The following is a 57,671-nucleotide window of genomic DNA, read 5'->3' as shown; positions in this document are numbered from 1 at the left end:
GATATGAGCGGGTGAAGTTGAAGAAGGCGTAGTTCCGAAGCATATTATCCTGGAACGTATTCGCCTGTGGTTGAGCGATCTTCTCGTCAGGCGTGATGCCGCCGCCGCCGTAGACAGTACGGCCAGAGTCAGTCAGCTTGACCTCGCGGTCTGCATTGTTCGTCGGCACATCGTCGCGGACGTAATAGTAGTCATAGAGCGAGACGTGATCGTAATTGCGTTGAATGAGGCGTCCAGACGGGGTGTAGTAGTGGTATGTGGTCAAAGCCAGGCCGGTGTTGTCTGATGTCTGGAAGACGGTCTGAACCAGACCCTTGCCGAAAGTAGTCTCGCCGACGATGAGCGCGCGGTCATGATCCTGAAGCGCCCCCGAGACAATCTCAGCGGCCGAAGCAGTGTTACGGTTCACCAGCACAACGATGGGGAAGTGTGGACCCTGCTCGCCATGGCCGACGCGATAGACCTGATCGGGGAAGGCCCGTCCATGTTGCGAAACCACGATCTGGCCTTTCTGAAGGAACTTGTCGGCAGTGTTGACGGCTTCGTTGAGCAGGCCGCCAGGATTGCCGCGCAGGTCGATAACCAGGCCATGGATATCGCCAAACTTATCCAGCGCATCGCCAACTTCGCGACTGGTCGTCTCCATGAAGTTCGTGATGTGGATGTAGCCAATGCCGGGCCGAATCATAAAAGCAAGATCGACCGAGTAGCGTGGAATCTCGTCGCGTGTGAGGTCGAATACCAGCGGCTTGGGAGAGCCTTCACGCTGCATCGTGACCGACACGTGCGTGCCCTTGGGCCCTTTCAAAAGCGAAGCCACCATGACCGAGTCCATGCCAGTGGTCGATTTGCCGTCAATTGCGACGATGACGTCACCCGGGCGGATACCTGCACGGTAGGATGGTGTTCCTTCAAACGGCGCAAGAACCACGATCTTCATGCCGTTCTTGGCTGTCGGATCAGGCTGCGGCTGAATGGACATACCGACGCCGTAATACTTGCCATGCTGGTCTTCGCGCATCTGGGCGAAGGCCTTGGGATCGTAAAAGTTGGAGTGAGGATCGAGGACGTGGAGCATTGCCGGAATGGCTCCGTCGTAGATCGCTTTATCGACCTTGTCGCCATCCAGCTTTTCAGCGTAATTCTGTTCGACCAGAGCATAAACATTGGTGAAGTCATGCAAGTCGTCGCGCAGTGTGGACTCGTCCGTAGCTGACTGTGCAGCCACGTTGCGGTTGATCAGTGAACCAAGCAAGGCGCACGTTGCGAGAAAGACGGTGACGGAAAAGAGTGCGCGGCGTGTATGGGAATGCATAGGCTCGGACAACCTCGGAAACCGTGAAAACTGCGCAGGACAGCGCGCGAGCGGAAGTGTCCTACTTTGGACGGAGTATAGCATCCGGGGGTAAGCACGTGCCTTGAACTCCGGCGGCGAAATGGCAGACCAATGTGGGATTCGCTTGTTCGCCTCCGGACAGTTAGAATGATGGGACGGATACCGTCCACTGCCTGCCGGAAGTCTAAGTTGGTGAGGGCGCTTGTCTGCGCGATGAAAGCCAGGTCGCGGATGCTGGTCACGATACGAGTGAAGATGAATTTGAAGATCTCCGAGATTGTTGTGCTGTGCGGGCTTGGCCTGCTGATTACGCCGGGCGCCCTGGCGCAGGTGCCCCAATACCAAGGTCCCTTGTCCACGGCCGCTCAGCCTGCGGCTGCCTTGCCTGCTCCCACACCGATTACACCGAATGGTTCGGTTGTTGAGGACATTGTTGCCCGTGTGAATGACCGCATCATCACCCGCAGCGACTACGAGCGCGCGGCGCGAGAATTGACCCAGGAGGAGCGTCAGGACAACGATTCTCCACAGCAGACCGCTGAACGCCAGAAGAATCTGCTCCGCGACCTGATTGACCAGCAGCTGCTGCTTTCGCGCGGCAAGGACCTGGGGATCAATGCAGATGCTGAGGTCATCCGCCGACTCGATGAAATTCGCAAGCAGAACCACATGAGCTCAATGGAGGAGCTGCAGAAGGCTGCTGAGTCGCAGGGCGTCTCATTTGAAGACTTCAAGGCAAATATCCGTAACAGCATCATTACGCAGGAAGTAGTGCGCGACGAGGTGGGCAGCAAGCTGCAACTCTCGCCCAGCCAGGAGCAGGAGTACTACGAGCAGCACAAGCAGGAGTTTGCCCAGCCTGAGCAGGTGCGGCTGAGCGAAATTTTGATCTCAACGCCTTCTGACCCCAGCGATGCGCAAGTTGCTGCTGCGAAGGCCAAGGCCGACGAGGTCTCGGCAAAGATCAAAGCAGGGCAAAACTTCGCAGACTTGGCCAAACAGTATTCGTCCGACCCGACCGGAACGCAGGGGGGCGATCTGGGAACGTATAAGCGTGGCGCGCTGGCGAAGGTGCTTGAAGATCAGACCTTTGATTTACAGACGGGTGGTGTGACTGCACCGATCCGCACGCGGCAAGGCTTCGTAATTTTGAAGGTGACGGACCACCAGAAGGCCGGGGTTCCTCCGCTCAAGGACATCGAACCGCAGATTCAGGAAGCGATATATATGGCGCAGATGCAGCCCGCACTTCGCGCATACCTGACCAAGCTGCGCGAAGACGCCTATATCGAGATCAAAGACGGATTCGTTGATTCCGGTGCAAGCCCACGGGAGACGCGGCCTGTCTACACGTCTTATGCTCTGCCTACAGTCAAGAAAAAGAAGGTGGTGGAAAAGACCCGGTTCGACCGCACAGGGCGCCTCTCGCAGAGGAAGGCTGTGGCGGCTAAGCCAGTATCAGCCGCCCCGTCTGGCGCCAACCTTGTGGCCTCGAATAAGAAGCATAAGAAGGTGAAGATCAAGAAGGAGAAGATCCGTTTTGGTCAGGCGCCGCGCAATGCTTTACCTGCAGGCCCGTTGGAAACCTCGACTGGGACCGATCAGGGAGCAGGAGCCAATTCAGCTTCGCTTGGTGCGGGGCAGGCGGCAGCGCCAGGCACGGCAATTGCTCCGATCGAAGCCGAGGCTAATGCCAACCCGGACTACAATCCACTCGACCAGCAGACGACTGTTCACAAGAAGACGCGCTTCAGCGACCGCCAGAAAGAGTTCGAAGCAAAGAAGAAGAAACAGAAGGTTTTGAAGGCAAAGGAGAAGACTGCTGCCACGCCTACTCCGGAGACTGCAGAGGAGAAGACCACACAGCAGGTGCAGTCCGCTCCGCTTGGCCTGAACGGTGACACCGCAAAGAAGAAGAAAAAGAAGAAGGTGAAGGGCGGTAAGAAGGAGCGCATGCAGCAGCAGGCTCCCGCTTCTCCCAAACCGGCCCCGGTTGAGACCCCGGCAACAGCTCCAGGCCGCGCTACTCCGCAGGAAGGTACACCGGACGCAGGCAAGCCTGCTCCCGCTGCCCCGCCATCAACGCAGAACTGAGTCCGGAGATTTGGTATCGCGCGAGGGCTTCGGCCCTCGCGTTTTACTTTTGTGGACAAGGTATTCTGATTGGGATGAAAGACTTTTTTATCGCGGATGCTGCGAAGTTCGACAACGAGTTAGTAACGTCGTTCTTTGTGCTGACTTCGATTCAGGTGCGGGAGAAGAAACAGGGTGGGCAGTTCCTCTCGCTGACGCTGGCCGATAAGACCGGCCTGCTCGCGGGGACGATGTGGGAGAACTTTGAGGCGGCGTCCAGCTCCTGTTCCGAAGGCTGCTATGTCAAGGTGCAGGGCCGCATCGGCAGATATCAAGGCAAATTCCAGATCACCGTTCAGCAGTTGCGTCGTGCAGCGGAGTCTGAGATCGAGCCCGGAGACTACCAGCCCGCGACGCGCTTCAGCGTAGACGAGATGTGGGCGGAACTACGTGGCTATGTTTCCCGGTTCTCCAACGAAGATTTGAAGCGGCTGGTCTTCGCATTTCTCGACGACGATGAGATTGCATCAGCTTACAAGGCTGCACCTGCGGCCATGAGACTGCATCATGCATGGTTGGGCGGGCTGCTCGAGCACGTGCTGACGCTGGTGCGAGTTTGCCTGGCTGCCGCGCCGTTTTATCCCGAGGTTGATCCTGACCTGCTGGTGACGGGCGCAGTCCTGCACGACATCGGCAAGATTCGCGAGCTCGGCTGGAAGTCGAGCTTCAACTACACGCTGGAAGGTCAGATGATCGGCCACATCAGCATCGCGCAGGGAATGTTGCGCGAAAAGGTGCAGTCCATCGCGCCGTTTCCTGAGAAGCTGCGCATTCTGGTCGAGCACATGATCCTGAGTCATCACGGCAAGTATGAATTCGGCTCGCCGAAGCTGCCGATGACGCCTGAAGCGCTCTTGCTCAGCGCGCTCGACGATCTCGAAGCGAAGATGCAGGCCATGCGCAATGAATTCGCCGCGTCGGTTGCCGGCGGCAAGGACGCAGGCGAGGTGACGGACTGGGTCCGCAGTCTTGACCGGCCCGTGCTGAACAGCCGCGCCTATCTCAGGGGTGAATAACCCGGAAATACCCTGCGATTTGCCTTGATTGCTACAATTTAAGTTCAGGTCCGAGTGAGACAAATGTTGCGATTTTCAACAGCAGGAGAAAGCCACGGCGAGAGCCTCGTGGCGTTAGTCAGCGGTATGCCGGCAGGCGTCACCGTAGACCAGGAGTTCATCAATCGCGAGCTGTGGCGCAGGCAGAAGGGCTACGGCCGCGGCGGGCGCATGCGTATCGAGCGCGACACGGCTCACATCCTCAGCGGTGTGCGGCACGGCAAAACCATCGGTTCGCCCATTGCCATGACGCTGGCCAACAACGACTGGAAGAACTGGACTGAGATTCTTCCGGTCGAGGCAGGTGACGCTGAAAAGCATAAGGCCGTCGCGTCTCCACGCCCTGGCCATGCGGACCTTGCGGGCAGCCTGAAGTACGACTTCCCCGACGCGCGCTATGTTCTTGAGCGTGCCAGCGCGCGTGAGAGCGCGGCCCGCGTCGCCGCAGGTGCCATCGCAAAGCTGTTGCTGCGCGCACTGGGTGTTGAGGTAGCGAGCCATGTGATTCGCGTGGGCAAGGCCGAGCTTTCTCGCCCCGCAACCTGGGATGAGATTGCCGCATTGCAGGCGAAGGACGAGGTTCTGCTGAACTGTGTTGATCCCGAGAGCGAAGCCGCGATGAAGGCTGAGGTGGACGCAGTACTCCGCACCGGCGACACGGTCGGCGGGGTCTTTGAAGTCATCGTGCACGGACTTCCTCCTGGCGTCGGCACGCACGTGAACTGGGACGAGCGCATGGACGGCTTGCTGGCGCAGGCCGTGATGAGCCTGCAAGCGGTGAAGGCAGTCGAGATTGGACGTGGCGTGACGGCTGCCGAGTCAGTAGGCTCTTCCGTGCACGACGCAATCGGCTACGAAGGCCACAGCTTTACAAAGTTTTCCCGCGAGCACAACAACGCCGGTGGCCTCGAGGGCGGCATCTCAAATGGTGAGGACATCGTGGTGCGCGGCTATTTGAAGCCGATCTCGACACTGCGCCGCCCGCTGGCGAGCGTGAGCTTCGAGACGCGCGAGCCAGTGAAGGCAGCCTACGAGCGCAGCGATGTCTGTGTGGTTCCTGCTGCGGGAGTCGCGGCGGAGGCAATGGTTGCCCTGACCGTAGCGCGGCTTGTGATCGACAAGTTCGGCGGCGACTCGCTGCGCGAACTTCAACGCAACTTCAACGGCTATTGCGAGCAGATTCGAGCGTATTGAGTGGGCGAGACAACGGCAAAGGTACACGAGATCGTCAAGTATCCAGACCCGGTGCTGATGAAGCGCGGCGCACCCATCACCGTCTTCGATGCGAAACTGAAACAGCTCGTCGAGGAGATGTTCGAATCCATGTACGCGGCGCAGGGAATTGGCCTGGCTGCGCCGCAGATTGGCCTGTCTCAACGGCTGACGGTCATCGATTGCAGCTTCAGGAAAGATCCCGAGCAGAAGGTTGTGCTCATCAATCCAGAGATTGTGGAGCGCAAGGGCAAGCAGTTGGAGGAGGAGGGCTGCCTCAGCTTGCCGGAGATTCGGGAGAAGGTGTCTCGTGCCGCGTGGGTGAAGGTGAAAGCACAGGACGTGAAGGGCGAGTGGTTCGAGATAGAAGGAACCGAACTGCTGGCGCGTGCGATGCAACACGAGATCGACCATCTGGACGGAGTGCTCTTCATCGACCGGATGAGCCGTTTGAAGCGCGACCTTTTGGTCCGGAAGATAAAAAAGATGCAGAAGAACGGGGAGTGGTAGGGTGAAGCTCGTCTTTTGTGGGACGCCTCAGTTTGCAGTGCCCACGCTGGAGGCTGTGATCGAGGCCGGACATGAGGTGCGGCTGGTGGTCACGCAGCCCGACCGTGCAGTAGGCCGCGAGCAGACGCTGCACGCTCCTCCGGTAAAGCAAGTGGCGCTGGAGCGAGGAATCCCCCTTGTTCAGCCGGAGAAGATCAAAAACAACAGAGCGTTTCAGACGCAGTTGGAGAGCATTGCTCCAGACGCAATTCTGGTTGTAGCGTACGGACGGATTATTCCTGATTGGATGCTCGCGTTGCCGAGGCTAGGCTGCATCAATCTGCATGGCTCGCTTCTGCCGAAGTACCGTGGTGCCGCGCCGATCCAGTGGGCAGTGGCGAACGGTGAGGTCGTGACCGGTGTAACGACGATGCGGCTGGATGCTGGTCTCGACACAGGCGACCTGCTGCTCGCGCAGGTGATGCCGGTAGGCTTGGAAGAGACCGCTGTTGATGTCTACGAGTGTCTGGCCGACGCCGGTGCAAAGCTGATGGTCGAGACGCTTTCAGGTTTGGCGGAAGGTTCGATCTGGCCGCAACCGCAGGACCACTCGTTGGCGACTCTCGCTCCTATTCTGAAGCGTGAGGATGGGTCGATTGATTTTTCGCGCACCGCAAAGCAGATACAAGACCGATGGCGCGGCTTTCAGCCATGGCCCGGCGCTCACACTGTAGTCCGCGGAAAGAAGCTGATTGTGCATCGCATGCATCCGGCGGAGAAATCACTTGGACTGGATGAAGGGATGATCGCAGTCGAGGATAACGTGTTGTCGGTGGGCTGCGGCGGCGGGACGATGCTTGTTCTGGACGAGGTGCAGATGGAGGGAAAGCGCAGGATGAGCGCTGCCGACTTTCTGCGTGGGCACCAGATTAAGAGCGGTGAGCGGTTGGGAAATGGGCGGTAGGGGAACGCCGAAGGTTTCGCCTTCGCGTCTGGCTGCGTTCGAGATCCTGGCTGCCGTTGGTAGTGGGACAGGGCACAGCGATGAGCTGTTGCACTCGAAGCATGTCGATACGCTCTCACCTGAGGACCGCAATCTTTGCACAACATTAGTGATGGGCGTGCTGCGGTGGCAGATCGCACTCGATGCGCGGCTGCGCGGACTGCTGCAGCGGCCGGAGCAACGACTGGCGGACCCGGTGGCGATTGCGCTCCGAATGGGAGCGTTTCAATTGCTGTACCTCGACCGCGTTCCGGCCCATGCGGCGTTGAATGAGAGCGTCGAACTGTGCCGGGAGGCTGGGCATCCGTATGCAGCCGGGATGGTCAATGCAGTGCTGCGAAAGTTGACCTCTTCAAAGAAGCCAGGCGCGCCTATCTACGAGTCCGTAGCGGCGCTTGCAGAACGGCTGGGGCATCCGGCGTGGCTGGTGGAGAGATGGGCTGCAGTGTACGGGCGCGAGGCGGCTCAGATGATCTGCGAGGCAGACCAGCGGGAGCCATCTGAAGGCAAGATGTTCACCGAGTACGATGACATGCCGGTGATGGACGACGGCTCGCGCCTGGTGGCAGAACTCGCTGCAGCTGCAGCTCCGGAGGCGAAGCGGGTGTGGGACTGCTGCGCAGCGCCCGGTGGAAAGACTCTGGTATTAGCGAAGCGGCTGGCTGCTGCCTCAATCATTGCCAGCGACGTGAGTGCGAAGAGACTGGCCGCGATGAAGGCTCGATTCCGGCGGTTGGATTTTGCCGAGCGAATTGAGTGCGTGGTGGCAGATGCGGCGGATGCCGACAGCGTCCAGGGCGAGTTTAACCTGATCGTATGCGATGCGCCATGCAGCGGGACGGGGACACTGGCAGCGAATCCTGAGATACGGCATCGGCTACAACCGGCAGATCTCGCGCGACAGGCAGCGCGCCAGCGGATGGTCCTCAAAGGCGCGCTCAGGCGGCTGGCTTCTGGTGGGCGCCTCGTCTATTCCACCTGCTCGTTGGAGCCAGAAGAGTGCGAGCAAGTCGTGAGTGGAGTTACAGGAGTGCGCCGGGTTCCGGTTGAAGGCTTGCTCGGCGAGCTGAACCGAAACCGGATTCTTCAGGATGAAGCGAGCCTGGAATCAGCAGTGAGAGATGGAGCATTGAGGACACTGCCGGGCGTCCACGAGTGCGATGGCTTTTTCGCGGTAGTGTTCGAGCGCACTTGAACTCTACTCAACAAATTTCGGAAGCCTGAAGCTTAAAAAGAACAGCCCCGACAGAGCCGGGGCCATTCTTATTTAGAGGCTTACGTTATCTACGGGATGTAGTAACGCATGCTTGTGAAGAACATATTGTTGAGCGCCTTTGGTGCGCCACCAACTCCCGCCCAGGTGTGCTTGTCCAGATAGCTGTACTGGAACTGGTACTGGAGCCGGCCGAACTGCGGGCTGTTGTAGACGCGATAGGTGAACCCGGCAGTTGCTTCCGTCATAGTCTTCGTCAGCGCGCCACAGGATGCAGCCGGAGCGGTTCCGCTCGTGGGCAATGCTTCCACATAGCAGCCAGTGTTGTTCTGTGTCAGCGGAGCATAGCCCACCTGCTGTCCCTTGGCGTTCAAATACAGCGTCCGCTGCACATACTCTGTGCCGTAGTAGCCGAACAGGTCCACCTTGGGTGCCGGGTGCAGTTCCAGTGAACCGAGCCCCTGATAAGCCCGCAGAGGCTCCAGCGTGCCATCCGGGTGCACCGTCACGTCCGACAGGCCCGACGTACCATACCGGCCCACGCCATCGCCGCCCAGGAAGTGAACACCCACATCGGCAAACTTCGTCGCCTTCACCCGCACATTGAAGAACCCACCACCCCCAACCTTCGTGTCGTTGGTCGCGCCAGCCGACGAAGTAGGAGTCGACGTCGCATTCGGATAGTAGCGATCGCGGAAGAACCGTGCCAGGCCGCCAACTTCAATGTGCGCCATCTTCGGATCAAACGCTGCCTTCGCGATAATGTCGGGAGCAACATTGTTGGTGTACGTTGTGGAGTTGTTGTAAAGGCCGCCGTTATTTCCCGTGCCGCCGTAGAAGTAGTTTGTAGGTCCGTTCGCGACATTCAGGCCGATGATCTGACCGTTCTCAAGCGACATCGCCACCGTCGTCATCGATCCCAGCCGCTGCTGGAACCGCATCGCGGGCACGCGCATCCAGCTGAAGCCAACCTGGTATTGCGCATCGATCGTCATCGGCAGATTCTCCGTGCGATTGTCCGTCCCCTTCTTGGTCTCCGTAACCAGCGACCACATCTGTCCGCCGGTCACAGCAAATCCGCTCTTCGTCGCGGCCTGGCCCCAGATCTGGCGTTGGCGCAGCGTATAGCTGTTGCTCTGGTTGTCATTGCTCGTCGTGCCGCTCGAAAGAAAGTCGGCCTCGACGTATCCCGACAGCTTGAACGGGCCAGCATCTCCTTCAAACAATCCGCCCACGCGGCTCTGCCGTCCAGAGAAGTTGAACTCGCTCACATAGGCATTGCCCGAGTTCGCAAACGGTGTGCTTGTGAACGGTGTATTGATATCGGAGTTGACCGACTTCTGCCGCCACACAGATTCACCCGCGAAGAAGGCAATCGGAGTAATCTTCACGCCGCGGTAGTGCAACGTCATCGGCGACTCAATCGCCTGCTTGACCGTCTTCTTCGTCTCATCAACCGTCTTCACCAGTCCGGCATTGGACTCTTTCAAGCTCGTCACTGCATTGTTCAGATCGGCAACCGCCGCCGTATTCTGCGACGAGCTCGAGCTTGCAGTGTCTGCCTTCGCCGCGGCCTCATTCGCCGCCGCCTCAGCGCCCTGCGCCGACTGCTGGGCCTCGTGCAGCTTCTCGTCCTTCTCCGCGTTCTCCTGCTTCAACGCGTCGATCTGGGCCTGCTGCTGATGCAGCGCATCGCGCAGTTCCTGTATCTCCTGCTCCGTTGCATTCGTGGTCTTCTTCTTGACCACCTTCTTGCTATGCGCCGTCGTCGTGCTCTGCGCCTGCAACGACACGGTACTCAACACCAGTACCGCTGCCAAGGCTGCTCTTAGTTGCTTCGTCATGGAACCTCACAGGTTTTTCTTGAAAGCCGAAGGACATACAGAAAAGCAGCAGGGCTGCAATAGCCCATGCAAACTCTCCCCTTTTGCTCTTTGTCTCCATCGTGCCCATCGAATGTGAATAGAAGAAGAATTTGCAGTCTATTCACATAAAAATCACAATTCGATTGGAGTTACAGCAGCCGTTGTGATCTCCATATCACTGCGCAAAGACTGCGACCGCAGCTTTCCACTCATCTCCAAACTCATTTAGGGTTATCTGCATGTTGAAAATTCGCCTCGGCCTCCTCACCCTGGCCTTTGCCACCTTTGCCTCGGCCCAGAACCCTCTCCATCTCATCCCGGTTCCCCGCGAAGTCCGTCCAGCCGCCGACCAGCCTCTCACGAACGGCATCTCCGTCACCTGCGCCACACCCTGCGACGCCGACGACACCTTCGCCACCAACGACCTCAAGGACTTCCTCACCCAGCGCGGCATCACCGTCTCCGACTCCGCTCCCGTCCACATCCTCATCGAGCGCTACGGTTCGCCACTGTCGAAGTCCATCTACAAAGACTCACTCCTGCCCGGCGAATCCACCGAACCCACACCCCAGATCCAGCCCGAAGGCTACGCCATCATCCCCGACAGACAAGGTGTCGCCCTCACCGGCTTCACCGCCTCCGGTGTCTTCTACGCCATCCAGACCGTCAAGCAGCTCATCGTCGGCAACGGAACGAATGCCATCCTCCACACCGCCACCATCCGCGACTGGCCCGCGCTCAAGTACCGCGGCCTCGACGACGATCTCTCTCGCGGCCCCGTTCCCACACTCGACTTCCAGAAGAAGCAGATCCGCACCATCGCCGCCTACAAGATCAACATCTACTCGCCCTACTTCGAGCACACCATGCAGTACCTCTCGCATCCGCTCATGGGACCTCCCGGCGGCACCCTCACGCAGCAGCAGGCGCGCGAGCTCGTCGCCTACGCCGCCCAATATCACGTCACCATCATCCCCGAGCAGGAAGCCTTCGGCCATCTCCACTACATGCTCAACTGGGAGCAGTACGCACCACTCGCCGAAACCCCGCACGGATACGTCCTCGCGCCCGGCCAGCCCGGCTCGCTCCAGGTCACCAAAGACATGTTCTCCGAACTGGCGCAGATCTACCCCGGCCCATTCCTCCATCTAGGAGCAGACGAAACGGTCGATCTCGGCAAAGGCCAGACCAAGCCACAGGTCGACGCGCAGGGCCTCGGTGCCGTCTATCTCGACTATCTCCAGAAGATCGTCACCGCACTCCAGCCGCTCCATCGCAAGCTCCTCTTCTGGGGAGACATCGCCATGCACGACCCCGACCTCGTCAAGCAGATGCCCGACAGCTTCAAGCAAACCGTCATCGCCGTCCCATGGGTCTATAACCCGCAGCCGCGCGGCTACGACCGCTTCATCAAGCCCTTCACCGACGCGCACATGGAAACCTGGGTCGCTCCCGGCATCAACAACTGGTCGCGCGTCTATCCCAACTACAACAACGGCCTCAACAACATCCAGCAGTTCACCCTCGACGGCCAGCGCCTCGGCGCCACCGGCCAGCTCAACACCATCTGGGACGACGACGGCGAAGCCCTCGCCAACAACAACTGGTACGGCATCCTCTTCGGCGCCGAAGCCGCCTGGCACCAGGGCGAAGCCTCCATACCCGACTTCCAGTCAGCCTTCGGTGCAAACTTCCACGGCGACCTCACCGGCGACATCGATCAGGCCCAGAAAGAAATGATGGCCGCCCACCAGCTCCTCCACGACTCGCCCCTCGAAGCCGACGGCTCCGACCTCGTCTTCTGGATCGATCCCTTCTCACCCGACGGCCAGCGCGAGGCCGGACAAATCCGTCCCATCCTCTCGCAGGTGCGCCTCGACGCCGAGCAAGCCATCATCCTCATCGCCAAAGCCCGCAACGCCAACCCCAACCTCCGCGAAGACGATGCCCTCGATGCCCTCGACCTCGGCGCGCGCCGCATGGACCTCATCGGCCTCAAATTCCAGATCGCCGACGAGATCGCTCAGGACTACGCCACTGCCTATGCCCTGCAAAACTCCCGCCAGCGCGAAGACCGCGTCGAAGTCGCTCGCCGCCTCGGAGAGATCAACGGCGTCAACGGCAAGCTCGAAGACCTCCGCAACGGCTACTCGCTCATCCGCGACCTCTACAAAGAAGCGTGGCTCAAATCCAACCGCCCCTACTTCCTCACCAACAACCTCGAGCGCTACGACCAGACCATCCAGCTCTGGCTCAACCGCATCGACCAGATCCGCTCCGTCCAACGTGGCTGGGCCCTTAACCACACCATCCCACCGGCAAGCACCCTAGGCATCCCTCTGCCGCCAACCCCAACGCCGTAATCGTCTGCTCTTTTGTATTTCCATTCCGTACCCTGAGCAAAGTCGAAGGGGAAGGAATCTGCTGTTGACTCGTTCAGCCACAAACGCTCGGGTGCCCCATCCATCGCGGCTTCATGCGATGGGTGGGAAGTACGCGCTTGCTCAGCCAACGCTCTAAAAACCTGTCAACCCCCAAAAACCTCTAACCGAAGCCAAATCAATCACATCCACTTGGCGGTTTAGTTTTCCTGAATTGCTATACTTAAATCAGGCGATAGAAAAGGCGGTGGCCAAGTACCCCGGTACTTGGCCGTTTTAAATCAATACTTTAGTACTTAAGTAGGGGTAGGGGGTACCCTTAAATCCATGTCGAAAGCTCTCTTCTGCCCGACGTGTCACAAGGTCGTCCTTGCCACCGACGAGAACTTCCCCTTCTGCTCCGACCGCTGCCGTCTCCTCGACCTCGGTAAGTGGGCCTCCGGAGGCTACAAGGTCTCCACCCCCATCCAGGACCCCGACCTCCTCGAAGAACTCTCCCGCTCCAAACGCGACAACCCGAAACACGAAGACGAAGACTAGCGTGCCCAACTCCACCACCCAAATCCACCCTCCCGCCGCGCACAAGACCCTCTGGGCCTGGACCACCGCAACCTTCTTCGGATTCGGCCTGCTCAAACCCGGCCCCGGCACCTACGGCTCCGCCGCCGCGCTCGTCATCTGGATTACCCTCGCCCAGACGCTCCATCCCGCACATCTCACCATCGCCACCATCATCGCGGCCGTCGCCGTCACACTCATCGGCATCCCCGCCGCCACCATCGTCGCGCGCGAATCCGGCCTCGAAGACCCCGGACACGTCGTCATCGACGAAGTCGCCGGCCAGCTCATCGCCCTCGCCATCTGCCCGCCCAACTGGGCGCACGCCATCCTCGCCTTCCTGCTCTTCCGCGCTTTCGACATCCTCAAGCCCCCACCCATCCGCCAACTCGAGCGCCTCCCCGAAGGCACCGGCATCATGCTCGACGACATTGCCGCCGGCCTCTACGCTCTCGCCATCTTCTCCCTTATCCACCTCATCTATTAGCTAGCCAGCACGTCACATTTGCACTCCCCCACACCGCCCGTCTACGCTAAATCCAGCATGACCACGCTTCGCTCACTGCTCCACCACGACACGCATCCGCTTCCGCACCTCGACAGTGCATCTCCATCCGCAGCCATGCCTGGCGGTCAGATCGACGTCCTTGGAGCCAACCTCGAGCCCATCGCAGCGCACATCCCGCAGGCCACCATCGGCGACACCCCATCTCCCGTCACCCTCAGCCGCCCCACCCGCGCCACTGTCACCGTACCTGAAGGAGCCATCTCCGGCGACCTCGTCCTCCATCGCAACGGCCACGAAAGCAATCACCTCCCCGTCAGCATCGCAGTGCCCATGGCCGAAAACCTCCACCCCGTCGCCAACCCCGCCGTCGACGCCGACGGCAACGTCTACGCCACGCTCTCCGGCCAGCGAGGCCAGTCCACCCCGGTCTCCATCTTCAAAATCCAGCGCGACTTCCAGATCACGCCTTTCGTCCGCGAAATCCTCAACGCCACAGGCCTCGCCTTCGGCCCTGACGGCAACCTCTATGTCAGCTCTCGCGCTGAAGGAACCGTCTACCGCATCACTGCCGAAGGCACCTTTACCACCTACGCCGAAGGCCTCGGCATCGCCACAGGCATTGCCTTCGACCACGAAGGCAGTCTCTATGTAGGCGACCGCTCCGGCACCATCTTCAAGATCGCCCCTGGCTCAACGCCCGGTGCAAGCGGCGAAACTTTTGTCTTCGCCACGCTCGAACCCTCAGTCGCTGCCTATCATCTCGCCTTCAACAATGCCGGCACACTCTTCGTCACCGGCCCGACGACCTCCAGCAACCAGGCCATCCACGCCATCGACCACGCCGGCAACATCTCCGTCTTCTATCGGGGCCTCGGTCGCGCGCAGGGCATGGCCTTCGACATCGACGGCAACCTCTACGTCGCCGCCAGCCTCCACGGTCAGCGAGGCATCGTCCGCATCACGCCCGCCGCCGAAGCCACACTTGCCATCAGCGGCAACAACCTCGTCGGCCTCACCTTCCTCGAAGATGGCAACGCTGCCCTCGCCACTCGCGACGCGCTTTACCATATCGCTCTCGACATCGAAGGTCGCCCTCTCATCTAGAAGTGAGGCCGTAAGGCGGTCTAACACAACCTGCTACCGCAGGCTGTCAAATCCAAACACCCCAGCACTCGACTGCAGTGCACCAACGCTCACGACTGAGTCTGCCTGCTGTATGCGACGGTCCACTTCATTTGCCTCTTCTACATTCCGCGTCAGATGCAGATACTTCGCATAGATCTTCAGCACCTGCACATACGATGGAGCGCCCCAGCCTAACTGAGCATTGAGCGTGTTCACCCCTGTCTTCATTTCAATTCCGGCATCAGTCGCATCTCCTGAATGCCAATAGGCATACCCGAGGAGAAACTCACCAATCCCAATCGGGATTGGCTCCACTGAAGGCATGGAACGCGCATCTGTGACGGCATTCTTCAGTACCGAGACCGCAGTTGTGTAATCTTTCTGCCCGCATAACGCCATGCCCAGTCCATATCTGGCAGCTAACTTGTCGTTCAAGGTGGCGTCCTTATTTCCTTCAAATTCGTCCGCGGCCTTCTGCGAAAATGCTCTTGCCTGATCGAACTTCTTCTGTTTAAGCGCAAGTGCTCCAAGTGTGTTCCAACTCCTCGCCATCAATAGACGATTACCTAACTTTTGCCGGAGCTGCAATGCCTCCAGCTCTTCCTTCATGGCATCTGGAACTCTTCCCGTGGCCCCATCCAATACGGCAAGGCTGTCGAGTGCCTCCGCCAATTCTCCGCCTTTGCTGTCTGACTGTCTGAACAATGCCTCCGCATGTTGAAGTGTCGCGTCCGCTCGTCCAATCTCACCTGCATCCTCATACGACATACCCAACTGCCAATAAAGCCTGGCTATCGGCAGCCCCGTCATATGCTCCTGTTCCGCTTTCCGAACCATTGCTTCGAATGCCGCAACCCTATTGAGCAGTCGTTGCTGAACTGCGCCTGCGCTCTCCGTGACATCCGATGTGTTCACTACTACCCGCGGCATCTGCTGCGAAAAACCATTCGCGACTATTCCCAGCACGACGATCCATCCCAAGATCAAACGAGTGCTCATACGTCCTCCCACATGCCCAGCAGGGCGCGTTTAAGACACGACTTCTCATTCGCTCCATCGCACGCATGACTGCGGTCACGCCTATGGCGCGCAAGACACTCCAGAAGTTCTTCAGAGATTCAAAAGATGAAATACAACGAGGTATCGTTCACTGCGGCCCTGATCGCACGACAAAACTCAGATCATCGAGAACTTACCAATCTGTTCAGGGCTAGCTTCAGAATCAAGCTCTTCTTGCCGATCTGCCCTCGACCTCTTCTACGCAATACAACGTGAAACAGTTCCAATCGTTAACATCAGCCAGTGACGAAAAATGGAATTCGCAACAATCGCCTGTTCTTTTGCCCGTTAGACAACGCTTCGTACTTCTGGTTAGGCAGAGCAGGAATAATTCCTGTTGATAGAGCAGTACCCATACTGGGCAACGCTGATCTGCTACTGGCACCATCGCGGCGGCTAGCTAACACTAGAGCAGAATCCCAGTGCGTTAAGACGATGTTTCATAAGGGGCTTGAATGGCATAAAAGCGCAATTTCTGAGACACGATAAAGATATTGCTCGTGGTGCGAACAAATTTGATAGGCTTCTAAATGTTATTGTTTTGAAACGGGACGCTGGTAGTACCACTTGGGGGATGAAAGAGAATGCTGAATGAAAACAGGCTGTTTCCGGCAGAGGGTGCGGCGCGTGCGGTAGCGGTGAAGTTATATGAGGCTATCAGGAATTTGCCGATCATCTCGCCGCACGGACATTGCGACCCGCGCTGGTTTGCGGAGAATGGCGCGTTTCCGAACCCCACGGCATTGTTCATTCAGCCTGACCATTACATCTTCCGGATGCTGTACTCGCAGGGCGTTTCGATGGAGTCGCTGGGGATTCCGCAGGTGGATGGGAAGCAGTCGGCGGACCCGCGAGAGGTTTGGCGGATATTCGCGAAGCACTATTATTTGTTTCGCGGAACGCCTACGCGGCTGTGGATCGACTATGCGTTCGAGAAGCAGTTTGGTCTGAAGAAGCGGCTGGGACCGGACAATGCGGACGAGTACTACGACCTGATTGCGAAGAGGCTGGAGACGCCGGAGTTTCGGCCTCGGGCGCTGTTTGAGAGCTTCAATATTGAGGTGCTTTCGACGACCGATACGGCGATCGACACGCTGGATTATCACAAGGCAATGCGAGCTTCTGGGTGGAAGGGCAGGGTATTGCCGACGTTCCGGCCGGATTCGGTGATTGATGCGGAGTATGTAGGGTTTGTCGAGAACATTGAGAAGCTGGGCGCGCTGTCGGGCGAGAATGTGGGGACGTATAAGGGCTATCTGAATGCTCTGCGGAACCGGCGCGCGTTCTTCAAGTCGATGGGCGCGACGGCGACTGACCACGGACATCTGACGGCGCAGACAGCGGATCTTTCGGAGCAGGAGGCTTCGGCACTGTATGGACGGATTTTGACGGGGCGCGCTTGCTCGCAGGATATTGAGCTTTTCCAGGCGCAGATGCTGACGGAGATGGCCGGCATGAGCGTGGAGGATGGGCTGACGATGCAGCTTCATCCGGGGTCGGTGCGAAACCATAATCAAAAGCTGTTCGAGAAGTTTGGGCGCGATAAGGGCGCGGACATTCCTGCTCCTACGGACTATGTGCGCGGGTTGCGGCCTCTGTTGAACAAGTACGGGAACGATTCGCGGCTGACGTTTATCTTGTTCACACTGGATGAGACGACTTACTCGCGTGAGCTGGCGCCGCTGGCGGGTCACTATCCGTCGCTGCGGCTAGGGCCGCCGTGGTGGTTCCAGGATTCGCCTGAGGGGATGATGCGGTTCCGCGAACAGGCGACGGAGACGGCTGGGTTCTACAACACGGTTGGGTTCAACGATGACACGCGTGCGTTTCTTTCGATTCCGGCACGGCATGATGTGGCGCGACGCATCGACTGCGCGTTTCTGGGGCGGTTGGTTGCCGAGCATAGGCTGGATGAGGATGAGGCGTTTGAAGTGGCTCGTCAGTTGACGGTCGATCTGGTGAAGAAGGCTTACAAGCTGTAGTTCGGAGAGAGCGATGAGTCTGTATTTTGGTGCTGGATCGCCGACAACCGAGATGTCTCTGGCTGAGGTGAAGGCGGGGCTGTTTTCTGCGCTGGATAAGCTGGGCGCTCGCAAGAAGGTGCTGGCTGTGCCGCCGGACTTTACGCGGATGCATTCGCAGAGCGGTGTGTTGACGGCGATGGCCTGGCAGTACTATGGCGAGCGCCTGACGGACGTGCTGCCTGCGCTGGGCACGCATAAGGCGATGACCGATACGGAGATTGCGACGATGTTTGGGGCGACTCCGCGTGGGCTATTTCGCGTGCATGACTGGCGGAACGATGTGGTGACGCTGGGCGAGGTGCCGGGAAGCTTTTTGTATGACGTGAGTGAGGGCAAGGTTGATTATCCGTGGCCGGCGCAGGTGAATAAGCTGCTGCGGGATGGCGGGCATGATTTGATTTTGTCAATTGGGCAGGTGGTTCCGCATGAAGTGATCGGCATGGCGAACTACAACAAGAATATTTTTGTGGGGACGGGTGGGTCGATTGGGATTCATCGCAGCCATTTTCTGGGTGCGGTGTATGGCATGGAGCGCATGATGGGTCGCGCGGATACTCCTGTGCGGCGGGTGCTGAACTATGCGAGCGAGCACTTCGGCAAGCACATGCCGCCAATTGTGTATGTGCAGACGGTGGTGGGGAAGAATGACGCTGGTGATCTGGTAATTCGCGGGTTGTATATCGGTGACGATACGGAGTGTTTTGAGCTGGCAGCGGCGCTGAGTTTGAAGGTGAACTTTCAGATGATGAACCGTGAGATCAAGAAGGCGGTTGTGTTTCTTGATCCGCATGAGTTCAGGAGCACCTGGCTGGGGAACAAGAGTGTGTACCGGACGCGGATGGCGCTGGCGGACAATGCGGAGTTGATTGTGCTGGCTCCCGGGGTGCATGAGTTTGGCGAGGATGCGGCGATTGACAAGCTGATTCGCAAGTATGGGTACTGTGGGACTCCGAAGACGCTGGAGTTGGTGAAGGAAGATCCGGCGCTGGCGAGGAACCTGAGTGCGGCGGCGCATTTGATTCACGGATCGAGCGAGGGGCGGTTCACGATTCGGTATTGTCCTGGGCACCTGACGCGCGAGGAGATTGAGAGTGTGCACTTTGCTTATGGGGATTTGAAGGAGTATTCGGCCAAGTATGACCCGGCGAAGCTGAAGGATGGGTGGAATGTGGTGGATGGGGAGGAGATCTTCTATATCTCGAATCCTGGGCTGGGGCTTTGGGCTTATGAGGGGCGGTTCAAGGATTAGTGTTTGCAACTGGGTGGGTTTGCCGGTATGCTGGGACAATCCGAAATTGGTCGAACCAATTTAATTGAGGGTAGAAAAGAGCGTTTGCGATGAGTGAGGGGTTGAGGCTTCCTAAGTTTTCTTTGGGTGTGGGGGACAGATTTGCGCACCAGGCAAAGGCGCAGTTGGCGGCCTGCGTGATGGCGGGTGAAGCCGGCGTTGAGGTAGTTCCGGTGTGGAACAAATCGAACCGCGAGCACACAATCATCGGTTCGGAGCCGAGCCAGACGCGGGTTGAGGCTGATGCAGCGGTGAAGGCGCTGCAGTGGACGAAGCCTTACTTTCTGGATGCAGACCATATCAATTTGAAGACGGTGGACCGCTTTCTGACGCCGTGCGATTTCTTTACGCTGGATGTGGCGGAGATGATTGGCCAGCCTGCGGATGCGAAGGACGTTGCTGCGTTTGTGGCGCGGCATCCGGAGTTGGTGGGGACGGTGACGATTCCGCAGATCAATCAGCCGTTCAAGACGGATGTGGCGTTTGTGACGGCGGTGGCGAATAAGTTTCTGGCCGCGGTGCAGGATGCAGGGAAGATCTATCGGTATCTAGTGGAGAAGAAGGGCGAGGGCAAGTTTATTGCTGAGGTCTCGATGGACGAGACTGATTCGCCGCAGACGCCGGTGGAGTTGCTGATTATTCTGGCGGCGATTGCGGATGAGAAGATTCCGATCCAGACGATTGCGCCGAAGTTTACCGGGCGGTTCAACAAGGGTGTGGACTATGTGGGCGATGTGGCGCAGTTCACGAAGGAGTTCACCGATGATCTGGCGACGATTGCGTTTGCGGTGAAGCGCTATGGGCTGCCGGAGAATTTGAAGCTGAGTGTGCACTCGGGTTCGGACAAGTTTTCGATCTATAAAGCGATTCATGATGGGGTGAAGAAGTTTGGTGCGGGCGTCCACATGAAGACTGCGGGCACGACTTGGCTTGAGGAGCTGATTGGCCTGGCTGAAGCTGGCGGGACAGGGTTGGAGATTGCCAAGGAGGTTTATGCCGAGGCGTTTGCTCATGCCGAAGAGTTGTGCGCGCCTTATGCGACGGTGATCGATATTGATCCTGCGAAGTTGCCGAAGCCAGAAGAAGTGAATGGATGGACCAGCGCGCAATACACGTCAGCACTGCGGCATGATCAGGGCAATAAGGCTTACAACCCAAGCTTCCGTCAGTTGCTGCATGTGGGATTCAAGGTGGCGGCGAAGATGGGTGATCGATATCTGAAGGCTCTGGAGGCGAATGAAGAGGTGGTTGCGCGAAATGTGACAACTAATCTTTATGAGCGCCACATCAAACCTGTGTTTCTGGGCAAGTAACAAAGTCGTTGAGAGAGAGTAAACTCGATGGCCTTGGAAGGCGTCGGAGAACTTTGAGGAGGAATGTCGTGAGTCTAGGCTTCAATATCCCTGAGAAGGGATCACTGGATCTGCTTTCGCTGGGTGCAATGGTGAACCGGCTGGACCCGGGGATCATCCCGTTTCGCAAAGCCACGAACTTTGCGGTGCATGTGAGTGGCGGCGAGTTCAATGTGGCGGCGAACCTGTCGGATTGTTTTAAGCAGCGCACGGGCATTGCGACGGCGATGGTGAACTATCCGATTGGCGACCTGATTGCCGAGCGCGTGCTGGCGATGGGCGTGCGTCCGCTTTACAAGCGGTTTGAGCATGACGGCGTGCGCGGGCCGAATATGGCCACGGTGTATAGCGACCAGGGGCTGGGAGTGCGCGCTCCGGTGGTGTTCTACAACCGATGCAACGAGGCGGCGGCGCTGATGAAGCCGGGCGACTTCGACTGGAAGGCGATCTTCGGTGAGGGCGTGCGATGGTTCCATAGCGGCGGAATTTTTGCATCGCTTTCGGAGACGACGGCGGAGTTGGCGATTGAGGCGATGAAGGCTGCTAAGGCCGCTGGCGCGATCTGCTCTTTTGATTTGAACTACCGGGAGAAGCTGTGGAAGCCGCAGGGCGGCATGGAGCGTGCGCACAAGGTGTTGGGCGCGATTGTCGAGAACGTGGACGTGCTGGTGGGCAACGAAGAGGACCTACAGAAGGGACTTGGGGTGGCCGGGCCGGAGGTGACGGCCAAGTCGAAGCTGGATACGAGCGTGTTTCTCGGGATGATTGAGAACGTCGTGAAGAAGTTCCCGAAGGTGAAGGTCGTGGCGACGACTCTGCGCGAGGTGCATACGACGAACCATCACACGTGGAGCGCTGTGGCGTGGGTGAACGGCAAAGCTGTGTATGCTCCAACGTGCGAATTGGATGTGCTGGACCGTGTGGGCGGCGGCGACGGCTTTGCTGCCGGCTTTATCTATGGGCTGCTGAACGGAAACACGCCGGAAGAGGCGATCAAACTAGGCTGGGCGCATGGCGCGCTGATGACGACCTTCCCAGGCGATACGACGATGGCGACGCTGGACCAGGTGAAGGCGTTTGCCAGCGGCGGCTCTGCGCGGATTCAGAGGTAGAGGCTCGGAAGCGGGCGCGTCTATGGCCTGTTGTACTCGGGGCCTGTGGCGCGTCCGCCAACGCGGGAGTGTGAATGATTGCGGTGCTGATGGGTGTGAGCGGATGCGGAAAGACGACGATTGGCCGGCTTATTGCCAATCGTGCGGGATGGATGTTCGCCGATGCTGACGATTACTTTCCTCCATCACACAAGCAGAAGATGGCGGGCGGCACCGCGCTGACCGATGAGGAGCGCGCGCCCTGGTTGCACGACTTGAACCGGCTGCTGCGTGGGTGGGACGGCGATGGCACGAGCGGTGTGCTGGCGTGTTCTGCACTGAAGGTGAAATATCAGGAGACGCTGAAAGACGGTGTGGTTCCTGCTCATCTGCAGTTTATATTTTTGGATGGGCCGAAAGAGCTGATTGCGACGCGTCTGGCAAAACGCCGGCATGAATATATGAATCCGAAGCTTCTGGACAGCCAGCTTGCTACTCTGGAGAGACCCACGGATGCGCTGCATGTCGTCAACGACCGCGCGCCGGAGGAGGTTGCGGGCCGGATACTGGAGTATCTTGCAGCTTCTCGAACAGCTCATGGGCAACAGATTTTTTGAAAGAGGAGAGGACATTTTCGATGGGTCATCCGTTGTTTGATCTGAGCGGCAAGTCGGCTGTAGTGGTGGGCGGAACGTCGGGTATCGGCCTGGCGATGGCAATCGGACTGGCAGAGGCCGGGGCCGATGTGGTGGCAAGTTCGCGCCGTCAGGAGCAGGTAGACGAGGCCGCCAAGGCAATTGAAGCGACGGGGCGGCGGTCGCTGCGGCTGACCTCGGACGTGGGCGATCGCGCGACTCTGCAGACCCTGCTTGATGGAACGTTGAAAGCGTTTGGCAAGGTGGACATTCTGATTAATTGCGCGGGCAAGATCAAGCGCGAGCCTACGTTGACGGTTCCGGAAGAAACTTGGAACGACATCATGAACACGAACGTGACGGGTACGCTGCGGGCCTGCCAGATCTTCGGCAAGCACATGCTGGAGCGCGGGTATGGACGCATCATCAACATCGCGTCGCTGAATACGTTTGTGAGTCTGAAGGAAGTGACGGCCTACGCGGCGAGCAAGGCCGCGGTTGGCGCGCTGACGAAGTCGCTGGCGGTGGAGTGGAGCTCGCAGGGCGTGACTGTGAATGCGATTGCTCCTGGAGTGTTTCGGACTGCATTGAATGCGAAGCTGCTGGATGAGAGCGAGCGCGGCAAGGAGCTGTTGATGCGGACGCCGATGGGGCGGTTTGGCAAGACGGAGGAGTTGGTGGGGTCGGCGATCTTTTTGGCCAGCGATGCTTCGGCGTTTGTTACTGGGGAGATTTTGGTGGTGGATGGTGGATTTTTGGCCAGCGGTGTGAATCAGTAATTTCGTCGAGCCTGGTTTGAAAGGAAAGCCCCGGGGTTGTCCGGGGCTTTTCTTTTGTGTCCACGATGGGGACTCAGGCGGTGGTGAGCTTGAGTGCGATACCGATGTCGGCTGTGCTTGGACGGTTGCCGGGGAGTTTGACGCGGAGTGCGTCGCTGCTTTGCGTGAACTTCAGTTGCGCATCGTGGCCTAGCATGGTGGCGCTTGTGATTTTGGGTGGGTTCTGTGCGCTGGTTGTGCCGAGCGATGTGATGACGGCTTCTGCGCCGGGCCAGCCTTGAACGAATGCGAAGAGGATCCCGGGTTTGGTGGTGAAGCGGATGTCCGTTGGACCGAGGTCTGGCTTCCTGCCTTCGTTGGGATCGAACTCTTTACCGTTGGATGGAATGACGACCTTCATTGCGGGGCCTTCGCCGTAGGCTTTCCACGGGCGTGTGGCGTAGATGCCTTCGCTGTTGGTCTGCATCCATGCGGTGATGCCATTGAGCGTGACCATCTCTTCGTAATCGAGTTCGCCGGAGTTGGGCAGGGGGAAGTTGAGGAGCAGATTGCCGTTTTTGCTGACGATATCGACCAGCAGGTCGATGACTTTTTTCGCGGACTTGTATTTGATGCCACGTTTGTAGTGCCAGCCCCCAATGCAGGTGTCGGTCTGCCAGGGCGTGGGTGAGATGTCGTCGAGGACGCCACGCTCGCGGTCGAGTGCGCAGGTGCCGGTTTCGCAGTCGGTGCGCGTCTTGCTGGTGTAGACGGCTTCGACCGCGCCATTGTGGCGGGCGGCGCTGACGTTGTAGAGATTGGCGACGAGCGAGAAGCCGTACTCATCGAAGGGAATGCCTCCGTCTGTGTAGAGGATGTCGGGCTGGTGCTGGTCGATGAGGTCTTTGACGCGGTTAAAGTACTGGAGCTTCCACCAGGTGGGTGCGACGCGGCCCATGGCTTCTGCGGTTTTGGCGAAGTTGGCAGGCATGCCGGAGTAGTCGTGGTAGAGGTCGGCGTAGTCGGAGAGTGTGCCGTCGTAGGGGACGCCGGCGAGCGGGCCGGTGGAGTCGCTGGTGTGCGCGGGGGCGAACCAGTCGAAGGAGTTGGAGAGGTGCTCGCTGACGCCGAAGCGCAGGCCGCGTTTGCGGGCGGCGGTCTTCCACTCGCCGACGATGTCGCGTTGGGGGCCGGTGGCGACGGCGTTCCAGCGTGGTTGATATTTGGAGTTCCACATGTCGAAGTTGTCGTGGTGGACACCCATAGAGAAGAAGTACTTTGCGCCAGCCTTGACGTAGAGGTCCATGAGATGGTCAGGATCCCAGCGCGCGGCTTTGAATTGGGGGATGAGGTCTTTGTAGCCGACTTTGGAGGGATGGCCGTAGGTTTCGACGTGGTAGTAGTACTCGCTGGAGCCTTGGATGTACATGGTGCGGGCGTACCAATCGCCGTATTCAACGGCGGACTGCGGGCCCCAGTGTGACCAGATGCCGAATTTGGCTTCAGCGAACCACGCGGGGACAGTGTAGGCAGCCAGCGATTCGCGCGTGCCCTTGAATGGGCCTGCGGCGATGGGGAGGCTGGCGCTTTGTTGTGCGAAGGATGGGCGGAGGGCGAGCGCAGATGCTCCGGAGGCCATCAACTGGAGGGCACGGCGGCGGGTAAAGAGCATTTGGAAACCTGTCGGGATAGAAATCGTTTACCGTGCCACTGTAATGAGCAAGACAGGTTTTCTGCAAGTAAGTTTTGATCAGTCAGATGTGGAAGCGGCGCGTTGGTAGGCGATGCCTGCCTGGAAGTTCTGGGCGATGCGGTGGGCTTTGTCGAGGATTTCGGCGGCGGCGGTGGGCCGCAGTGTCTCGCTGGCGGTCTCTTCAAAGAGAGTGAGCCAGCGATGGAAGTGGGGCGGGTCGAGAGGGAGCTGAAGGTGGGTCATCATCGGGTGGCCTTTGTAACGACCGCTGCCGAGCATCGTACTGGACCAGAAGTCCTTGAGCTTGGCGAGATGGTGCGGCCAGTCGTCGACGATGGCGTTGAAGATGGGGCCGATCTCTTCGTCCTGGCGGACTTTGGCGTAGAAGCGGTCGACAAGCGTACTAATCTCTTCTTCAGTAATGTGCATGGAATCCTGATGGAGCTGTCATGAAGCGGTTGCTGTTTAGAAGACCCGTAGTAGGAGCAGGATCAGGATGATGAGAAGAATAAGGCTGATGCTGCCGCCGCCGTAATAGCCGAGCCCCGGCCCCATGCGATAGCCGCCAAAACCGAAGATCAGAATCAGAATAATGAGAATGATCAGTAGCATTTGGTCCCTCCTCGAAAGTCCGCGTCGTTTTGAGTCTGATGCGCGAATTGCGAATCAGGTTCGAGGCGTGCTTGTTCGAAGGAAGGACTATTCGAGATGAATACGGTTTTGATGACATGGCAAGAGCCTGCGGGCAATGCGAATAGCTCCAGTTTAAACGCCAGAATGAGTGGCGACTATGACTGAAGTCGGCGATGGGCAGTCATGGGAATAAATCGTTAGAAATGGTGGTGGAGAATATCTCGAATGGCGTGCTGGGAGGCCGTGGCGATGAGCCGAACGGGATTGAACAAGACTCCGAACAGGAAAGTGATGAGGAAAAGGCAGGGATAAAAGGTACGCGGAGACTGTGCCACCCAGCGCAGTGGTGCGGAGCTGAGAGATGCCCTTACACGCTTATTGAGATTCAGGCTTCCTATAGCAGTGCCGATTAATGCCCCGGCGAGAATGCCGGTTGGATAGTGAATCCCCTGATAGACGAGCGGTACACATGCGACAAAGAAGGAATAACACCAGACGGCGATTCCGAGCTTTCGAGAGATGCAGAATATAGTCATTCCAAGAGCGAAGAAGAAGGTGGCATGATCGCTCGGGAAGGAGCTCCATCCGAACAGATTGTTGGTATTGAGTCCGAATGGCAGGTGAAAGTGCAGAGCTGGATTGCGCAGAGGGCGTTCGCGAAAGGGAAGCAGGACAGCGAGGGCACGAGCCATAAAGATTGCCAGGATGCAAAGGATGACACCTGTGGTGATGATCTTTCTGTCTTCGCAAAGCACGCCTGCCTGCTCAGAACTTTGTCCAGTGATGTCGTTGCGAAACCAGGCCCACCAGAGGATGCTGGAGAGGAATGCTGTAGTGAGAAGCCGATTGGTGGAAACGGTGTCGATGAAGTAGTCGCGGAAGTGCGATTGTTGGGCGAACTGATTGAGGAAGTGGATGATATTGACGTCGAACGGGTTCACGTACATACCCTCGCGGAATCCTAGCTCGTAGGAACCCAAACGAAGCGGATTTGTTTTCAGAGTGTAATCAGGGACATCAATGACGTCAGCACTCGAAGGTGGATGGTGGCTGCACCGTTTGCGTCAGAGTTAGGCTGAGTTGCATCGGGGCATCGAGATTGCCCGTATGCCGAACGAGTACGTGACAAAGTGGTGCGCGCTTCGCGAATGCCCCACATCTTAAAGGCGAGATGTGGGGCACACGGCCACCCGGGTTGCTATGCCTACTTCCATTCCCAGAGCTTGGCGGTAGTTTGGCCGGAGGGATCTGTCTCGAACTCGAAGGCTGCGCAGGCGTTGTTGAGAGCGGCTAACTTTGCGGAGTTTGTCTGGTAGAAGAGCATGCCGCGGTAGCTGACGGAGCCGCCGGGGCCGAATTTGCCGAGGCCGCTTCCGGTCCAGATGACGGACTCGCCGTCTGCTGTTGTACTGAGGCCTTGTCCGTTGCCGAAGATGGAGCCATCGGGGCGGACGACGGAGGTGTAGGTCCCCATGCCGGTGACGTTGATGCCGAGTAGATGGCCGGAGTCTTCAAAGGACACTTCTGCGGTTGGTGGGGTGACGGAGATGACCCGTCGTACAAGCCTTTTTCCTTTCGTTTCGCCTATCTGATTTCCGAGCATGATTTGTTCTCTCACTTTCACGAGACTTGAATTGTGTACCCGGGGAGTGCGCAATTGTAGCTCTGGAGATGGCTGACGGAATTAAATCCTGATAGGAGGATTGGGAATGGGCACCTGGCATGTCGGGGTACCCCCTCCCCGTACTTAAGTACCAAAGTATTCATTCTATTTGGCTTAAGTACGAGATATGTGGGTGCAGCATTTGCCAGCAGTAGATTTGCCTCTGATTTAAGTATAGCGAGCGGAGAAAACTAAACCGCCACGTGGATGTTGCTCTATTTGTGTGGCTTATGGATGAATGTGGCTTGACATGCGATTTTGGCTGGCAAATGCACAATCGTGCCGCTAGGCCACCATTCCTACATGCTTTGTGGACGGGCGGCCGCCCTTCAATCCGTTGGCACGGGCGGCTTCGGCTTTTGCGGCGCTCTTTGCTTTTCCGCCGCGTCGCCCGACATGCGACATCCAGCGTTTGCTGCCGTAGATGTGCCGCAGCAGGTTCGGGACGTAGTAGTCGAGATCGAGACGGGGCCAGTGCAGCGCCGTTCCGTTCGGAGAGATTTCTATCTCTGCAATCTCTTCGCGGCGGGCATTCTGTAGGCCTTCGAGGTCTTCGCGGGGAATCAGCACTCTCCTGCCATCGCTCATCTTCAGAATGAGCAGGTCGAGGCCGTGTCCCGGTCTGTACTCAACCTGTACTACGCGCGGCTCGTCAGTTAACTGCTTCGCCGCGCGAATCGCTCGGTCAATCTCGGTATCTGTCGTCACTACCTTATGCTTTGTCATGAGTCTTCTCCCATAGGGCTACCAGGTCGTCGAAGTGCTCGGCGGCGGAGCGTAGGATTTTCTTCACGTCCGACCGCTTCGCATTCGCGGGCCGTATAGCGTCCCTTCGGTTGGCCAGCGCTACGTTTCCGTCTTCCAGCAGATCAACGATGACCTCTGTCTCACTCATACTCCCATGAACGTGCCGGGGAAGATGGTCGTTCGTATGGACCACGAAACGGACGGGAGGAAATATAAGCGAACCCACGGCTCAATCATAACCTAAGCTTGTTGGGTTAGTGCAGGGAATTTTGATACCGTGTGTATGGGCCACCCGCTGGCGCGACATGGGGCACCCGGCTGTATAAACGTGAATGTGATGGTTTATGAATGTAAGGATTCTTCGATAACAAAGTTATCGCAACTACATGCGAGGTGTACAGCTTGTTAAGCGTAGGAGAGCTTCTGTTGAAGTTCGGTAAGAGTGCGACCTCCGCACCCGAAGTCATTAGACTTAGCCCAATTACAGTTTTTGTGGGGCCGAATAATTCTGGCAAGAGCGTAGTCTTAAGCGAAATTCAGAACTATTGTGTTGGCAATCACCAAAGCGCGCCGAACAATAAGATCATCCAATCACTCGGTATAACCCCTTTCTCACGGGGCGAGGCAGAAGAACTTATTGAGAAATACAAAATTGAAAATGAACATAGTCGCACGCTCCCGGCGGGTTTTGTCCTTTTCGGTAGACGCCCTTATCAACCTGTACAAGTTCCTAGGGAGCAACTGATAGCAGCATTGACAGGTCCGATTTCTCTACAAAGATGCCAATGGTATCTACAACACGCCACCTTGATCTTGAGCGGCGCCAACCGGATCAACTTGGTCAATCAGCAGGCAATGGGCGATCTGAGGAGTGGTCATCCAACTTCTAGCTTCCAAGTTCTTTTTAGAGATACAGCCAAGCGCAGCGAGGTACGGCGCGTACTGTATGAGGCGTTTGCGCAGCACTTGGTTATAGACCCATCTAATGGGGGACATCTGAGGCTTGTTTTTTCAGAACGCGAACCCACATCCGAGGTTGAAGAACAGGGGCTGAATGAGGGAGCTCTGAAATATTACAGAGAAGCTACACCCATTGAAATAACTAGTGACGGCGTAAAGGCATTTACCGGAATAATCACTGAGATTGTTGCAGGAGACCCACTCGTTTTAGTTGTCGATGAGCCTGAAGCGTTCTTGCACCCTCCTCTTGCGTTTCAACTCGGTAACGAGATGTCACGTCTCACTGCAAAGGCAAACAAAAACCTCTTTGTTTCAACACACAGTTCCCATTTCGTTATGGGCTGCATTCAATCAGGCGTGCCTGTAAATATCATTCGCTTAACCTATAGGGCCGGTGTAGCGACCGCTCGGGTTTTAGATAACAAGGACGTTTTTAGGTTGATGCGGAATCCACTTCTTCGCTCAACAGGCGTGCTTAACGCTTTGTCTTATGAATTCGTTGTTGTGACTGAATCCGACACAGACCGGGCTTTCTATCAGGAAATTAATGAGAGATTGCTTCGTTTTAGTCCTTCGCGTGGCATTCCAAACTGCCTTTTTCTTAACGCGCAAAATAAACAAACTGTTAAGACGATAATCCGCCCACTGCGTGAACTTGGGATACCTGCTGCGGCGATTGTCGATGTAGACATTATCAAGGACGGCGGATCGGAATGGTCTTCGTTTCTAAAAGAGGGCGGTTTCATTCCCGACATTGATTGTCAGGCACTGGCAACGAGCCGGAAAGCTGTTCTGGATAAGTTTAATGCCACCGGAAAAAATATGAAGAAAGATGGCGGCATCGACGTGTTATCTGCGTCGGACAAAGAAGCCGCGAACAATCTGTTTGATATGTTAGCCAAATACGGATTATTTGTGCTTCGCCGGGGCGAGTTGGAGTCATGGCTTTCCCAACTAGGAGCGACGGGTAAAGGGACTAATTGGCTAGTAGAAATTTTCGAAAGGATGGGTGAAGATCCAGAGGCTACCGGGTACGTGAAGCCTGGTACAGATGACGTCTGGGAGTTTATTGCTGAAATGAAGCAGTGGTTTGATAACCCAAATCGAAACGGTATTCCATCGTAGCTAACGTCCGAACCGTTGCCGTCCCTGCATCTGGCTTAGCATTCTTTGCTGGGCTTTGATGCCGCCGCCTGAGCCCATGGTCTTGAACATCTTGCGCATCTGGGCGTATTGGCGGAGGAGGTTGTTTACGTCCTGGACTGTGGTGCCGCTGCCTGCCGCGATGCGTTTGCGGCGGCTGCCGTTGATGAGCTCGTGGTCGGCGCGCTCTTTTGCGGTCATCGAGTTGATGATGTTTTCCACGCGGTTGAACTGGCCCTCGTCTACGTTTTCGACGGCCTTCGACATGCCCGCGAAGGGGCCGACCGAGGGGAGCATCTTGAGGATCGACTTCATCGAGCCCATCTTTTTAATCTGACGAAGCTGGTCGCGGAAGTCTTCGAGCGTGAAGCCGTCGCCGGTGAGGGCCTTCTTGGCGAACTGCTCGGCTTTGCCCTTGTCGAGGCGCTCTTCGGCGCGCTCGAGCAGGGTGGCGATGTCACCGTGGCCCATGATGCGGCCGACGATGCGGTCGGGGTGGAAGGCCTCGAAGGCGTCGGGCTTTTCGCCGGTGCCGAGGAACTTGATGGGCGCGCCGGTGACGTGGCGGATGGAGAGCGCAGCGCCGCCGCGGGCGTCGCCGTCCATCTTGGTGAGGATGGCTCCGGTGATGGTGAGGTGGTCGTTGAAGGCCTTGGCGGAGTTGACGGCGTCCTGGCCAGTCATGGCGTCGGCGACGAAGAGGATCTCGGATGGGTTGAGCAGCTTTTTGAGCGCGGCCATCTCGTCCATCAGCTCGGCGTCGATGTGGTTGCGGCCGGCGGTGTCGACGATGAGGATGTCGCAGCCGTAGTTGGCGGCTTCGCGCTTCGCTTCGCGAGCAAGGCGGAGGACTTCGTCTGTGCCTGCTCCCTTTACGTCGAGATGGCCTTCGTAGAGCTGCGCGGAGATGGACTGCGCGACGACTTTGAGCTGTTCGCGGGCGGCGGGGCGATAGACGTCGACCGAGACGAGCATGGGGCGGTGGCCGCCTTTTTTGAGCCACTGCGCGAGTTTGGCCGTGGTGGTCGTTTTGCCGGAGCCTTGCAGGCCGGCCATGAGGATGACGCTGGGCGGCTGCGAGGAGAACTTGAAGCGCGCGGTGTCGCGACCGAGGACGTTGACGAGCTCGTCGTGGACGATTTTGACGATCTGCTCGGTGGGCGAGAGCGCGGTGGCGACCTGTGAGCCGACGGCGCGGGTGCGGATGTGCTCGATGAGCTCGTCGACGACGGCGAGGTTCACGTCGGACTCGAGCAGGGCGAGGCGGATCTCGCGAAGGGCCTCGGAGATGTTCTCGTCGGAGATGGTGCCTTCGCCGCGGAGGTTTTTGAAGGAACGCTGGAGTTTTTCTGAGAGGTTTTCAAACATACTGTCTCTCAGTTTATCAGCGCAGAATGACTAAGCTGTGTTGGACTGAGTTTGTGGATTGGAAGTGGCTAGATTGGTGCTGGCGAGGTGGGTACTGCGGATGGGATGGGCTCCAATTTGGTCGGCGCGGGCGCGGATAATTGGGGCTATGCGGGACGAGGGCCAGGTGACGGGAAACGCGCGGATGGTGCGGGAGTTTGTGGTGTACCTGCGTGTCGAGAAGGGCATGCGTCCGGCGACGTGCGAGGCGTACGGACGTGACCTGGAGCAGTTTGCCGAACATCTGGAAGGGCGCAGCGGGTTGCTGATAACCGCGGAACAGGCTGATGTGAGCGGGTTCATGGAAGGGATGCGCGGGCATGGGGTGGAGTCGCGGTCGATTGCGCGAAAGCTGAGCTGTCTACGTGGGTTTTATCGCTGGCTGCTGATGGACAAGCGGATTGATCGCGATCCGACGGTGAATGTAGAAACTCCGGCAAGTTGGAAGGTGCTGCCGAAGTCACTTGCCGAGGGCGAGGTTGCCGAGATGCTGGAGCGCACCGGTGTTGCGGCTCGTGCTGCGGATGCGGATGGCCTGGCGTTGCGCGATCATGCGATTCTGGAGCTGCTGTATGCGGGCGGGCTGCGCGTGGCGGAGATTTGTTCGCTGCGAGTGGAGGACCTGCATCTTGATCTGGGGCGGGCGCAGGTTCGCGGCAAGGGCGATAAGGAGCGGATTGTTCCGCTGGGGCGAAGTGCTGTGGATGCACTGGAGCGGTATTTGAAGTTGGGGCGTCCGGGGTTGGTGCGTGGCGGTGTGCAGCGGAGTTTGTTCCTGTCGGTTCGCGGCAAGGCTCTGACGCGGCAGTGGGTTTGGGAGATGGTGCGTTCGACGAACCGCCATGCCAGTCCTCACAAGCTGCGGCATAGCTGCGCGACGCATATGGTGGAGCATGGTGCGGACCTGCGCAGCGTTCAGACTTTGCTGGGTCATGCCGATATTGCGACTACGCAGGTGTATACGCATGTGGCATTGGGCAGGCTGAAGCAGGTGCATCGGATGCATCATCCGAGAGGGAAGCGGAAAGCAAGTTGATGGTTGCTGGTTGTTAGTTGGTTGAGGGTGGTGGATGAGCGCGGCGAAGAACGAAGTTGCCGAATTGGCGGAAGGCTTTCTGGCGATGCTTGCGAATGAGCGCGGGGCGTCGGAGCATACGGTGCGGGCCTATGCGCGGGAGGTGCGGAGCTTTGCCGAGCATTTGCGCGAGACGCTGGGTGATGGGGCGAAGATCTGCGCGGTGGAGCATCTGCATATTCGCGCTTATCTCGGCGTGTTGTATGAGCGCGGTTTGACGAAGGCGAGTGCGGCGCGAGCGTTGGCGGCGATCCGGAGCTGGTTCAAGTGGCTGGCGAAGGAAGGCAAGGTCGAGCAGAATCCTGCGCTGCTGGTGAGTACGCCGAAGTTGCCGAAGCATCTGCCGAGGGTGCCGAGTGTGGAAGAGGTGAACCGGGTGCTCGATTCGCTGGACAAACCAGCGAAGAAAGATGCGGAGGAGGCGGCGGCTTGGCCGGAGCGGGACCGTGTGATTTTCGAGCTGTTGTATGGGTGTGGGATTCGCAACTCGGAGCTGGTGGGGCTGGATATGAGCAGCGTGAAGTGGCGCGACGATGCTGTGCTGGTGCGCGGCAAAGGGCGCAAGGAGCGGCTGGTTCCTCTGGGCGATGAGGCTGCTGCTGCTCTCCGCGTCTACCTGCCTTTGCGGGAAGCGAAATTGATTGCTGCGGGTAAAGGCGCGCTGGTGCATGAAGGGCCGCTGCTGACGAACCTGCGGATGCGCGGCGATTGCAGGTTGACGACGCGCAGTGTGGGGCGAATTGTGAAGGCGATTGCGCTGTCGCGCGGACTTGCAGCAGATGTGCATCCGCATACGCTGCGCCATGCGTTTGGCACGCACATGCTGGAGGAAGGCGCGGACCTGAGGGCGATTCAGGAGATGCTGGGGCACGAACGGCTCTCGACGACACAGCGTTACACGCAGCTCACCGTGGGGCAGGTGCAGCGCGTGTACGACGAGACGCATCCGCGCGCGAAGTGAGTGCGTGCGGATGCAAGTCACTTTCTTAAGACAACAAGCTGGTTACTGTACGACGAGTGTTACGGTCTCGGTTGCGCTGATGCTGCCGCTGGTTGCTGTAACCGCGTAGGTGTAGCTTCCGGCGGGGGTGCCGTTGGGATTGTTGTGAGGGCCGCCTCCACCGGAGCACCCGATTGCGGGGATGAAGATGGCTAGCAGAAGGACGAGCAGTCCGCTGATGCGGGCCAGGCGGCGAGTGCGTCCGGCGAGCAGCATCAGCAGGCCAGCCAATGCGAGGACAAGCGCCGCAGACCAGGGTGAGCGTGAGGATCCGAGTGCGAGACCACTTGCGAGGATGCGCGATGTAGTGGAAAAAGAAACACTCTGATTGACGGCTGCTGTGCCTGAGAGAGCGAAGCTTTGAGGCGCGGTGCAGGTGACTCCTGTAGGCGCGGTGCCTTGCGCGGTGCAGGTGGTTGAGATGGTCCCACTGAAATTGCCAAAGGGAGTGAAGACCAGCGTGGATGTTCCGGTTGATCCGGCCGCGGTGGTGACTGTCGTGCTGGTATTGCCTTGAGAGTCGGTGAGAGTGAACCCAGCTCCGACGCCGCTGAGTGAGGCTGTTGCTGCGGATGTGCCCGCATTCGTTAGAGCAGAGAGCGTGCCGGTGCGCGGACCAGCAACTGTTGGCTTGAAGACAACGTTGATCGTGCAGCTTGCGTTGAGCGCGAGAGTGGTTGGAGCGACTGGGCAGTTGTTGGTCTCGGAGAAGTCACCGCTGGCGGCTATGCTGTTGATGGTTACCGGGCCTTCGCCGATATTGGTCAAGGTAAATGCTTGAGCGGATGACGATGTGCCAACGGTGACATTGCCGAAGGCGGCCGTGTTGGGTGAGAGAAAGACTCCCAGTACGGGCGCGGGAATAGCAAAGTAACCGATGGCCGCATCATGACTGGAGACACGAGTGGCTATGGTCGCATCGTTCAAATCAACCGCAGGAAAATCCGCGTTGAAATGCACGTAGCTGAATTGCGAAGTTGACACGAGGTCGGAAGTGATGACGAAGTGTTCGATAGCTTCGGCGTTGCCGTTATCGACGTAGGACCATCGCGGGTCCGGCGGGGTGTCAGGCAGCTGCAAGGTCATGTCGGTGAGCGGAGGAGTGGTGATTCCTGACTTGCCCGGCTCGACAACCTGATTGGATGGCAGGACGTTGTTATTCGTGTAGGTGGCGAGTGTGTCGGTGTAGCCGTCGGAGAACTCGAAGGCATTGAAGTTGCCGACGGAGATGACATGCTGGCCATTGGCCTGAAGGGTCTGGATGTATGTGGACACCTCTTCGGCTTGCTGCTCTTTCTTTTGCCGTACTGCTGTGCTCGTTGTGCTATTTTCTCCGGTCATATCGGCGAGATCGTTGACGATGACGACGATAGGATAGTCCTTGGCATTGGGGCGCTTGATGCCAGCAGTGAGAATGAGCCATGGCCGGTCGTTGCTCGTGATTGGCGTGGCGCTGCCTGTGGTAGGCGTGAAGGTTTCGCAGCCAGTCGGCGGGTTGGTGTAGGCCGCACAGCCTCCCCCCTGGAAGAAGTTGAGCTCATCGACGGTGGAATTCTTGATGAGAAAGCCTACGGAGATGCCGGTGTTGTCGAGCGTGTAGGTGTTGATATTGTCGGTGCCGAACGCGGCGTAGGATACGGAGCAGGTAGTGTTGACTTGCGTAGCGACGTCGTTGGCGACGCTTTGGTTTTCGATTCCTTCGAGCGCAATGATGTCGGGTGTCTTGAGGATGTTGCAAATAGCGAGCGCGGTCTTCTGTACGCGGCGAGTGTAGGCTGCAGAGCTGACGTCGACGGCGGTGGTGGTGAAAGTTGCACCAGTAGAGGTGGTCCCATTATTGGCGACAACTTTTGGCGGAACATAGTAGATGTCGTCGGAGGAGCTTGTGTTATAGAAGCGGTCGATGTTGAAGGAGGCAACAGTGAACTGGCTTGATGTTGCCGCTGTCACGGGTTGGATGGTCAAGGCCGTGGATGGATCAACGTTCGTTCTACCCCAAGAGGGATCGAGGAGCAGCCGCGCGGGTGTGTAGGTGTTGTCATAACTGCTAGTGAAGTCGAGTACGCCAGAGGGGCCATTAAGGTTCGTTCCGGATGCCAGATCGATGGGAGTGCCTCCTACTGGTGTGCCGGAGTCGACGAGGATGCGCTGGGGATTGTCGTCGAATTGAGCGACTCCGGATGGGGCGCCGGGGACGGGGGAATCGCGTACGTCGATACCGGGCCCGCGGAACGGGCGGACAGTGGAGCCAGATGTGGTGAGGACGGCGTAGAACTGGCCGTTGGAGGTGTAGGTCTCGGAGGCCTCATCGAGCGTGCCACCGGTGCCAGAGACGGCCGTGAGCGAGCTGAAGGCGACACGCATTCCTTCATAAGGCGTGAGCTGGTAGATGCTGCCAGTGGAGGAAAGATTGGCTGATGTGAGTACGATGGGCGCGGGTAGCGGATTATTTCCGCTGATGAGGTTGATGCCCGAGGTGGGATCAACAGTGATTTCCGTTCCGGGGATGTGGCTTTGTGTTGTCAGGGGAACGGTGGAGACGACGCCTGTGACCTGAAGGTTGTTGCCGATGACAACTGGAGCCGTCGCCGCCACGCCGATGTTGATGTAGATGCCTTCAGTTGGGTGTGGGCTCGGATCGGGCGTTTGGATAAAGAAGCCGGTGGGAGTGATGGCGGTGACAATGCCCGAGGTTGTTACGGTCTGCCCGGCACAGGGCGAAATAACCGCAGCCGTGGTAAGTTTGTTGCCTTGTATTTGACTGATCGTTGGTGAAGACGGGCATTGTGCGAAGCAAGGAAGTGAAGCGAGGAAGAGTATGCCAAGGGAAAGAAGAAGCTGAGTGGAAGGGACTTTCATTTGGGGCCTCACACGTTGCGGGACACCTGAACTTTGATAACTGGAGGCTCTGCTTGCAAAAGAACTCGACTGTCGGAGGCAGAGCCCAAATTGGTAACTGTCTTTTTAGCACAAACATAGCGCGGAAAAGCTTAATTTTTTGGAGAGATACGTGCAAGGAATTATGCATTGGCACTTTAGACAAATGGGAAGGTATTGAATCTCTGGGAGTACTGAACCATCTGTGGTTCGGATGGTGGAAAAACAGGGGCATTACTTTGGGTAGAGGATGGGAGAATTAAATCCAATAAGGAGTATTGAATACATGCCTAATCTGCCCGACGACGCCATTCGCATCCACTATCACGATGAGGTTCCCCAAGGGGCGAAGATCAAGGTCATTGGCGTTGGCGGTGGCGGAAACAACGCTGTGAACCGCATGATTGCAGCCAACGTAGTCGGCGTGGAATTTATTGCAGCCAACACCGACGTACAGGCGCTTCAAGTGTCAAACGCTCCGGTGAAATTACAGCTTGGGGTGAAGCTGACCAGCGGTCTTGGCGCCGGAGCGAACCCAGACGTAGGGCGGCGGGCCGCGCTTGAAGATTCGGACAAGATTATTGAGGCTCTTGAAGGCGCGGACATGGTATTTGTGACAGCGGGCCTTGGCGGTGGAACGGGAACAGGTGCAGCTCCGGTGATCGCTTCGCTCGCTAGCGAGATGGGTGCTCTGACCGTAGCCGTAGTAACGCGTCCATTTGCGTTTGAAGGTAAGCGCCGAATGATGCAGGCCGAGCGCGGCTTGCAGGAGTTACTAGACTCCGTTGATACGGTGATTGTGATTCCTAACGAAAAGCTGCTGGCTGTTGCGAAAGATGCTGGGTTCTTCGAGAGCTTCCGAATTGCGGACGATGTGCTGCGACAGGGCGTGCAGGGAATTTCGGACATCATTACGATTCCTGGCGTCATCAACCGCGACTTTGCCGACGTGAAGACGACGATGGCGGGCATGGGCTATGCGGTGATGGGTACGTCTGTGCGCTCCGGCAAAGACCGTGCTGTGCAGGCAGCAATGGCAGCAATGGCATCGCCTTTGCTGGAAGCTGGCGCGATTGATGGAGCGCGCGGAATTCTGATCAACATTACAGGGTCAAGCTCATTGAAGCTAAGCGAAGTAAATGAAGCTTCGACGATCATTCAGAACGCAGCCCATGAAGATGCCAACATCATCTTCGGCGCGGTTCAGGATGAGTCGATGGGCGACGAGGTGAAGATCACTGTAATTGCGACCGGCTTCAAGCAACAAGAGATGCCACAGCGGCGCGAGAGAATGCTTGCTGAGGCCACTTTGCCGACAGTGCGCTTCGAGGTGCCTGTACAGCCGCGAGTCACGAATCAGAGAGCATCGTCGCCCAGGTTTGCCAGCGAAGCCGAATCTCAAACGGTTCCAGCACATTTACCCGAGACGAGTATTCAACCCGAGCTTGTTCCCGTTCCGGCCTCTGTCTTCGACGATGATTTTTTTCGCGACAACAAGCAGCTTCCGGAGTTCGATCTCGAAGAGGAAGATACGCCACGAATGGAGGAGCGGGCTCACCAGGGTACATCTGTCCGCGTCCAATCGGCGGAGACATGGGGCGCAACAGTGTCTACTCCTGTTGACGAGGCTGCGGTTCGTGTAGCTTCGCACAATGGGTCGGCGGCTGCAGAGGTGGTGCGTGAAGAACCCGATGAGTTGGATATTCCGGCATTTTTGCGGCGTGGAAATTGATGTGATGAAAGTGGTTTACGCCGGATAGCACCAAAGAGGCACAGCGGCATGGAGTGGAGTGTAGTTGAATAAATATTGTTTCGCTGGAGCTTTTTCGGGCGAATGGCAGGTTGATTGCTGTCTCAGTAAGTAGTAAAGAGGAATTGCCGATGTTAAAGATGATGAAGCTGGCAGGCGCAATCCTCTTCGGCCTTGTTTTGGGTGCTGGAGTGGATGCGGGCGCAACGACAACGGCAAAGAAGCACCATGCCGCTACAACCGCACATATTTCAGTACGCAGACATACAAGCGCTGCTACACACTCGCACAAGATAAGCACTACGCACCACGTCACCACGAGAACAACCCGTCGCGTGTCCTCAGTACGGACCAGACACGGGGCGCATCTCGTGCGTGCGCGTTATACCTACAGTCACTATCATCGGCGTTATCGCTACCGTGAAATCTTTACGGCCAGTTCTTTTATTGACGCAAGCAACCTGATTCAGGGCGATGTGACTGCAGGTGAAGATCCAGTTGTTCGTCAAGCTGCTATTCAGGCTCTAGGCAACATGAACGGCACCGTAGTCGCGATTGATCCGACGAACGGTCGCATTCTCGCAATGGTGAATCAGAAGCTTGCCCTCAGCCGTGGCGCCGAACCTTGTTCTACGATTAAGCTCTCCGTTGCGTTGGCGGCGCTAGAAGAGGGGATCGTTACACGCGACACTCCGGTGAAGCTGGGGCGACGCTTCAGCATGACGATGACAGAGGCACTCGCGCACTCGAACAATCTTTATTTCGAGACGCTGGGACGTGAGCTTGGCTTCGATCGCGTGAAGCATTACGCGAATGAATTTGGCCTTGGCGAATTGGCTGGATATCACATTCCTGGGGAGCATCTGGGCACGTATCCCGACCAGGTGTTGCCGGCATCAGAAGGTGGCGTAGGTAAGATGTGCTCATTCGGTCAGAGCGTGTCGATGACGCCATTGCAATTGGGTGCGCTGATCTCCGCGATCGCTAATGGCGGTACGCTCTATTATTTGCAGCATCCTGAAACGCCGGAAGACATCGCTTCCTTTACTCCGATGGTGAAGCGCAAGCTGAACATTGCGCCGCTGATCCCGGAGATCGAGGATGGCATGGCTGGTGCAGTGCAATATGGCACGGCGCGTTCACTGAAGGCTAACTTCAGTGAGTTTCCTGTGATGGGGAAGACTGGTACCTGTTCGGACGACGGGACGCGTTTCGGGTGGTTCGGGTCATATGCTGACACGCCACGTGGACCAATTGTGACGGTCTTCTTCCTCGAAGGAGGACGGCCTACGTTCGGGCCCAAAGCCGCCTCTCTGACAGGAGAGTTCTACCAGGCACTCTGGGACAAGAGCTATTTTGGCACCAAGCCAGAGCCATCCGTTGAAACCGGCTCAATTGGAGCATCTGAGTAATTCGACCAAATAGTTGCAGAACTGGTTTCACACAATCAATCAAAATTCTGAATCTGCCCGCGAATGTATGTTGCGCATCCGCACTTGGTGTATTGTTTTGTTTTAGCGTCGGTCCGGGTGGGACGGCATAGAAGGTATCGATGAAGATTCTGACGTCTGCTGAGATGGCTGCGACGGACAGGCGTACAGCCTCGGAATTTGGTGTGTCGCTTGGCTCGTTGATGGAAAGGGCCGGCACTGCTGTAGCGAAGTTTTGTTTGCGTCAATATCCTTGGGCGCGTCGCGTCGTTGTCCTTTGTGGCAAAGGTAACAATGGGGGAGACGGTTTCATTGCTGCACGGGAACTTGCGCGTGCTGGAAAGACCGTGCGAGTTGCCTTGCTGGGACGTGCGCACGAGGTAAAAGGGGAAGCCGCGGAAGCACTTAGCCTGCTTGAAGCTGTGGGCGGGGCGGCATGGAGCTCTCATGTCGGCGCAGGCATTGCAGACGTGGGTAGAGGCTCTACTGCATTGGTCGAGGTGATGGACGAAGCGGGCCTGACAGGTATTCTGGATGGCGCGGAGCTTGTAATCGATGCGGTCGTGGGAACGGGTTTCAAACCCCCGCTGCGTGGCCTTGCGGTTGCGTTACGCACGCTACTCGAAAAGACGGCGTCTCCAGTAGTAGCCGTTGACCTGCCCTCTGGATGGGACGCTGATTCGATGGCGCTCCACAATGAAGGAGCATTTCGCGCAGATGCTGTCGTGACTTTTACTGCCCCCAAACTGGCGCACGTTTTTGGGCACCTGACATACGATGCATCTGGCCCAGTTGCCGTTGTTGAAATAGGCTCGCCAGCCACGGCTGTGGAGTCGTCAACACGTTTGACCTGGACTGGGGCGTCGAAGAGCCTGGCAGAAACGCCGCGACCCGTGGACGCAAACAAGGGTAGATTTGGCCATGTGCTTGTAGTGGGTGGAAGCTATGGCAAAGCAGGTGCGCCAGCGATGGCTTCGTTGGCTGCGCTTCGTACTGGCGCAGGGTTGGTGACTGCCGCTGTCCCGACGGGGGTACTTGATACTGTTGCACACATTGCTCCCGAGTTGATGACCGTGCCGCTGGCAGAAGGCGCACTTGGTGCAGTCTCGTTCAAACAGCTTTATGGAGGAAAGCTTGATACGCTCCTCAAGAGGATTACTGTGGTGGCGCTTGGACCAGGGCTTTCGACAGAAGGTGATGCGCCTGCGTTTGCGCGGCAGATGATTGAGAAAACCTCACAGCCAATAGTTGTTGATGCCGATGCACTGAATGCTCTTGCTGGTAAAACGAATCTGCTGGATGGCTCCCGTCGAACATTGGTGCTGACGCCACACCCAGGTGAGATGGCGCGACTAGTTGGCATGACCGTGCAGGAGGTAGAGGCGGACAGGTTGAGGCTTGCGCGAAGCTTTGCCACGAAGCATCAATTGACGCTTGTGTTGAAGGGCTGGAGGACCCTGGTTGCGCATCCCGATGGTCGCGTGGCTGTAAACACCTCGGGTAATCCTGCGATGGCAAAGGGCGGAAGCGGAGACATTTTGACTGGGATCGTTGCGGCAATGCTGGCGCAGTATCCTGATGACCCTGCGCAGGCCGTGGAATCAGCCGTCTATCTGCACGGATTGGCTGGTGATTTCGCTGCACACGCGATGGATGAGCACACGGTGCTTGCTACAGATACGGTTAAATATCTCTCAGATGCTTTTCGCTACAGAAGCGTCGATGCTGATGGTTTGACCTGGATATGCGGATTGCGCGGCAATAACTAAATGTTGTTCCCGCAAAGCAATATCATTTGGGTGGAGGCAGTTTGAGCGATTTTCGCAAGATAAAGCATTTTAAGACACGGAGTGAATCTGGTACTTTGGCAATGGGTGAACGCGTCGCTGAGATGCTTGCGCCTGCGCCGAAGCTGATTGTGCTGCGCGGTGAACTGGGAGCAGGGAAGACCACACTGGTGAAGGGGATTGCTGCCTCTCTTGGTGCGGCGCAAGCTGAAGACGTAACGAGTCCGACCTTCACGCTGGTGCATGAATATGTAGGCGCGAAGACGCGACTGTATCATCTTGACCTTTATCGTCTGGAGACGGAGCGCGAGTTGCTGACTTTGGGGCTCGATGAGATGGCGGAGACGCCGGACGCTCTTGTACTCGTCGAATGGGGAGAGAAGTTCTCCAGTGTAATGGAGCGCGCTGACGGGGAGATTGAGATCGAGCACGCTGGCGGTGACGAGCGGATGTTTCATGTGCGTGTGAAGTGAGCTTTGGAGTCGACAGCGCGACTAATGGGGTTTTGATGCGCGTCCCGTGTAACGATAGATGGCGCACTCTTCGTCGCCGGTTGAGCCATACTCTTTTTGCTGTGCGATGGCCTCGAGGTCTGCGGCATGATCCTCGGGAGACATAGCCACATGGCCACGAAAGAGCCGTGCAAATGCAGGGTGGTTGTCGAGCAGGTGAGCGCATTCGGCGTTGACGTAGACGAGATCGAGTGTGCCAGGACGTTTGGCAAATTGTGTCTCAATGCGACGAATGAGCGACTTCAGCACAGGTGCTTCAAATGGGTGAAAGAGGAACAGGAGGGTCGGAGTACGCGGGAAGGTATAGTCCAGCGCGTCTTGTTCGGCTATCTCAATAGGGGCTAGCGACGGAGCAGTTGTGTCGTGGGTGTGAGCCTGCTCCCAGTGACGCGTATTGAGTTGCGCGATGGCAATCATCTGTGGATTCAGATCGACTCCGATCACCTTGCGGAAACCAAACTCGCTGGCGATGAGCACTGCGCGACCCTTGCCGCATCCGATGTCGAGGAAGGTGTAGCTGTGAATAGGGTGAGGTGGTACAGTTTCGCGCCAGTTCTGGATGAGTGTGCGTAGGATGCTGGGCGCGACTCCATAGTACGCGGTGATGTGTTCGTCATTCGGGTGACCAGTGGCGAGATGACCGGAAGGGACAAGTCCGCTGGTGTCGACGCCGTGGATCTGGTCGAAGGGGTGGATCGGAAAAGCTGTCGCTTTGAGCAGGTCGTGAGGGCGTTTGCGCGGTGGCATAGTTAGCGAATCTGGACGAGACTGGGGTTGCCATCGAGCCCGAGGATGCGACGGCCTGCGGATGTGATGCTCGCAGGTGTCCACAGGGGAAGATCGAGCACAGTTACGGATGCATGGCTTACTTGTTCGAGACCCGCGAGACGATTTTCGATCTGGGCGATGAGCTGTGCAGTGGTTTCTTCTGTGGGATTGGTGAGGATGAGGGCGATCTGGATGCGGTGCTTTTGGGGGACTCCGGGAATTCCTGTGCCGGGAGCGTCTTTATCGAGTGTGATGGTGACCTTCTGGACGAGGCCGAGGTCCACGATATTGCAGGGGAGTGACGGGTCGTAGCAGTCGCGTAAAGCGGTCAGGATGTCGGCTTCGGTGAGCATCTTTCTTCATGATACGGGTGGGTACCCCCTCCCCGTACTTAAGTACTAAAGTATTCCAAAGAGATGGCTTAGGTATGGGGCACTTTGGCCCCTGGCGGCAAAAGAGGGGGCGTTCCCGAGGTGGGTTTTGTCAAGTCCTAGTGCTTGCGTTCGACGAGGTAGTTGGCGAGGGCCTTGAGCGCATCTGCTTGCTGGCCGAAGGGTTCGAGAGCGGCAAAGGCGTCGGCGATGAGCTCGGCTGCGTCTTTGCGGGATTGATCGATGCCATAGATGGCTGGCCAGGTGGCTTTGACGCTGGCGGTGTCCTTGCCGGCGGTCTTGCCGAGTTCCTCGGAGCTTTGGGTCATGTCGAGCACGTCGTCGACGATCTGGAAGGCGAGGCCGGCCTTTTCGCCAAAGGTGCGTAGGCGCTCGATGGTGTTTTCTGAGGCTGAGTGAGAGGCTATGCCATAGAGCCCGCCTGAGACGATGCTGGTTGTGATGAGAGCGCCGGTTTTGGCGCGGTGGATGGATTCCACTAGCTCGGCGGTGGGCTGCTTGCCTTCGGATTCGATATCGACTACCTGTCCACCGATCATTCCTGGGGGTAGCGGGCTGTTGGGGCCGACGCCTGTGCCGACTGCGAGTGAGATTTCGCGCAGAATGGCGACCGTTGTGGCGGGCGGGGTGGGAAGCGAGGCGATGGTCTGGAAGGCGAGCGTCTGGAGCGCGTCGCCCGCGAGGATGGCGATGGCTTCGCCGAAGGCGACGTGGCAGGTGGGCTTGCCGCGGCGTAGGTCGTCGTTGTCGAGCGCGGGCAGGTCATCGTGGATGAGCGAGTAGGTGTGCAGCATCTCGATGGCTGCGCCGAGGTCGGCTGCTCCGGCGGGAATCTCTCCGGTGCCAGCGGTCATGCGGGCTGCCTCCATCGCAAGGATGGGGCGAAGGCGCTTGCCTCCAGCGAAGGTGCTGTGGCGCATGGCGCGATGGATGGAGTGGGGGAGCGTGTCGGGCGAAGGCAGAAGGCGTTCGAGGGCCTGATCGGTGATCTCGGCGCCGGAGCGAAGCAGGTCTTGTACGTTGAGTTGCATTCAGGTCTTGATGATAAATGAGTACCGCTTGCAGTCTCTAGTTTCCGGGCTTAGATCGGAGCTATCTTTCGTCTCCTGAGAGAGAGCAGAAGCAGGAGAACGCTGAGCACGGTGAGGGTATCGCCGATGGACTGATCGAGGGAGTGTGTGTAGGTGATGGCGATGATTGAGTTGCCGGCCGGAACCGGAATGGCGATAAGGCCGTCCTCGCGCTCGTCGCGTTCCGTGACTGGCTTGCCATTGTTTGTGATGTGCCATGCGGGATAGTTGCGCAGGTTCAGGATGAGCGTCTGCGCGGTTGGCAGGCTGAGCGCGAGGTGCATGGGCGCTCGCCCGGGTGTGGAGTTAGCAGGTGCATCAATGGAGGGGTCGTTGGTGAGCCACCAGCCTGGGTTGGAGTCGGCGAGGGGGTCGTTGTCGGCAGTGATCGGTGTGTATTCGTCGGTTGGGTCAGTACCGCGATTGGAGTGAAAGAGCGCAAGCCGCGCCTGGACGGTGTCTTCTTCGTCGCAGGATTGATGGAAGACGGCGTAGTTGGCTGCGCTGAGCGCGGTTGCGAGCACGAGGGCGATGGCAGGAGCTGCCTTGATTCTGCGCGAAGATAAAGCGATGGCGATAGCGATGGTCATGGCTGTCGCAAGGATTGCAAGGAGACGCCATGGGAATTGCAGGAAGCGCATCTCGGGCGTGTGGTTCCAGATGGGTGTGCTGATGGGCGTCAGCAGCAGGACGATGACAGCGGAGAGGATTGCGAGCGGGACGATGACTCCTCTAGAGACGGAATATGAGGAATTCTGATGGATGCTGGATTTTGCTGTCTTGCTGGCGATAAGAAGGGCAACGGCGGTGATGACGATGAGGATAAGAGCGACAACCGAAGCGGTGAATAAAACCTGGTCGTGATCGGAGTCTGCTGTGTGCCCAAAGAGGAAGTTGTTTTCGACCCTCATGTTATCGATTACGGCCATCTTGATCTGGACGTATCGTCGCTCCCACGCTGCGGGAACGATAAAGAACGCTGCCAGTCCCAGCCCGAGAGAGGCTCCGGCGGCAATGTTGAATATTTCTTGACGCGATGAGATCCCACCTGTGTCGAGATATGGCTGCGGGATGAATGGAGCGGCCCGATTTATGGCGATGCGGGTGACCGCAAGCAATGCGAACGCGTAGCAGCCCATCACCGCGGCTGGCGCGTTGGTAAGCCATAGCAGCGCGACCGGGATGGCGATGCGAGGGATGGTGATGCGTTCGCGCAGGATGGCGTGCAGAAGCAGCGGAATCCACGCAGCTGCGAGGAGTTCAGCGTAGGCAGTGCGCTCGTATGTGGTGAAGAGCGTGTATGGGTTGACGATGTAGAACGCTGCGGCGAGCAGTGCTGCGTTATGGGAGGCGAAGTCGCGTGCGGAGTAGTAAAGAGCGAGGCCTGCGCCGCTCAGCGCGATCCAGGTGTAGACGATCGGCGTCCACGTCCACGGCATGACGAAGCCAAGCAGGGCTCCGATGGTCCACGAGATTGGAGGATAGAAGACGAAGCGCGGCTCGCCTGCGTTGTATGCGGGTGTGAATGCCCAGTGGGGATGCATGTTGCCGTGCGCAAACTGGCGGGCGGCTTCGAGCCAGCTCACGATGTGGAAGTCGAAGTCGTGTCCGCAAGAGCAGCCGTTGACGATGAGCGGCACGACGACGATAAACGCAGCGAGAGGAAGCAGCAGCAGGTGCAGACGGTTCTCTCGCGTAGGCATGTCTTCATTGTGACATTGCGCGGATTGACGAACGAGTGGGGTGGGCTGTTTTACTGTGGGAACAGCACGCCGGTACGAAGAGCAAGAGGCGAGGCGGTTGTCGATCGAAGCAGCGATGGAGTATCGCAGGACGCTGATCGGGTTGCGCGACCAGGGACGGATTGGCGACGATACGCTGCGCAAGCTGGAACGCGAACTCGACCTGTCGGAGGCGCGCTATCAGGCGGCTTTGAGCCCTGAATGATCTTCTATCGAGGGTCGCTGCTTGACAGGAATGAACAGGCGAATATGCTTAGAGATTCGCGGCAATCTACATTGGTGTTTTCCTAAAGCGAGGACTCAGGCGTTGGAGTGCAGAGTTTTTTATCACGATAAGTGTTTCGATGGGGCGTGTTCGGCTTCGGTGTTTGCGCGGTTTCACCGGGAGTGCGTGAAGACTGCGGACAGGTTCTCTTTTTATGGGCTCGTGCATCGCGCGGGAGCGTTGTTTGACGAGAACGCGTTTATCGAGGGTGAGAACGCGGTTGTTGACTTCAAGTACTCGACTTCGCCGAAGGTGACGTGGTGGTTCGATCATCACCAGAGCGCGTTTTTGACGCCTGCCGATGAGGCTGACTTTCGGCGCGGGCAGGCGGATGGCTCGACGGCGATGCGGAAGTTTTTCGATCCGAAGTATGTCTCGTGCACCGGGCTGATTGCTGATGTTGGGGCGGCGAAGTTCGGCTTCGATGTGAAGCCGCTGGCCGATCTGGTGAAGTGGGCGAACATTGTGGACGGTGCGAAGTATGAGAGCGCCGAAGCTGCTGTCGAGATGGCTGCTCCGGCGATGAAGCTGACGATGGTGATCGAGAGCGCGCAGGACCATTCTCTGGTGCCGAAGCTGATCCCGCTGCTGACGGAGATGAGCTTGCAGGATGTTCTCGACCAGCCGTTCGTGCAGGAGTTGCTGGGACCGCTGATGGAGCGGCATTGGGCTGCGCTTGACCTGATTCGTCAGCGCGCGGTGATGGATCGCGGCGTGATTACGTTCGATATCACGGACCAGCCGACCGAGGGCTACAACAAGTTCATTCCGTACTATCTGTTTCCGGATGCGGTGTACAACGTAGGGCTGAGCAAGTCTTCGTTCAGGACGAAGGTTGCGGTGGGCACGAATCCGTGGACTAAGGTGCCTGCGGAGAAGCTGGTGAATCTTGCGGTGATCTGCGAGCGCTATGGTGGAGGCGGTCACGCGCGTGTGGGCGCGATCAGCTTTCCTCCGGATTGCGAAGATGAAGCGCGCAAGGCCGCGGCGGAGATTGTTGCGGAGCTACGCGCAACGGCGTAAAACACGACCGCGGATTGCGCGGATGAGCACGGATAAAGTAGTTCTCAATCCGTGCTCATCCGTGAAATCCGCGGTCAGGTTTTGTTTACGGCTTTACTTTGGTGAAGAAGCTGAGCTTGGTGATGTCGTTGAAGATGACGAAGGCGAAGAAGGCCAGCAGGCAGACGAAGGCGACCTGATAGACACGCTCCTTGAACTGCTGGTTGACGTCGCGGCGCATGATCGATTCAATGACTAGGAACATGATCATGCCGCCATCGAGGATCGGGATTGGCAACAGATTGAAGATGCCGAGGTTCAGCGAGATGTAGGCCATCAGGCCGATGAGCGGCATCCAGCCGGGCATCTCGGCCGCCTGGTGAATCTGCTGGCCGATGCCGATGGGGCTTGAGAGGCTCTTGACCGAGACCTGACGGGTGAAGAGGCGCTTGATGACCTCGACGATGAGGAGCGAGCCTTTCTTGTTGAACTTCCACGAGGCTTCCACTGCTTTGCCGAAAGGGAGCCGCTCGACTTTGACCGGCGGCGAAATATAGCTGAAACCGAGACGGTACTCTTTGGTCCCATCTCCTGCATCGGCCATTTGCGGCGTGATGTTAACGTCGACGGTCTCGACAGTCTTGTTCGGTCCAGTGCGCAGGACGGTCAGGGTTGCTGGCTTGCCAGCCTGGTCCTGGAGATAGGCGAGGATTGCCGGGACCGAGTGGAGGCGCAGGCCGTCGATGGCGGTGATCTTGTCGCCGGACTTGAGGCCGGCGTGAATTGCCGGCATGTTGGGTTCGAGCGAGTCAACCTCGACAGGCGTGGTCTGCATGATGGGGATCAGGCCAAGCTCATCGAGGGAGAAGTTGTCCGGGCCATTCTTGTCTTCGACGAAGAGCTTTGTATTCACCCGTTTGCCGTCGTGGACGTAGGAGAAGTCGATGCTCTGGTTCAGGTTGAGCATGGAGCGGACGGCAACCTGGTCCCAGGTGGGGTTGTTGACGGTGTCGTAGCGGACGATGGTGTCGCCACTCTCGATGCCGGTGCGCGCGACCTGCGTGTTGGTGGGAACGTAGTCGGTCTGGGCGGGTGCGCTCAGGTACTGCTGCACCTCGTTGTGAAGCATGGAGACGCCGATCATCAGAGCGAAGGCGAGCAGGAAGTTGGCGATAGGGCCGGCAAAGGCGACCAGCATGCGTTGCCAGCGCGGGTGTGTGTTGAAGTTGCCGCGATCGTCCGCGTCGGTCTCGGTCTTATCGGGGAGCGCCATGGTGCCGTCGCCCCCCATCTCTCCGGCCATTTTGACGTAGCCGCCGAGGGGGACGACGGCGATCTGGTACTCGGTGTCGCCGCGCTTGAAGCCGATGAGGCGCTTGCCGAAGCCGATGGAGAAGACTTCGACGCGGATGCCGCAGAGTTTGGCCACGACGAAGTGGCCGAATTCGTGGACCAGAACCATGATCCCAAGGACGATGGCTAGCTGGATGACGGTGGACATATAGGAGTGAAGACCTCGTGTGTGTAGGTGCTGGGCGCGCTAATGCGAGACTGGGGCAAACTGCGTGGCAATCACTTCGCGCGCTGCTTGACGCGCGGCAAGATCAGCTTCGAGCACCTCAACGATAGACGCGGGCCGGGGGCCGGTAGTTACCTGGAGCACTTGCTCTATTGTACGTGGGATGTCCATGAATGCGATACGACCTTCGAGGAACGCGGCGACGGCGATCTCGTCGGCGGCATTGAGAGCGATGGGAGCTTTGCCTCCAGCTTCGGCTGCTTCGTAGGCCAGGCGAAGGCAAGGGAAGCGGTTGAAGTCGGGTTGCGAGAAGTCCAGTTGGCTGAGGGTCTTGAGGTCGAAGGTGAGGCGATCTTTTTCGGCGACTGCGACACGCTCCGGGTAGGCCAGGGCGTAGAGGATGGGTAGGCGCATGTCGGTGACAGAGATCTGCGCGAGGATGCTGCCGTCGACGAACTCGACCAGCGAGTGGACGGTGGACTGAGGATGGACTGTGACCTGCACCTGCGCGGGAGGCAGGTTGAAGAGACGGCAGGCTTCGATGACCTCGAAGCCCTTGTTCATCATGGTGGCTGAATCGATGGTGATGCGCTGACCCATGACCCAGGTGGGGTGCTTGAGGGCCTGCTGCGGCGTGATGTTGCTGAAGTCTTTGAGGGGCGTCGAGCGGAACGGGCCTCCGGAGGCGGTGAGCCAGATTTGTTTGACTTCGGCGGCGGTGCCTCCGCGCATGCACTGGTGGATGGCGTTGTGCTCGGAGTCGATGGGGAGCAGGGCAACGTTGCGCTCGCGGGCCGCGGCGATGATGAGCTCGCCGGCGGCGACGAGGCACTCTTTGTTGGCGAGGCCGATGGTTTTGCCCGCGCAGACAGCGGCGTAGGTGGCTTCGAGTCCGGCGACGCCTACGATGGCGGAGACGACGAAATCTACTTCTGGCAGCGTGGCGACCTGAACTGTGCCTTCGGTGCCGTGGACGACTTCGACGCAGGTGATGCCTCCGGCGCGGAGGCGCGTGCGGAGGGTGTCGGCGAGTTCTTCAGTCGCCATCGAGATGAGCTTGGGGCGCCAGCGGATTGCCTGCGCCAGCGCGGCTTCGATGTTGCGTCCGGCGGCGAGCGCGATGGGCTTGTAGCGGTCGGGGAATGACTCGCAGATGGAGAGGGTGCTGTTGCCGATGGAGCCGGTGGAGCCGAGGATTGCGATCTTCTTCACGATGGTTATTTTCTCAGAGGCTAGGGGTGGTGCGTGGTGCTTTTTGCGGGTACCCCTCCCCCTGGTACTTGAGTACCAAACTGCTCATTCTGCTTGGGTTATGTTGGGGGTACCTGGTAAAGTCTTCCATTGAAATGGGTTATGGTAAGTGGTTGAATATAAATTGGTTATGGTTGCTCAAGAGAAAAGCCCCGGAATTGGCCGGGGCTTTTGTTCTCTTTTTTAATTATAGCAGACCGGTGATAACTTCGCGCCAAGGGTTTCGGGGAATAACTTGTTTGTTTTGAATTGGTTGCGATTTTATGGGGGTTGACAGGATGTTGTGGCTGAAATGGATTTGGACAGTATGGGTGGGGTTTGGGGTTCGCCGGGGTCCTTCGCTGCGCTCAGGATGACAGTGGAATAGTTGGCGACGCTTCTGGCTATGAGGCGGTGGCGAAGATGGACTGGCGGACTTTGGCGAGGGGGGCTTTGGGGTTGTAGGTGACGGTGTTGCTGGTGGGAGTGACTCCTAGTTGTTGCCAGAGCGTGGTGAAGTCGATGGGGACTGGCTTCGTGCTCATGGATTGGTAGAGCGTGGTGAGGACCTGGGTGCCGGTGGCTTTGTCGGCGGCCTGGAGTGTGGGGAGGATATCCCAGTTTTGCGAGATGTTTCCGCCTGCCGTGAGGATGGCTCGCAGCGCTTGCTGGAGGCCGGTGCGGTTTTGCGTTTGCTTGCGGAGGGTGACGTCGGCGAGGAGGCAGAAACCGGCTCCGCCCCAGTAGGTGCGGCCCCAGGTGTGGGTGTTGTCGAGGCCGAGGTCGCCGTCGCGGGGCTGACCTTTCGGCATGTTCTCGATCATGTCGTGCCAGACGCCGGCTTCGGCGAGCTGGCCGGACTGGACGCGGGCGATGGGCTCGACGTAGACGGCGATGCCTTCTTCGAGCCAGTGGTTTTCGTCGGGCAGCGAGGGCAGGGCGTAGTGGACGATCTCGTGGGTCATCATCCAGTCGGTGTCGAGGTCGGCTTGTGTGGTGTTTTGCCCGACGTGAATGCGGGTGAAGGCGGGCGAGCCTCCGACGTTGCCCCAGGTGGTGCCGCCGAAGACTCCGCTGCCGGGGGTGGACTGGACGTAGATGCGGGCGGAGGGAACGGGGAAGCGTCCGTAGTAGGTGGTGACGGCCTGGGCTGCGCGGGTGATCCAGCGGATGATGGCGTCTTCGGGAAGGTTGAACGTCCCGGGGGCGAGGTCGATGTGGATGGTCGCGTTGGCGACGGTGATGGTTTTCGACGACGCGACCGGCTGGCGCCAGGGTGGGCCGTGGAACTCGTCGCGCTGAGGGCTGGCGTTGAGGGTGGGCTTGAGCGCGATGGCTGCTGCGGTGGCGATGGCGGAGCTGAGGAAGGCGCGGCGGGTTTGGGCGCTCATGCTGGGTTGGACGCGTTCCGGATAGAGCGGGTTTCGGATTCGCACTCTTTGAATGGCGACAGAAACTTAAACTGCGGAATTAGAAGCGGCCGAGGCCGAAGTAGTCCTTGAGAAGCAGGGCGAACCAGAGGACTGGGGCGGCGACGAGGAGGGCGTCGATGCGGTCGAGGATGCCTCCGTGGCCGGGAAGCATGGTGCCGGAGTCTTTGACGCCTGCTCCGCGCTTGATGGCTGATTCGAGCAGGTCGCCGAGTTGGGCGGCGATATTGAGGATGGCGGCGAGAACGAGTGTCTGCCAGAGTGGCTCGGAGATGTGCAGTACGACGCTGCCGTGGGCGTTGAGTGCGCTGGCGGCTTCGGCGAGTGCGAAGGCGATGAGGACGCTGCCGGCGATGGAAGCGAGGGAGCCGGCCCAGGTTTTGCCGGGGCTAAGGCGCGGGGCGAGTTTGCGCTTGCCGAAGGCGCGGCCAACGTAGAGTGCGGCGGTGTCGCCGACCCAGACGCAGAGCATGAGGAAGAGGACGAGTGTGGGACCGTTCTCCTTGCTCCAGAGCAGCGGGATGAGCGTGAGTGGATAGGCGATGTAGATGAGGCCGAAGAGTCCTTGTGCGGTGTCGGGCAGGACCTGATTGAGTGGAGCGCGGAAGCCATTCCACAGGAAGAGAACGAGTGTGAGCGCGCTGAGGACGGGGAGCTGATCTTCGACGGGGAAGTTGGGCAGCGTGACGATGAAGGCGAGCGCGGTGGCGATGGCCATCCACCAAAACGGGATGCGGAGCTTGGCGCCGTTGGTCTCAGCGCCGATGGCTGCGAGCTGGAGGTATTCGTAGGCGGCCAGCTCGGCGATGATGGCGGCGAAGAGGGTGAGCATCCAGAGCTTGCCGAAGAAGATGAGGGCAAGGACTGCGGTGATGAGGATGACTGCGGTGATGACTCGTTTCATGGCCTTGAGCAGGATACAGGTTGGGACGCAGATGAGGTGCCAGAGTAGGTGGGTGCGGTTGACCGAATGTGCTGCGCCGCTACTTCAGTTGAGAGAGGTAATCAGTCTGTGGATGCGGTGGCCACCGGGATCAGGGTCACACGCTTTTTGCCAACGTTGCGGCTCATCGTTGTGAACGGCGCTTCGACCAACTTGAAGAATATCCAGGAGAGCAGGATAGATAGAGGAACGTAGATGAGAAAGAAGGACAGATGACTGATCCTGTTCTTCAGCATAGCTGTCATGGCAAACAGAACAGTTCCGTGTACCAGGTAGAGGCTGTAGGAAATCTTACCTAGAAAGGACGGGGTCCTGTGCAGCAGTGCATTGCGGACCACCGTGGAATTCAGTGCAAAGATCATTAGCCCCGCGGCGCCAAGGGAGATCACGATACTGCCCATGTTGGCGCTTGCGTGGCTTCCGCCCAGATACAAGGCGAGCACAAAGAGAGCGAAGAGAGCACGCTGCATGAAGCTGCGTGCGCAAAACCATTGGTGAATCGAGTCGAGGTGTTTGGCGAGCAGGATACCAAGCATGAAGATGCCCGCGTACTGGATGGTGTACATGCCCTGCTGGTAGTGGTGAATATTCCCGGCAAGCTCGCAGAGGATAATGACCAGGAAGACAAGGGACCGCCTTGTCCGGTTTACCAGCAAGAAGAGCAAGGGGAAGATGATCGAGATGCGCATTTCGTGCACCAGCGACCAGAAGGCGGTGTTGTACTGTTGGTCGTTGTATCTGCCGATGAACAGAACGTGCTGCACGACGGAGCGGAGATCGACCTGCTGGTACCAGGTGCCTGAGGCCCAGCCTGTGGTCCCGAACTGGTTGTGCCAGACTGCGCATCCGGCGAGTGAAAGCGCGAGCGCTCCCAGGTAGGGGCCGTAGATCCGCAGGACCCGGCGGGACAAAAACAGTGGGTAGGGTTGGTTGACACCCCGCAGAAAGGGCAGGCTGAGCACAAATCCGCTCAGGACGAAGAACAGCATGACGGATTCGCGGCCAGACACAAGTGGATGGAGCAGGATCGCAGCGAGGCCATTTCCGTTGATGATCTGCGGGTAGAACATTTGGCAATAGTGATGAAAGACAACAATGATGGCTGCGATTCCGCGCATCGAGTCAAGCTCGTGAAATCTTGGGGACCGGGTTGCTTCCTGATTCACGAACTTCTCCGTGGGCTTGAGCGGATGGGGCATCGAAGTTGTAGCCAAACATCAGGTGAATGCTCCCCTATCCTCGGAGCATATTGCCTTCGACTGCGGATAAGAGTGATCTGTAGTTGCGTGGCTAAATCTCTATTTGTAGCGTGGCGCAACACGCCATAGTGGCATTCTAAAACAGACCTGCGCTTAGAAGACGCCACACCGGGAAATCAATCCTGCGCGGAAGCATCCAATTGTGTACCGAGTCTGGATGCTTCCGCGGTGTTGCTAGATGGGGCATGCGGGTGCGGTGGGGCAAGTGGGCAGGGTGGGTGATGTGAGTGTCTGGTTCTGGTGCTCGTGTACGAGGTGGATGCCGACAACAGCCATGATGACGGCTCCCACAGCCCCCGCTACGAGCAGGCCGATCATTGCTTTTGAGTATGTGCTGGCGTTGGAACGGACGGCAGCTTGCTCGGTGGGACTGAGCTGCTCGCCGGTGAGCTGGCGGACGTGATCGACGAGCACAGCGATGGATTGGTCGAAGCCTTTGTCACGCGATTTTTGCAAGCCGCTGGCTCGGACGTTCGCGGAGGTGGTCCAAAGAATGGCATTCGATTGCGGATCGCGGATACGGAGGATAAGTTGCGGACTGCATCCTCCAGGGATGTCGTTGCCGGGCGACGCCGTGGCCGGAGCGATGCCTTGAATTTCGAAGATGAGGTCTGCTTGTGATGGGGATTGGACGATCTGGTAGCGGTTCCAATTTTCGAGCGCGCCGAGAAGCTGGGTGTAGGCGCGGTCGGGTCCGCCGGTGAAGGCGTTGAAGTAGGTGCTGCCACCAGCGTTGGAGAGAAAGATGGTATGGGCAGAGGTGATTTGCGGAGGTGTGAGTGAGGAAGCCGTGGAAGCGGTACTCTGTGCCTTGAGGAGCGTGGTGGTGTTCAGAAAGACCAGGGCAAGGGAGTAGCAGAATAGCTTACGGATAGTAGCGTGCATGATGCACTCTCCTTCTGGTTCGCAAGGACGAAAGAGAGGGCGGAAAAGTTGTCATTCTTAACCGGAAAAAGTCCTTGAATGACAACGTTTACGGTAACGTAAGGGCGTCGGCCGCATCGAAAAGCAAATTCCTCCCCCTTAGCAAAAGGATGATAACCATGATTGGTTTGCAAAGATGACTAGCGGCGGGAGAGTGCGTGGTCGGGTTTGGATTCGGACTGCGGTGTGAGGTGGTCTTTGATCTCTTCGGCGACTTCCTCGGCGGGCTCGAGGGTGTTGAGGTTCTCGTCGGTGAAGGTCTCGCTGAGACCGCCGAAACGGCGCTCACGATGTTGGTAGGCGTTGATGGCTTCGAGCAGATGGAGGCCGCGGAAGTCGGGCCAGAGGCGGTCGGTGATGAAGATCTCGGAGTAGGCGATCTGCCAGAGGAGGAAGTTGGAGATGCGCTGCTCGCCCGAGGTGCGGATGACGAGGTCGGGGTCGGGCATGTCGCGCGTGTAGAGCGCGCGGGCGATGGTGGACTCGTCGAGCGCTTCGAGTGCGCCGGCGCCGAGCAGGTCGTCGATTGAGCAGCCGCGGGTGTGGGCGTCGGTGGCGAGGTTGGTCAGGATGGAGCGGACGGCGTCGACGATCTCGGTGCGTGCGCCATAGTTGAGCGCGAGCGTGAGGGTGGTGCCGGTGTTTTTGGCGGTGGACTCCATCGCCCACTGCATGGTGTCCTGGACTTCCTGCGGGAGGTCGTGGGTGCGGCCGATGTAGGCCATGCGGACGTTGTTGTCGTTCATCCGCTTGACGTTGCCGATGAGGTAGCTCTTGAGCAGCTTCATCAGGAAGCTGACTTCGGACTTGGGGCGGCGCAGATTGTTTTCAAGTGAGAAGGCGTAGAGGGTGAGCCAGGGAAGGTTGATGCGCGAGGCGGTTTCGACGACGTACTGGACGGATTCGGCGCCCTTCTGGTGGCCGAGGAAGCGCTTGAGAGCGCGCTTGCCGGCCCAGCGGCCGTTGCCGTCCATGATGATGGCGATGTGTTTGGGAAGGCGCGCGGGGTCGAGCTGGCGATAGACGGACTGCTCCTCAGGGGAGAGCTCGTGGATGCGGCTTGGGAACTGTGGGGGAGATGACGCCAAAGCAACCTCGCAATCTTTGACGCTAGCACACTGAGATAGCGTGTGCAATGAAAGCCTGGAGATGGAGGGGTTAGCGTGCGCTGAAAGCATGCGTGTGGAGCGGAGAGGAGAGCGCATGCACTGTGGAGGCGCTCTCCCTGGAGGTCTTCGGTTCGGTTACGGCTATGCTTTATGCTGAACGGCGGCGACCGGCGGCTAGCTCGCGGACGTGGTTCAGGAAGATTGACCGCTGGAGCTCGTCGAGCTGCGATGTGTACATCGCGATCTCGGCGAGGAAGGGGTCGGCCATGAGCACAGCGGTCTCGTCCTGACGGCGCGTCTTGGAGTCGCGGAGCAGGGTGGAGATGTCCACCTGGAGCGCTTTGGCCAGACGGTCGAGCGAGGAGAGCGTCGGCATGGCTTTGCCGTTCTCGATCTTCGAGATGTAGGTGCGCGGGACGTTCATGCGCGCGGCGAGCTGGCGCTGCGAGAGATTGCGAACGTGACGCAGATCACGCACAGCGGTGGCGACCTGGAGGCCGTCAGTGGACGTGGACGATTGGGGAACGACGGCCAGTGGGGCCGGTGCGGGCTCGGGGACTTCGACCTCGAGCGATTGGTGGCAGCGGCGGCAAAGTGCGTTCGACGTTCGGAACTGCACCAGGCTGCAATGGTCGCAACGCAGTACCTCGCGCTGCTCGACGGGTGCCATCATGGTTGCCATAAGTTGTCTTGTTGCGGGCGGACCCAGAGCAAGGACCGCAGCACATGTCCGATAACGGAGCAGTGATGTGCCTAGAGTGACACCGGGTTCCTTTGGAGTCAAGAGGAAAGCCGTTAATTAAGGGTAGAATGCCTGAAAAAACCGGAGAGGAACCAAGGTAGTAACTTGTTTTGAGGGGCGGAGTAGGGTTGCTTGCTGAACTTGAGCAATCTTGCGGACAATCAAACCGCAGATCCCTTCGACTTTATTTGGCGCAAAAGCGCGCCAAATTCCGCTCAGGATGACACGCTGTTTTGTGCGAGGAAAAAGATGGCTGATGGATTTTCGCGGGATAGGGCGCTGGCTTTGCTGCGGGAGTGGACTGAAGGGGAGTCGCTGCGCAAGCATGGCATGGCGGTGTCGGTTTGCGTGGAGGCGTATGGCTTGCGCGAGGCTGAGCGGCTTGGTCTGAGCGGCGACGATGCGGCGAGGTTTGCGGAGATGTACGCCTGTGCGGGGTTGGTTCATGACATGGACTATGAGAAGCACCCGACGGTGGAGGAGCATCCGTTTGTTGGTGTGGCTCGGCTGCGGGAGCTTGGGTGGCCGGAGGCTGTGATCCATGCTGTGCTGGCTCATGCGGATTATTCAGGCGTGGCGCGGGAGTCGCATCTGGACAAGGCGCTGTTTGCTTGCGATGAACTGGCCGGATTCCTGACGGCTTGTGCGCTGGTGAAGCCTTCGCGGTCTATTAAGGATGTTGAGGTTGCGGGCGTGAAGAAGAAGATGAAGGACAAGGCGTTCGCGAGGGCGGTGAAGCGGGAGGATATTACGGATGGGGCCGCGCTGCTTGGGGTGAGCGTGGACGAGCATGTGGGGAATTGTCTGCGGGCGATGCAGGAGCGGGCGGTGTGGCTGGGGCTGGCTGGGAGTGCCGCTGCAATCGACGGTTAGCTGCATCCGCGCAGAAGGGCGAGCCAGAGAAGCGAGAGGACGATGGAGCCGATGACGCCGATGGCGAACAGTGATGTCTTCGTGACGGGAGTAGCGGCGGTTTTGCTGTTTTCTTGCGGGGCGAGCGGGTTATAGGCGATGGGGAAGGTTGCGCCTTGCTCAATATAGGTGGGGGATGTGAATTCGCCGGTGTAGGTCTGGCCGTGGGCGCGGTAGCTGAAGGCGATGCGGAAGTGTTTGCTGCGGGGGATGCCGAAGGCAAGGGCTTGTCCCGCTCCGAACTCATACTTGCAGGCGGTGACTTTGGCTTGGGTTTCGAGCCAGGGGATCTTTGGCGGCTTCATCGGGCGAGGGGCCTCATTGGGTGAGAATCTCGGAAGATGGAATGCGCTGGATATTGCTTGCGGCGAGGGCGGCGTTGGTTTCGGCCACGCTGCCGGGGAGGTTGACGGGGCGGGTGGCGTCTTCGATGACGATGGTCTCGAAGCCGAGGGCGTGGCCGTCGATGGCGGAGTAGCGGACGCAGAAGTCGTAGGCCAAGCCGGTGAGGAAGAGGCGTTTGAGACCGCGTTCGTGGAGGTATCCAGCGAGGCCCGTCGGGGTGGTGTGGTCGTTTTCGAGGAAGGCTGAGTAGCTGTCGA

At 58.3% G+C, this 57,671-nt stretch carries 52 protein-coding genes (2 of these 52 running past the window's edge); 26 read left to right on the top strand and 26 right to left on the bottom strand.

Annotated features, from left to right (window positions below; genetic code table 11):
- On the bottom strand, positions 1-1,315 hold the 5' portion of the coding sequence (locus IEX36_RS07030) for a S41 family peptidase (RefSeq protein ID WP_188758542.1). The gene continues 308 nt to the left of window position 1, outside the view; 1,315 of the gene's 1,623 nt are visible here — the first part of the coding sequence; the start codon lies at positions 1,313-1,315; its stop codon lies beyond the left edge, outside the window.
- A 276-nt stretch (positions 1,316-1,591) separates the two neighbouring features.
- On the opposite strand from IEX36_RS07030, the gene IEX36_RS07025 reads away from it, so the two are divergent.
- From IEX36_RS07025 to IEX36_RS07000, 6 genes are all read left to right on the top strand, one after another.
- Positions 1,592-3,430 carry a peptidylprolyl isomerase gene (locus IEX36_RS07025; RefSeq protein WP_188758541.1) on the top strand — a complete coding sequence of 613 codons (1,839 nt, stop codon included), beginning with the start codon at positions 1,592-1,594 and terminating at the stop codon, positions 3,428-3,430.
- A gap of 74 nt (positions 3,431-3,504) precedes the next feature.
- Positions 3,505-4,485 (top strand): 3'-5' exoribonuclease YhaM family protein, encoded by a 981-nt coding sequence (locus IEX36_RS07020; RefSeq protein WP_188758540.1) that lies wholly within the window; start codon positions 3,505-3,507, stop codon positions 4,483-4,485.
- Positions 4,486-4,548: 63 nt separating this feature from the next.
- Positions 4,549-5,718 carry a chorismate synthase gene (gene aroC / locus IEX36_RS07015; RefSeq protein WP_188758539.1) on the top strand — a complete coding sequence of 390 codons (1,170 nt, stop codon included), beginning with the start codon at positions 4,549-4,551 and terminating at the stop codon, positions 5,716-5,718.
- Positions 5,719-6,246, top strand: coding sequence for a peptide deformylase (gene def, locus IEX36_RS07010; RefSeq protein ID WP_263364889.1), 528 nt, complete (start codon positions 5,719-5,721; stop codon positions 6,244-6,246).
- Position 6,247: 1 nt separating this feature from the next.
- Positions 6,248-7,189, top strand: a complete 942-nt coding sequence (gene fmt / locus IEX36_RS07005; RefSeq protein ID WP_188758538.1) for a methionyl-tRNA formyltransferase — start codon at positions 6,248-6,250, stop codon at positions 7,187-7,189.
- Entirely contained in the window at positions 7,164-8,423 is a 1,260-nt protein-coding gene (locus tag IEX36_RS07000) for an RsmB/NOP family class I SAM-dependent RNA methyltransferase (RefSeq protein WP_229668776.1), read from the top strand. Before fmt ends, IEX36_RS07000 begins: the two co-directional genes overlap by 26 nt.
- Positions 8,424-8,512: 89 nt before the next feature.
- On the opposite strand, the gene IEX36_RS06995 is transcribed toward IEX36_RS07000, so the two are convergent.
- Positions 8,513-10,285 carry a coiled-coil domain-containing protein gene (locus IEX36_RS06995; protein ID WP_188758537.1) on the bottom strand — a complete coding sequence of 591 codons (1,773 nt, stop codon included), beginning with the start codon at positions 10,283-10,285 and terminating at the stop codon, positions 8,513-8,515.
- 260 nt (positions 10,286-10,545) lie between these two features.
- Between IEX36_RS06995 and IEX36_RS06990 the strand changes: the two genes are divergently transcribed.
- From IEX36_RS06990 to IEX36_RS06975, 4 genes are all read left to right on the top strand, one after another.
- Complete coding sequence (locus IEX36_RS06990) at positions 10,546-12,669, top strand: glycoside hydrolase family 20 zincin-like fold domain-containing protein (protein WP_188758536.1); 2,124 nt, start codon at positions 10,546-10,548, stop codon at positions 12,667-12,669.
- Between the two features lie 345 nt (positions 12,670-13,014).
- Positions 13,015-13,227, top strand: a complete 213-nt coding sequence (locus IEX36_RS06985) for a DNA gyrase inhibitor YacG (RefSeq protein ID WP_188758535.1) — start codon at positions 13,015-13,017, stop codon at positions 13,225-13,227.
- A 1-nt stretch (position 13,228) separates the two neighbouring features.
- Positions 13,229-13,732, top strand: a complete 504-nt coding sequence (locus tag IEX36_RS06980; protein ID WP_188758534.1) for a phosphatidylglycerophosphatase A family protein — start codon at positions 13,229-13,231, stop codon at positions 13,730-13,732.
- Between the two features lie 57 nt (positions 13,733-13,789).
- Positions 13,790-14,857 carry a Vgb family protein gene (locus IEX36_RS06975; protein WP_188758533.1) on the top strand — a complete coding sequence of 356 codons (1,068 nt, stop codon included), beginning with the start codon at positions 13,790-13,792 and terminating at the stop codon, positions 14,855-14,857.
- A 33-nt stretch (positions 14,858-14,890) separates the two neighbouring features.
- On the opposite strand, the gene IEX36_RS06970 is transcribed toward IEX36_RS06975, so the two are convergent.
- The gene (locus tag IEX36_RS06970; RefSeq protein WP_188758532.1) at positions 14,891-15,877 is read right to left on the bottom strand and encodes a tetratricopeptide repeat protein; all 987 of its coding nucleotides are present in this window, start codon (positions 15,875-15,877) and stop codon (positions 14,891-14,893) included.
- Between the two features lie 644 nt (positions 15,878-16,521).
- On the opposite strand from IEX36_RS06970, the gene uxaC reads away from it, so the two are divergent.
- From uxaC to IEX36_RS06940, 6 genes are all read left to right on the top strand, one after another.
- Complete coding sequence (gene uxaC, locus IEX36_RS06965; RefSeq protein WP_188758531.1) at positions 16,522-17,919, top strand: glucuronate isomerase; 1,398 nt, start codon at positions 16,522-16,524, stop codon at positions 17,917-17,919.
- 13 nt (positions 17,920-17,932) lie between these two features.
- The gene (locus tag IEX36_RS06960) at positions 17,933-19,210 is read left to right on the top strand and encodes a nickel-dependent putative hexonate epimerase (protein WP_188758530.1); all 1,278 of its coding nucleotides are present in this window, start codon (positions 17,933-17,935) and stop codon (positions 19,208-19,210) included.
- Between the two features lie 89 nt (positions 19,211-19,299).
- A complete protein-coding gene (locus IEX36_RS06955; RefSeq protein ID WP_188758529.1) occupies positions 19,300-20,562 on the top strand; it encodes a tagaturonate epimerase family protein in 1,263 nt (420 codons plus the stop codon).
- Between the two features lie 68 nt (positions 20,563-20,630).
- Positions 20,631-21,713, top strand: coding sequence for a PfkB family carbohydrate kinase (locus tag IEX36_RS06950; protein ID WP_188758528.1), 1,083 nt, complete (start codon positions 20,631-20,633; stop codon positions 21,711-21,713).
- A gap of 74 nt (positions 21,714-21,787) precedes the next feature.
- Positions 21,788-22,309 (top strand): gluconokinase, encoded by a 522-nt coding sequence (locus IEX36_RS06945; protein WP_188758527.1) that lies wholly within the window; start codon positions 21,788-21,790, stop codon positions 22,307-22,309.
- 20 nt (positions 22,310-22,329) lie between these two features.
- Positions 22,330-23,106: an SDR family NAD(P)-dependent oxidoreductase gene (locus tag IEX36_RS06940; protein ID WP_188758526.1), complete on the top strand. Its 777-nt coding sequence runs from the start codon at positions 22,330-22,332 to the stop codon at positions 23,104-23,106.
- Between the two features lie 73 nt (positions 23,107-23,179).
- Here IEX36_RS06940 and IEX36_RS06935 read toward each other — a convergent pair whose 3' ends face one another.
- The 7 genes from IEX36_RS06935 to IEX36_RS06905 form a co-directional block, all read right to left on the bottom strand.
- A complete protein-coding gene (locus IEX36_RS06935) occupies positions 23,180-24,757 on the bottom strand; it encodes an alpha-L-fucosidase (protein WP_188758525.1) in 1,578 nt (525 codons plus the stop codon).
- A gap of 78 nt (positions 24,758-24,835) precedes the next feature.
- Positions 24,836-25,207, bottom strand: a complete 372-nt coding sequence (locus IEX36_RS06930) for a group III truncated hemoglobin (RefSeq protein WP_188758524.1) — start codon at positions 25,205-25,207, stop codon at positions 24,836-24,838.
- A 36-nt stretch (positions 25,208-25,243) separates the two neighbouring features.
- Positions 25,244-25,390 carry a DUF3309 family protein gene (locus IEX36_RS06925; RefSeq protein WP_188758523.1) on the bottom strand — a complete coding sequence of 49 codons (147 nt, stop codon included), beginning with the start codon at positions 25,388-25,390 and terminating at the stop codon, positions 25,244-25,246.
- Between the two features lie 218 nt (positions 25,391-25,608).
- Positions 25,609-26,358, bottom strand: a complete 750-nt coding sequence (locus IEX36_RS06920) for a phosphatase PAP2 family protein (protein ID WP_188758522.1) — start codon at positions 26,356-26,358, stop codon at positions 25,609-25,611.
- Between the two features lie 257 nt (positions 26,359-26,615).
- Positions 26,616-26,933: a hypothetical protein gene (locus IEX36_RS06915; protein WP_229668775.1), complete on the bottom strand. Its 318-nt coding sequence runs from the start codon at positions 26,931-26,933 to the stop codon at positions 26,616-26,618.
- Positions 26,934-27,359: 426 nt separating this feature from the next.
- Positions 27,360-27,800, bottom strand: a complete 441-nt coding sequence (locus IEX36_RS06910) for a DUF2442 domain-containing protein (protein ID WP_188758520.1) — start codon at positions 27,798-27,800, stop codon at positions 27,360-27,362.
- On the bottom strand, positions 27,787-28,014 hold the full coding sequence (locus IEX36_RS06905; protein ID WP_263364949.1) for a DUF4160 domain-containing protein: 228 nt from the start codon (positions 28,012-28,014) through the stop codon (positions 27,787-27,789). The genes IEX36_RS06910 and IEX36_RS06905 overlap by 14 nt, the downstream gene beginning before the upstream one ends.
- A gap of 233 nt (positions 28,015-28,247) precedes the next feature.
- Between IEX36_RS06905 and IEX36_RS06900 the strand changes: the two genes are divergently transcribed.
- Complete coding sequence (locus tag IEX36_RS06900; RefSeq protein ID WP_229668773.1) at positions 28,248-29,906, top strand: AAA family ATPase; 1,659 nt, start codon at positions 28,248-28,250, stop codon at positions 29,904-29,906.
- Here IEX36_RS06900 and ffh read toward each other — a convergent pair whose 3' ends face one another.
- Positions 29,907-31,292, bottom strand: coding sequence for a signal recognition particle protein (ffh, locus tag IEX36_RS06895; protein ID WP_188758517.1), 1,386 nt, complete (start codon positions 31,290-31,292; stop codon positions 29,907-29,909).
- A 148-nt stretch (positions 31,293-31,440) separates the two neighbouring features.
- Here ffh and IEX36_RS06890 point away from each other — a divergent pair, with 148 nt between their 5' ends.
- Positions 31,441-32,367 carry a site-specific tyrosine recombinase gene (locus IEX36_RS06890; RefSeq protein ID WP_188758516.1) on the top strand — a complete coding sequence of 309 codons (927 nt, stop codon included), beginning with the start codon at positions 31,441-31,443 and terminating at the stop codon, positions 32,365-32,367.
- A 34-nt stretch (positions 32,368-32,401) separates the two neighbouring features.
- Positions 32,402-33,367, top strand: a complete 966-nt coding sequence (locus IEX36_RS06885; RefSeq protein WP_188758515.1) for a tyrosine-type recombinase/integrase — start codon at positions 32,402-32,404, stop codon at positions 33,365-33,367.
- A 42-nt stretch (positions 33,368-33,409) separates the two neighbouring features.
- Here the strand turns inward: IEX36_RS06885 and IEX36_RS06880 are convergent, their stop codons facing one another.
- Positions 33,410-36,265: a lipo-invert putative C-terminal anchoring domain-containing protein gene (locus tag IEX36_RS06880; protein ID WP_188758514.1), complete on the bottom strand. Its 2,856-nt coding sequence runs from the start codon at positions 36,263-36,265 to the stop codon at positions 33,410-33,412.
- Between the two features lie 304 nt (positions 36,266-36,569).
- On the opposite strand from IEX36_RS06880, the gene ftsZ reads away from it, so the two are divergent.
- The 4 genes from ftsZ to tsaE all read left to right on the top strand — a co-directional run bounded on the left by ftsZ (position 36,570) and on the right by tsaE (position 41,723).
- The gene (ftsZ, locus tag IEX36_RS06875) at positions 36,570-38,015 is read left to right on the top strand and encodes a cell division protein FtsZ (protein WP_188758513.1); all 1,446 of its coding nucleotides are present in this window, start codon (positions 36,570-36,572) and stop codon (positions 38,013-38,015) included.
- 149 nt (positions 38,016-38,164) lie between these two features.
- Positions 38,165-39,445 carry a penicillin-binding transpeptidase domain-containing protein gene (locus IEX36_RS06870; protein WP_373283032.1) on the top strand — a complete coding sequence of 427 codons (1,281 nt, stop codon included), beginning with the start codon at positions 38,165-38,167 and terminating at the stop codon, positions 39,443-39,445.
- A 140-nt stretch (positions 39,446-39,585) separates the two neighbouring features.
- Positions 39,586-41,232, top strand: coding sequence for an NAD(P)H-hydrate dehydratase (locus IEX36_RS06865; RefSeq protein ID WP_188758512.1), 1,647 nt, complete (start codon positions 39,586-39,588; stop codon positions 41,230-41,232).
- Between the two features lie 41 nt (positions 41,233-41,273).
- Positions 41,274-41,723, top strand: coding sequence for a tRNA (adenosine(37)-N6)-threonylcarbamoyltransferase complex ATPase subunit type 1 TsaE (gene tsaE, locus IEX36_RS06860; RefSeq protein ID WP_188758511.1), 450 nt, complete (start codon positions 41,274-41,276; stop codon positions 41,721-41,723).
- A gap of 21 nt (positions 41,724-41,744) precedes the next feature.
- Here tsaE and IEX36_RS06855 read toward each other — a convergent pair whose 3' ends face one another.
- From IEX36_RS06855 to IEX36_RS06840, 4 genes are all read right to left on the bottom strand, one after another.
- Positions 41,745-42,509 (bottom strand): class I SAM-dependent methyltransferase, encoded by a 765-nt coding sequence (locus IEX36_RS06855; RefSeq protein ID WP_188758510.1) that lies wholly within the window; start codon positions 42,507-42,509, stop codon positions 41,745-41,747.
- A gap of 2 nt (positions 42,510-42,511) precedes the next feature.
- A complete protein-coding gene (locus IEX36_RS06850; protein WP_188758509.1) occupies positions 42,512-42,883 on the bottom strand; it encodes a metal-sulfur cluster assembly factor in 372 nt (123 codons plus the stop codon).
- A gap of 137 nt (positions 42,884-43,020) precedes the next feature.
- Positions 43,021-43,953, bottom strand: a complete 933-nt coding sequence (locus IEX36_RS06845) for a polyprenyl synthetase family protein (protein WP_188758508.1) — start codon at positions 43,951-43,953, stop codon at positions 43,021-43,023.
- 50 nt (positions 43,954-44,003) lie between these two features.
- On the bottom strand, positions 44,004-45,695 hold the full coding sequence (locus IEX36_RS06840; protein WP_188758507.1) for a putative glycosyltransferase family protein: 1,692 nt from the start codon (positions 45,693-45,695) through the stop codon (positions 44,004-44,006).
- 97 nt (positions 45,696-45,792) lie between these two features.
- Here IEX36_RS06840 and IEX36_RS06835 point away from each other — a divergent pair, with 97 nt between their 5' ends.
- A complete protein-coding gene (locus IEX36_RS06835; protein ID WP_188758506.1) occupies positions 45,793-45,939 on the top strand; it encodes a hypothetical protein in 147 nt (48 codons plus the stop codon).
- Positions 45,940-46,041: 102 nt separating this feature from the next.
- Entirely contained in the window at positions 46,042-47,022 is a 981-nt protein-coding gene (locus tag IEX36_RS06830; RefSeq protein WP_188758505.1) for a DHH family phosphoesterase, read from the top strand.
- Between the two features lie 85 nt (positions 47,023-47,107).
- Here the strand turns inward: IEX36_RS06830 and rseP are convergent, their stop codons facing one another.
- The 8 genes from rseP to IEX36_RS06790 all read right to left on the bottom strand — a co-directional run bounded on the left by rseP (position 47,108) and on the right by IEX36_RS06790 (position 56,097).
- A complete protein-coding gene (gene rseP / locus IEX36_RS06825; protein WP_188758504.1) occupies positions 47,108-48,502 on the bottom strand; it encodes an RIP metalloprotease RseP in 1,395 nt (464 codons plus the stop codon).
- A gap of 39 nt (positions 48,503-48,541) precedes the next feature.
- Positions 48,542-49,732 carry a 1-deoxy-D-xylulose-5-phosphate reductoisomerase gene (locus IEX36_RS06820; protein WP_188758503.1) on the bottom strand — a complete coding sequence of 397 codons (1,191 nt, stop codon included), beginning with the start codon at positions 49,730-49,732 and terminating at the stop codon, positions 48,542-48,544.
- A 422-nt stretch (positions 49,733-50,154) separates the two neighbouring features.
- Entirely contained in the window at positions 50,155-51,141 is a 987-nt protein-coding gene (locus IEX36_RS06815; protein ID WP_188758502.1) for a hypothetical protein, read from the bottom strand.
- Between the two features lie 79 nt (positions 51,142-51,220).
- Positions 51,221-52,084: a phosphatidate cytidylyltransferase gene (locus IEX36_RS06810; protein ID WP_188758501.1), complete on the bottom strand. Its 864-nt coding sequence runs from the start codon at positions 52,082-52,084 to the stop codon at positions 51,221-51,223.
- A gap of 101 nt (positions 52,085-52,185) precedes the next feature.
- Complete coding sequence (locus IEX36_RS06805; protein WP_263364948.1) at positions 52,186-53,322, bottom strand: acyltransferase family protein; 1,137 nt, start codon at positions 53,320-53,322, stop codon at positions 52,186-52,188.
- 234 nt (positions 53,323-53,556) lie between these two features.
- Positions 53,557-54,267: a hypothetical protein gene (locus IEX36_RS06800; RefSeq protein ID WP_188758499.1), complete on the bottom strand. Its 711-nt coding sequence runs from the start codon at positions 54,265-54,267 to the stop codon at positions 53,557-53,559.
- A 179-nt stretch (positions 54,268-54,446) separates the two neighbouring features.
- Complete coding sequence (uppS, locus tag IEX36_RS06795; protein WP_229668771.1) at positions 54,447-55,394, bottom strand: undecaprenyl pyrophosphate synthase; 948 nt, start codon at positions 55,392-55,394, stop codon at positions 54,447-54,449.
- Positions 55,395-55,563: 169 nt separating this feature from the next.
- On the bottom strand, positions 55,564-56,097 hold the full coding sequence (locus tag IEX36_RS06790) for a helix-turn-helix domain-containing protein (protein ID WP_188758498.1): 534 nt from the start codon (positions 56,095-56,097) through the stop codon (positions 55,564-55,566).
- 309 nt (positions 56,098-56,406) lie between these two features.
- Between IEX36_RS06790 and IEX36_RS06785 the strand changes: the two genes are divergently transcribed.
- Positions 56,407-57,030, top strand: a complete 624-nt coding sequence (locus tag IEX36_RS06785) for an HD domain-containing protein (protein WP_188758497.1) — start codon at positions 56,407-56,409, stop codon at positions 57,028-57,030.
- On the opposite strand, the gene IEX36_RS06780 is transcribed toward IEX36_RS06785, so the two are convergent.
- Positions 57,027-57,374: a DUF3592 domain-containing protein gene (locus IEX36_RS06780; protein WP_188758496.1), complete on the bottom strand. Its 348-nt coding sequence runs from the start codon at positions 57,372-57,374 to the stop codon at positions 57,027-57,029. The genes IEX36_RS06785 and IEX36_RS06780 overlap by 4 nt on opposite strands.
- 13 nt (positions 57,375-57,387) lie before the next feature.
- Positions 57,388-57,671, bottom strand: partial view of a bifunctional nicotinamidase/pyrazinamidase gene (gene pncA / locus IEX36_RS06775; protein ID WP_188758495.1) — the final stretch only. It continues 361 nt past the right edge of the window; only the last 284 of its 645 coding nucleotides appear in the window; the start codon falls outside the window, past its right edge; its stop codon occupies positions 57,388-57,390.

Source organism: Edaphobacter acidisoli, assembly GCF_014642855.1.
Classification (GTDB): domain Bacteria; phylum Acidobacteriota; class Terriglobia; order Terriglobales; family Acidobacteriaceae; genus Edaphobacter; species Edaphobacter acidisoli.
This window is presented reverse-complemented; position numbering and strand designations above follow the sequence as displayed.

Bases quoted from the DNA above. Each gene is read 5' to 3' on its own strand.
- IEX36_RS06930 (WP_188758524.1), bottom strand. From the start codon at position 25,207: ATGCACATTACTGAAGAAGAGATTAGTACGCTTGTCGACCGCTTCTAC.
- IEX36_RS06850 (WP_188758509.1), bottom strand. From the start codon at position 42,883: ATGCTCACCGAAGCCGACATCCTGACCGCTTTACGCGACTGCTACGAC.
- rseP (WP_188758504.1), bottom strand. From the start codon at position 48,502: ATGTCCACCGTCATCCAGCTAGCCATCGTCCTTGGGATCATGGTTCTG.
- IEX36_RS06990 (WP_188758536.1), top strand. From the start codon at position 10,546: ATGTTGAAAATTCGCCTCGGCCTCCTCACCCTGGCCTTTGCCACCTTT.
- IEX36_RS06920 (WP_188758522.1), bottom strand. From the start codon at position 26,358: ATGTACGTGAACCCGTTCGACGTCAATATCATCCACTTCCTCAATCAG.
- IEX36_RS07020 (WP_188758540.1), top strand. From the start codon at position 3,505: ATGAAAGACTTTTTTATCGCGGATGCTGCGAAGTTCGACAACGAGTTA.
- IEX36_RS06880 (WP_188758514.1), bottom strand. From the start codon at position 36,265: ATGAAAGTCCCTTCCACTCAGCTTCTTCTTTCCCTTGGCATACTCTTC.
- uxaC (WP_188758531.1), top strand. From the start codon at position 16,522: ATGCTGAATGAAAACAGGCTGTTTCCGGCAGAGGGTGCGGCGCGTGCG.
- IEX36_RS06945 (WP_188758527.1), top strand. From the start codon at position 21,788: ATGATTGCGGTGCTGATGGGTGTGAGCGGATGCGGAAAGACGACGATT.
- IEX36_RS06845 (WP_188758508.1), bottom strand. From the start codon at position 43,953: ATGCAACTCAACGTACAAGACCTGCTTCGCTCCGGCGCCGAGATCACC.
- ffh (WP_188758517.1), bottom strand. From the start codon at position 31,292: ATGTTTGAAAACCTCTCAGAAAAACTCCAGCGTTCCTTCAAAAACCTC.
- IEX36_RS06970 (WP_188758532.1), bottom strand. From the start codon at position 15,877: ATGAGCACTCGTTTGATCTTGGGATGGATCGTCGTGCTGGGAATAGTC.
- IEX36_RS06865 (WP_188758512.1), top strand. From the start codon at position 39,586: ATGAAGATTCTGACGTCTGCTGAGATGGCTGCGACGGACAGGCGTACA.
- IEX36_RS06925 (WP_188758523.1), bottom strand. From the start codon at position 25,390: ATGCTACTGATCATTCTCATTATTCTGATTCTGATCTTCGGTTTTGGC.
- IEX36_RS06855 (WP_188758510.1), bottom strand. From the start codon at position 42,509: ATGCCACCGCGCAAACGCCCTCACGACCTGCTCAAAGCGACAGCTTTT.
- IEX36_RS06885 (WP_188758515.1), top strand. From the start codon at position 32,402: ATGAGCGCGGCGAAGAACGAAGTTGCCGAATTGGCGGAAGGCTTTCTG.
- IEX36_RS06790 (WP_188758498.1), bottom strand. From the start codon at position 56,097: ATGGCAACCATGATGGCACCCGTCGAGCAGCGCGAGGTACTGCGTTGC.
- IEX36_RS06805 (WP_263364948.1), bottom strand. From the start codon at position 53,322: ATGCCCCATCCGCTCAAGCCCACGGAGAAGTTCGTGAATCAGGAAGCA.
- ftsZ (WP_188758513.1), top strand. From the start codon at position 36,570: ATGCCTAATCTGCCCGACGACGCCATTCGCATCCACTATCACGATGAG.
- IEX36_RS06785 (WP_188758497.1), top strand. From the start codon at position 56,407: ATGGCTGATGGATTTTCGCGGGATAGGGCGCTGGCTTTGCTGCGGGAG.
- IEX36_RS06890 (WP_188758516.1), top strand. From the start codon at position 31,441: ATGCGGGACGAGGGCCAGGTGACGGGAAACGCGCGGATGGTGCGGGAG.
- IEX36_RS06995 (WP_188758537.1), bottom strand. From the start codon at position 10,285: ATGACGAAGCAACTAAGAGCAGCCTTGGCAGCGGTACTGGTGTTGAGT.
- IEX36_RS06910 (WP_188758520.1), bottom strand. From the start codon at position 27,800: ATGACAAAGCATAAGGTAGTGACGACAGATACCGAGATTGACCGAGCG.
- IEX36_RS06810 (WP_188758501.1), bottom strand. From the start codon at position 52,084: ATGAAACGAGTCATCACCGCAGTCATCCTCATCACCGCAGTCCTTGCC.
- IEX36_RS07025 (WP_188758541.1), top strand. From the start codon at position 1,592: ATGAATTTGAAGATCTCCGAGATTGTTGTGCTGTGCGGGCTTGGCCTG.
- IEX36_RS06975 (WP_188758533.1), top strand. From the start codon at position 13,790: ATGACCACGCTTCGCTCACTGCTCCACCACGACACGCATCCGCTTCCG.
- IEX36_RS06960 (WP_188758530.1), top strand. From the start codon at position 17,933: ATGAGTCTGTATTTTGGTGCTGGATCGCCGACAACCGAGATGTCTCTG.
- IEX36_RS06800 (WP_188758499.1), bottom strand. From the start codon at position 54,267: ATGCACGCTACTATCCGTAAGCTATTCTGCTACTCCCTTGCCCTGGTC.
- IEX36_RS06840 (WP_188758507.1), bottom strand. From the start codon at position 45,695: ATGCCTACGCGAGAGAACCGTCTGCACCTGCTGCTGCTTCCTCTCGCT.
- IEX36_RS06815 (WP_188758502.1), bottom strand. From the start codon at position 51,141: ATGAGCGCCCAAACCCGCCGCGCCTTCCTCAGCTCCGCCATCGCCACC.
- IEX36_RS06935 (WP_188758525.1), bottom strand. From the start codon at position 24,757: ATGCTCTTTACCCGCCGCCGTGCCCTCCAGTTGATGGCCTCCGGAGCA.
- IEX36_RS06780 (WP_188758496.1), bottom strand. From the start codon at position 57,374: ATGAAGCCGCCAAAGATCCCCTGGCTCGAAACCCAAGCCAAAGTCACC.
- IEX36_RS06940 (WP_188758526.1), top strand. From the start codon at position 22,330: ATGGGTCATCCGTTGTTTGATCTGAGCGGCAAGTCGGCTGTAGTGGTG.
- aroC (WP_188758539.1), top strand. From the start codon at position 4,549: ATGTTGCGATTTTCAACAGCAGGAGAAAGCCACGGCGAGAGCCTCGTG.
- IEX36_RS06985 (WP_188758535.1), top strand. From the start codon at position 13,015: ATGTCGAAAGCTCTCTTCTGCCCGACGTGTCACAAGGTCGTCCTTGCC.
- IEX36_RS06955 (WP_188758529.1), top strand. From the start codon at position 19,300: ATGAGTGAGGGGTTGAGGCTTCCTAAGTTTTCTTTGGGTGTGGGGGAC.
- IEX36_RS06870 (WP_373283032.1), top strand. From the start codon at position 38,165: ATGTTAAAGATGATGAAGCTGGCAGGCGCAATCCTCTTCGGCCTTGTT.